Source organism: Pantoea rodasii, from assembly GCF_002095465.1.
GTDB lineage: Bacteria > Pseudomonadota > Gammaproteobacteria > Enterobacterales > Enterobacteriaceae > Pantoea > Pantoea rodasii.
In genome coordinates this window covers 402,729-454,504 of the sequence record NZ_MLFP01000002.1, presented here as the reverse complement: position 1 = coordinate 454,504, position 51,776 = coordinate 402,729, and the positions used below count along the sequence as shown (strand labels likewise).

Sequence of the window (51,776 nt, the reverse complement as noted above, 5' to 3'; positions counted from 1 at the left end):
CCCGGCAGCAGCAGAGGTGCTGCGGCCCGCACCAACACGCATTCAACAGTTCAGCAGTTCAGCAGTTCAGCAGTTCAGCAGTTCAGCAGTTCAGCAGTTCAGCAGTTCAGCAGTTCAGCAGTTCAGCATCCCTTAAGAGCACTCAGCTAGCACCGTTTTTCATCACCTCAACCGCCCTGGCAATTTCTGGTGCCAGCCAGCGATCTTCCTGCCAGTTCGCTACCACCGTCCGTAAGCGACGCAATGCCTGTTTTGTACCTTCCGCCAACTCCGCCTCGCCGTGGAAATCCAGCGCCTGCGCCGCCAGCAGATACTCAATCGCCAGAATCTGCCATACGTTCCCCACCAGCTTCAGCAGTTTAAGCGCCGCTCCTGTACCGAGGCTAAGATGGTCTTCCTGCAAACCAGATGTCACGTAATTATCCAGCACCGCCGGTTGTGCCAGCTGACGGTTCTCCGCGCACAACGATGCCGCCACATACTGCGCAATCATCATGCCGGAGTTCACCCCCGGCTGTGCCACCAGAAATGCCGGTAAGCCGCTAACCAGCGGATTCACTAAACGGTCCAAACGACGCTCGGCAATGCTGCCGATCTCTGCCATGGCAATCGCCAGTAAATCGGCCGCCATTGCCACCGATTCGCCGTGCGGATTGGCCTGCGACACCACACGCCAGTTATCCACGGAGCCCAAGACCAATGGATTATCCGTGCAGGCATTCAACTCAATATTCACCTGGCACGCAGCATGGTCAAACTGATCGCGGCTGGCACCGTGCACCTGCGGCATCGAGCGCAGACTCAGCGCATCCTGGGTGCGCACGCCCACGCTTTTTTCTAACAGCGGGCTATCGCTCAACAACTCACGTAAACGCTGCCCGCTCACCTGCATGCCAGGGCTGGCTTTCAGTGCGATCACTTCGGCATCAAACGCCACTAACTGACCCCGCAGCGCCTCAAAACTCATCGCGCCAGTCACGTCAGCCCATTCCAGCAGACGCGCCGCATCATCCAACGCAAGGCAGGACAACCCGGTCATGCACGGCGTGCCGTTCACCAGACTCAAGCCCTCTTTCGCGCCCGGTCGATAAGGGGTTAAGCCGGCCTGCGCCAACGCGTGCTCGGCGGGAACGGTCTGTTGCTGATACTCAACATCGCCCACGCCAATCAGCGCCAGCCCGATATGCGCCATATGACTGAGATACCCCACCGAACCCTGCGACGGCACCTGCGGTGTGATCTGGTGATTCAACAGCGCCAGCAGATGCTGAACCAGTGCCACCGACACACCCGATTTACCGTGGCTGTAATTAGCAATCGCCGCACATAAGATGGCGCGCACCTGTTCACGCGTCAGTAAAGGTCCAACACCACAGGCGTGGCTCAGCAGCGTATTGCGCGACAGTTGACTCAACTGTTCTTCCGGCAAGGTGATATTGCACAGCGCACCCAATCCGGTATTAATGCCATAAGCGATATGGCCGCTGGCAACGATCTGCTCGACGATCTCACGCCCCTGCGCGATCCGCTGCCAGGCGCTGGTGCTCAGCGTCAGTTCGGCATTGTGCCGCGCCACCTGCACCACATCCTGCCAGCTAACGGCTTCATCGCCCCACACTAACGTCATGCTGGCTGCTCCACGTGATGGCTTTGATGGCTGGAGATAAACTGCTTAAAGCGCTGCGATCCCTGTGCACCAAACATCTCTTCTGGTGTGCCCTGACAATCAATGGTGCCCTGATGCATAAACACCACGCGGTTGGAAACGTTACGCGCAAAGCCCATTTCGTGCGTCACCACCAGCATGGTGCGCCCCTCTTCCGCCAGGCTGCGCATCACTTTCAGCACTTCGCCCACCAGTTCGGGATCCAGAGCCGAGGTTGGCTCATCAAACAGCATCACTTCCGGGTCCATCGCCAGTGCGCGGGCAATCGCCACTCGCTGCTGCTGACCGCCAGAAAGCTGTGCCGGATAAAAGTCTTTGCGGTTTAGCAGGCCAACGCGATCCAGCAACTGCTCCGCCTGCGCAATGCAGCTTTTCTTATCGCGCTTCAGTACGTAGTGCGGCCCTTCAATCACGTTTTGCAGCACCGTCATGTGTGACCACAGGTTAAAGCTCTGGAACACCATGCCCAAACGAGAACGCAGGCGCTCAATCTGCTTCGGATTGGCCGCCAGCTGATGACCACGCGCATGACGCTTCATCTCAATGGTTTCGCCACCGACGCTCACCACGCCTGCATCCGGCGTTTCCAGCAGGTTGATACAGCGCAGCAAGGTACTTTTACCCGAGCCGCTGGCACCGAGAATCGAAATAACATCGCCTTGATGCGCTTGTAGCGAAATGCCTTTCAGTACTTCCATCGCGCCAAAGGATTTATGGATATCGGTGGCGCTTAAGGTTACGGGGGATGTGGATTGCATATCACTCTCCGGCAAGCGGTTTAACCGCGGGTAACGGCTTTTTTTCAACGCGATGCACCGGGGTTAAACGGCGTTCTAACAGCGCGTAAAGCTGGACGATGATGAAATTCAGAATCAGATAAATTGCGGCGGCGCAGACAAACACTTCCATGGTGCGGTAAGTGCGTTGAATGATCTGCTGCGCCACGCCGGTCACATCCCACACCGTCACCAGACTGGCCAGCGCCGTGGACTTCACCAGCAGAATCGCTTCGGTGGAATACGCGGGCAGCGCATAACGCAGCATGATGGGCGCGATGATGCGACGCAGCAGCAGCCAGCGCGACATGCCGCACGCAAGACCGGCCTCAACCTGACCAGGTGGCACCGCCAACAGTGCGCCGCGCAGGATCTCAGCGGTGTAAGCCGCCGTACACAGCGACAGCGCCAGCACCGCGCAGATAAAGGGTTCGCGCAGGAATGGCCAGACAAAGCTATGGCGGATCACGCCGAACTGCCCCAATCCGTAATAGATGAGGAACAGCTGAATCAGCAGCGGCGAACCGCGAAACACCAGAATGTAGCCGCGCGCGAAGCCACTCAGCACCCGCCAATGGCTCATGCGCAGCGAAAGAATACCGATAGCCAGAATGCCACCGCACAGAAACGCACTGATAAACAGGCCGAGCGTGACCGGCAGCGCGGCGCTGAGCTTGAGGAAGGTATCGGCGAGAAAGGCGAAGTCGATCATGCTGCTGCTCCTTAATGCTGTGCCGCAGTGCGACTTTGCCACGCGCGTCCGAGACGAGATTCCGCCCGACGAAACGCATGATTAGACAGCAGTGTCAGCACCAGATAGCAGCCACCGCCAATCAGATAAAAAGTGAAGTAATCGCGCGTGGATCCTGCAGCAACCTGGCTGGCGCGCATCAGCTCGACAATGCCGGTCACCGATACCAGCGCCGAATCCTTCAGGCTCATCTGCCAGACATTCGACATGCCCGGCAGCGCATAGCGCACAATCTGCGGCAGCAAAATACGCTGCGTAATGCGCCAGCGCGGCATGCCAATCGCCACTGCGGCTTCCACTTCGCCTTTCGCCAGCGCCAGACGCGCCGCGCGATAGACTTCACCTTGATAGGATCCAGAGATGAGCCCGATAGCCAGTGCACCAATCAGGAACGGCGGCGCTTCGATAAAGCCATCTGCGCCGAACATCTGTCCCACCAGGGTGATCAGGCCCGATCCGCCAAAATAGAACAGATAGATCACCAGCAATTCGGGGATGCCACGAAACACGGTGGAATAGGCTTCACCTAACCAGCGCATCCAGCGTTTAGGTGACAGCTTGGCCGCCGCCACGCCGGAACCGACCACCGCACCAATCATCAGCGCAGCCAGCGACAGCAGTAACGTGGTGAAAGCGGCGCCCAGGATCAGGCGGCCCCAGCCATCAGCACCAAAACTCAGCAGGCTCATCATCTTTCACCTCACTTACGGGGTTACGTCAGTTTTAAACCACTTCTCGCTCAACTTTTTCACCGTGCCATCGGCCAGCGCGGCCTTGATAGCCTCGTCGAGTTTGGCTTTCAGATCGTTATCTGCCATGCGCACACCCATCGCTTCGCCTTCGCCCCAGATCGGGCCACCCAGCTGCGGGCCGCTGAAGGTCAGGTTGTTGTTCTCTTTACGCGCCAGCATCGATTGGGCAAAGGTCACATCGTCAAACACCGCATCAATACGACCCGCCTGCAGATCGAGAATCGCATCCGCCGAAGAGGTGTATTCGCGCACGTCGGCGACATCTTTGAAGTACTTGTCGATAAATGGCGTGTAGACGGTGCCGGAGGCAATACCAATGGCCTTGCCTTTGAGCGCGGCTTTCAGCGGAGCTATCGCGGCGTTGATCTCTTTCTCATCGTCATGCAGCTTGATGATGTTGTGATCGGCAGGCAGCAGCGGGCTGTCTTTGCTGGTGATAAAGGTGGCTGGCGTGGAGGCATAAGGCACGGTGAAATTGACCACTTTTTTGCGGTCTGGCGTGATGACAATCGCATCCATAATCACGTCATATTTGCCGGCATTCAGTCCGGCGATCATGCCGTCCCAGTTTTGCACTACCAGCTTGCACTGGACGCCCATGCGCTTACACAAGTCTTCCATCAGTTCAGGTTCAAAGCCGCCTAACTTGCCGCCCGGCAGCGTCAGGTTCCAGGGTTCATAGCTGCCTTCGGTAGCGATGGTGATCGATTTCCACTCTTTCGCCTGCACAGCCATCCCGCTGATCATCAGGCTGGCAAACAGGGTCGTGAGGCAAAAACGGCGAATTGGGGCGCGGTGCGTCATGCGGCTTCTCCTGGTCATTAATCGAATTGGCTGTCTCTGTTAGCTGATACAGCGCAGATGACATTTCATGTATATACAAGCTAGCGTGCGGCAGATCATTGTCGGCATGAGCTTTTTGTGAGCCAGCCAGAATAAAAAGTGATAATTACCACGTGGTCTTTACTTGTACATACAACCTAGCAAGCGGTGTGCCAGGTCGGCAGAGGCGGTGGAATCATGGGATGGTGACGGCGTGGACGTATTGGTGCACATTTTTGGGGCGCCAATGCACTGCGATGGGGATTTATTGACAAGGTCTAAGGTGGAAGTGCGCATGGCCTGAGCCCGCACTTCCACACCCATAAAAAGGCTGCCACTTTTAAAAGGTGACAGCCTGGTGCAAACTTGCCCCGCTGGACATGACGACTCGAACGATTAGCGCTGTTTTCCAGCCTGCAAAAATGCCTGCATCATCGGTTTCAACACTTTCTGCAGCTGCGTGGCACGATCCTGCTGCCAGGCAAACGGCGGGGTTTCATCCATATAATTCAACTGCGCCAGTTCCAGCTGCACAGCTTGTACGCCCTGCTGCGGCTGACCGTAGGCACGCGTGATATAACCGCCTTTAAACCGCCCGTTCACCACCCAGCTGTAATCGCTCTGTGACTCACATACCGCTTTGATCGCTTCGATTACCGCATCCGAGCAACTCTCACCGCTGTTGGTGCCAATGTTAATATCCGGCAACTGACCGTCAAACAAGCGCGGAATCACCGAAGCGATGGAATGGGCATCAAACAGCAGCGCATAACCGTGTTCGGCTTTTAGTCGCGCCAACTCTTGCTGGATCTGCTGGTGATACGGCTGCCAGATATTATCGAGATAACCCTGACGCGCTTCAGCGCTGGGGGTTTTGCCTTCAGCAAAGGTCGGCGTGCCGTCGAACAAGGTTTCTGGATACAACCCGGTGGTGGCCGTGGCATACAAGGGCTGATTATCCGGCGGGCGATTAAGATCGATGACGAAACGCGAATAGTGACCAATCAACACGCTGGCCCCCAAATCACGCACAAAATCATACAGCAGCGGAATGTGCCAGTCGGTATCTGGCAGGCCGCGAGCCGCATCGCTTAATCCGGCATCCACTTCAGGCGTTAACTGAGTACCCGCATGCGGGATGCTGACCAGCAGCGGCAGCTTACCGGCGGTGAAATGAAAAGGTGTCATTGCGCATCTCCACGATAGATAACCTGGCACGGCAATTCGCCGCCCAACCAGTAAACCAACTCAGCCGGACGTGCCAGCGGCCAGTGCACAAAGTTCGCCACTTTGCCGGCCTCGAGCGAACCGTGCGAATGCTGTAATCCCAATGCTTTCGCGCCCCACAAGGTCACGCCTGCTAGCGCTTCTTCCGGCGTCATCCCAAACAGCGTACAGCCCATATTCAACATCAGACGCAGCGACAGCGCCGGGGAAGTGCCCGGATTGGCATCGCTGGCCAGCGCCATCGGCACGCCGTGTTTGCGGAACAGTTCTACCGGCGGGCGCTGCGTCTCGCGCAGCAGATAGAACGCGCCCGGCAGCAACACCGCGACGGTGCCGTGTTGCGCCATCGCTTGCGCATCGGCTTCGGTGGCATATTCGAGATGATCGGCTGACAAGGCGCCGTATTCGGCTGCCAGCGTGGCACCGCCCAGTGCAGAAAGCTGCTCAGCGTGCAGTTTGACCGGCATACCCAACGCTTTGGCTTGATCAAACACCGCGCTGACCTGTTCAGGGGAGAAGGCAAGATGTTCGCAGAAGGCATCGACCGCATCCGCCAGCCCTTCCGCCTTCACCTGCGGTAACAAGCGATCGCAGATGATATCGATCCAGCCCTGTGGATTCTGTTTAAACTCCGGCGGGAAACCGTGTGCGGCGAGGCAGGTAGAGAGCACATCGGCGGGCACCGTTTCGGCCAATTCGCGGATGGCGCGCAACATGGTCAGCTCGCTGGTTTCATCGAGGCCATAACCGGACTTGATTTCGACGGTGGTCACGCCTTCTGCCAGCAAACGATTCAGACGCCAGCGGGCGCTTGCGACCAGTTCATGCTGAGTTGCCGCGCGCGTAGCGCGAACCGTGGAGAGGATGCCGCCGCCCTGCGCAGCGATCTCGGCGTAGCTGACGCCATTTAAGCGCTGCTCGAACTCCTGGCTACGGTCGCCACCAAACACCAGATGCGTATGGCAATCCACCAAGCCCGGCGTGATGATGCCGCCGTCAAATTGCTGCTGCTTGCGCGGGGCAAAATCCGGCAGTTCGCTGCGCGGTCCTACCCAAATCAGCTCGCCGTTATCCACCGCCAGTGCGCCGTCGGCAATCAGGTTATAGTGCCCATCCCGCATAGTGACGATATCGGCCCCCAGCCACAGGCTGTCGATCTGCTTCGCTTCTGCCATCCCACTCCCCTTCACGTCTGACGATTTACAGTGCGTCTCAAAGTATGTATATGTATATACAACTTTCCGCCCTAAAGGATCAACCATGGCCGTTTTTTTTGCCCCACGCGCGCTGCTGGCCGACGGCTGGCATGAAGACGTTTTGATCACCGCTGACGCATCCGGACAGATCGCTGAACTCACTCCCAACAGCACGCCAGACAACGCAGTACGCCTTGCTGGCCCGGTGATCCCTGCTATCGCTAACCTGCACTCACACGCCTTCCAGCGCGCCATGGCGGGATTAGCAGAAGTGGCCGGTGACCCACAGGACAGCTTCTGGACGTGGCGCGATTTGATGTACCGCATGGTGCAACGCCTGTCGCCTGAGCAGGTCGGCGATATCGCCACCCATCTCTATATCGATATGCTGAAAGGCGGCTATAGCCAGGTGGCGGAATTCCACTACTTGCACCACGATGCGCAGGGCAAACCCTATGCCGATGACGCGATGCTGCTCCACCTGATCGCCGCCGCCGAAACGGCCGGTATCGGTCAGACGCTGCTGCCGGTGCTTTACAGCTATAGCGGATTTGGATCGCAGCCGGCCAGTGACGGCCAGCGCCGTTTCATCCAGCAAACGGATGCTTATCTGCAGCAGCAGCAACGCGTGGCGCAATGGAGCACCGCTAAGCCCCTACTGAATCATGGCATCTGTTTCCATTCACTGCGCGCGGTGAGTGAAGCCCAGATGCGTGAAGTGCTGTCCGCCGGCGCTGCTGATGTGCCGGTGCATATTCATGTGGCCGAGCAGGAAAAAGAGGTCAATGACAGCCTGGCGTGGAGCGGTGAGCGTCCAGTTGCCTGGCTGTATAATCGCTTCGAGGTGGATCAGCGCTGGTGTCTGATTCATGCCACCCATCTGGACGACAGCGAAATCCAACGCATGGCGGCCAGCGGTGCGATTGCCGGACTCTGTCCGACCACCGAAGCCAATCTCGGCGACGGCATTTTCCCGGCGGTGGAATACATTGCACAAAGTGGACGCTGGGGCATTGGCTCGGACAGCCATGTGTCGCTCAGTGCGCTGGAAGAGTTGCGCTGGCTGGAGTACGGTCAGCGATTGCGCGATCGCCGTCGCAACCGCATCACACTTCCCCATCAGCCCTCGGTGGGCGATCTGCTGTGGCAGCAGGCGGCACAAGGCGGTGCGCAGGCGTGTGCGGTCAACACCGGTGAACTGGCGGTGGGTAAACGCGCCGACTGGCTGGTACTGGATAACGATGCCTTCCTGAGCAGCGTGAGTTCCGCTTCGCTACTCAATCGCTGGCTGTTTGGTGGCAGCCAAAGCCAGATCCGCGATGTGTTTGTCGCCGGTAATCAGGTGATCAGTGAAGGCCATCATCCCGCTGAAGAAGCCGCGGCGGCACGCTTCGCCCAGGCCATGAGTGCACTGCAATGAGAACGTATTTTGACTACGGCCAGCTGCCGGTCAGCCGCTGGCGCAACGGCGGCGGTGAAACGCGTGAAATCATCAGCTTCCCTCCCGGTGAGACCCAATTTGGCTGGCGCGCCAGTATTGCCACCATCGATGCTGACGGGCCTTTCTCGCCTTTCCCCGGTATCGATCGTGTGATTACGCTGCTGAATGGCGACAGCGTCATACTGCGCAGCGAGGGTGTAGAGCACACCTTGCTGCCGCATCAGCCGTGGGCGTTTCCCGGTGAATGGTCGATCGATGCGCAGATCAGCGGCAGCTGTCAGGACTTCAATATCATGACCCGCCGCGACAGTTGGCAGGCGCAGGTGGACATCGTGCAACACGCCGTTGCCAGCGAACACGGTGTCGCCTGGGTGATATCGGGTGAATGGCAAACGCCGCAGGGAGACAGCGTGAAGATTAATCAGGGAATGTGGTGGCTGGATGAAGAGACGCAGCTGGCACCGCAAAGCTCGGATGCCAGCCTGCTGTTTGTGGCGCTTAGCCGTGTCCTCTGAAACGACCTAGTAACTTATAGCGCGAGCCGGGATACAGCAGTCGCGCGTAAGTCACTATCTTGTTGTCGCTCCAGGTCTGACGACGGATCAACAAGCAGGGTTCGTGCTCATCCAGCGCCAGATGTTTACGCTGGCGCAGATCGGGTAGCACCGCTTCCACTATATGCTCACCGGCGGTCAACGGCGCCACGCGCATCAAATAGGTGTAGGGCGTCAGCTGATGATAATCCTGGCTGAGGTAATCCGGCGCCACCAGCGGATTGACTAAGCGGTCTTCGAGCTGCACTGGCATATCGTTTTCGTAATGCACAATCAACGAATGATAAAGCGTCTGCCCGGTCGACAGGCCGAGCACCGCAGCCTGTTCCGGATCGGCCTTCATCTGCCCTATCGACAAAATTTTGCAGCTGTGGCGATGACCGCGCTGAGCAATCTCATCGGCGATGTTATGCACTTCCAGCATCGCGGTGTAGCCTTTCATCTCCGCGACAAAGGTGCCCACGCCCTGCATGCGCACCAGAAACCCTTCACTGGTGAGTTCTCGCAGCGCGCGGTTTATCGTCATACGACTCACGCCCAGCTCATTCACCAGTTCACTTTCGGACGGCACGCGCTGATTCGCTTTCCAGTGGCCTTCACGGATCTGGCTGACGATCGCCTGTTTCACGCGTTGATAAATCGGCGCGGGCTCATCACCCATTGCCGCAGCCAGCTGTGCTACTGCCGTTTGCTCCGCCATATCCTGTTCCTTTTCCGAATAATGCCCAAAGTTTACTGTCTCAGCCCGTAAATGTATATACATCTAATTGTGCAGACAGCACGCCAACGGTGCAGCGCTCTCCCTGTTTCGGTGCAATACGTTACACGCTTCGCCACAGAAAGCGCATTGCGGCGTGATTCACAGAATCAGATCAATCTGGCACAGCGCTTGCTACTTGTATAGACAAGATTAGACACTTATGCTTCACTCACCACATTCTTTGGTGTTCCTCATCGCCGCATCGCAAACGAAAGGCGTTCAGGTGGCACCCGATCACTCGTATAGACAGGAGTAGACCATGTCAGGTTCGGTTCAGGAAATTTGCCTTGTTCCCGGTGAAGTGGACCTCGCGACCTTGCGCACGATTTATCAAAGCAAGGTCACGCTCACTTTAGCAGATGACGCACGTTCAGCTATCGATCGTGCCAATGAAACCGTTGATGCCATCGTAGCATCGGGCAAAGTGGTGTACGGCATCAATACCGGTTTCGGTAAGCTGGCGCAGACGCAGATCCCGGCCGAACGGCTGGCGGAACTGCAACGCAATCTGGTGCTGTCGCACAGCGTGGGTTTGGGCAATCTCCTGCCCGATAACGTCGCGCGGTTAGTGGTGGCCACCAAGATCATCAGTCTGGCACGCGGTCACTCCGGCGTGCGCATCCAGTTAATCGAAGCGCTGCTGGCGCTGTTCAATGCTGGCGTGATGCCATGTATTCCGGAAAAAGGGTCGGTCGGTGCATCGGGCGATTTGGCTCCGCTGGCCCATCTGTCACTGATGTTGCTGGGCGAAGGTCAGGTGCGCGTTGACGGCGAATTGATCCCCGCCACCGAAGGTCTGGCGCGCGTCGGCTTACAGCCAATAGTACTGGGCCCGAAAGAAGGCCTGGCGCTCTTGAACGGCACTCAGGTCTCTAACGCGCTGGCGCTGCGCGGCCTGTTTGAAGCCGAAAACCTGTTTGCCGCAGGCTGATGGCGGGCGCGCTGTCATTGGAAGCCATTAAAGGCTCGGTTAAACCTTATGACGCACGTATTCATCAGGCGCGCGGGCAGCACGGACAAATCGCAGTGGCTGCGGCCGTCTCTTCCTTACTGGAAGGCAGTGAAATCCTCAGTTCACATACAAATTGTGGTCGCGTGCAAGATCCCTACTCGATTCGCTGTGTGCCGCAGGTGATGGGCGCGTGTTTAGACAATCTCAGCCATGCGGCACGCGTGCTGCAGATTGAAGCCAACGCGGCGTCCGATAACCCGCTGGTGTTTAGCGACAGCGGTGACGTGATCTCCGGCGGCAACTTCCACGCCGAGCCAGTAGCCTTTGCCGCCGATATTCTCGCACTGGCGATTGCCGAAATCGGGGCCATCTCAGAACGCCGCATGGCGCTACTGCTGGACACCGGCCTCTCTGGCCTGCCGCCGTTCCTGGTACATGATGGCGGGGTTAACTCTGGCTTTATGATTGCTCAGGTCACGGCTGCCGCGCTGGCCTCTGAAAACAAATCGCTGGCGCATCCGGGCAGCGTCGACAGCCTGCCGACCTCTGCTAACCAGGAAGATCATGTGTCGATGGCGACTTACGCCGCTCGCCGCCTCGGTGATATGTGCTTTAACACCGCGGCGGTGGTCGGCATTGAAGCCATGGCTGCGGCGCAGGGCATCGATTTCAATCGCCCGCTGCAAAGCTCGATGGCACTGGAGCAAGAGATGAGCCGTATCCGCGAAAACGTCGCCTTCCTCGATCACGACCGTTTAATGGCGCCGGATATCGAATCCATGCGTCTTTGGGCCAGCAGTCATGCCTGGCCAGAATCCCTTACTGCGCTGCTGCCAAGCCAGCGTTCTTTTCCCTTTAAGGAACTGATGATGAGCGAAACTTTATCTCAGGCTGTTGCCCGTGAAATCCGTGCGCCGCGCGGTAACGAACTGCATTGTGCTAACTGGTTAATTGAAGCGGCTTACCGCATGATCCAGAACAACCTCGATCCTGATGTGGCCGAGCGCCCGGAAGATCTGGTGGTGTACGGCGGCATCGGTAAAGCCGCGCGTAACTGGGAGTGTTTTGAGCAGATTCTGCGTTCACTGCGTGCGTTGCAGCCAGAAGAAACCTTGCTGATCCAGTCCGGTAAACCGGTGGGTGTATTCCGCACCCATGCTGATGCCCCACGTGTGTTGCTGGCCAACTCTAACCTGGTACCGCATTGGGCAAATTGGGATCATTTCCACGAGCTGGATAAAGCCGGCTTGATGATGTACGGCCAGATGACCGCCGGATCCTGGATCTACATTGGTGCGCAGGGCATCGTGCAGGGCACCTTTGAAACCTTCGCCGAAGCCGGTCGTCAGCATTATGACAGCGATCTGAGCGGCCGCTGGATCCTAACAGCGGGCTTGGGTGGCATGGGCGGCGCACAACCGCTGGCTGGCGTGCTGGCGGGTGCCAGCGTGCTGGCGATTGAGTGCCAGGAATCCCGTATCGATTTCCGTCTGCGCACCCGTTACGTTGACCATAAAGCTTATACCTTAGATGAAGCGCTGGATCTGATTGAGAAAGCCACCAAAGCGAAGCAGGCCATTTCCGTTGGCTTGCTCGGCAACGCCGCCGATATCGTGCCGGAGCTGGTGAAACGCGCCAAAGCTGGCGGCATGAAGCCGGATATCGTCACCGATCAGACTTCCGCCCACGACCCGATTAACGGCTATCTGCCGCTGGGATGGGATGTTGAGCGTTGGCAGTCAGAGCGCGTCAGCAATCCAAAAGCGGTAGAGAAAGCGGCCCGCGCATCGATGGCGGTGCATGTGCAGGCAATGCTCGACTTCCACCACATGGGCGTACCAACCGTGGATTACGGCAACAACATCCGTCAGGTGGCGCTGGATGAAGGGGTGAAAAATGCCTTTGATTTCCCAGGCTTCGTACCCGCCTATATTCGTCCGCTGTTCTGCGAAGGCAAAGGTCCGTTCCGCTGGGTGGCGCTGTCAGGTGATCCAGAAGATATTTATAAAACCGACGCCAAGCTGAAAGAGCTGTTCCCGGAGCACAAGAACCTGCATCGCTGGCTCGACATGGCGCAGGAACGTATCGCCTTCCAGGGCTTGCCGGCACGTATCTGCTGGCTGGGCCTGGGCGAGCGCCATAAAGCGGCGCTGGCGTTTAACGAGATGGTGCGCAACGGCGAGCTGAAAGCGCCTATCGTCATCGGCCGCGATCATCTGGATTGTGGTTCAGTGGCGTCACCCAACCGTGAAACCGAAGCGATGAAAGACGGTTCGGATGCAGTCTCCGACTGGCCGTTGCTGAATGCCCTGCTGAATACCGCAGGCGGTGCGACCTGGGTGAGCCTGCATCACGGCGGCGGCGTTGGCATGGGCTTCTCGCAGCACTCTGGCGTGGTGATTGTCTGCGACGGCACCGCCGAAGCCGACGCGCGCCTTGGCCGTGTGCTGTGGAACGATCCGGCAACCGGTGTGATGCGTCACGCGGATGCGGGCTATGAACTGGCGCAGAGCTGCGCGAAAGAACATGGCTTGAATCTGCCGATGCAGAAGTAAATTTCCCGGTGCGCATCCATGCGCACCTTTCTCCACAAGAGTAAGGTCGGCATACAGATATGCCGACCGAGCGCCCCCGCTGCTTTATTCCATTCCGCTATACCCTATAGCCAAATTATTCCTTTCCACGATAGACGCCGCCCTGCGCTTGCCACTACAGTGGAGACATCACGTTACGAGTCAGAGAAATCGCAGCCATTGCTGCTGATGGAGAGCCTTACCTTATGAGCCTGCCTGCCGTCCTGCTGGAAAACGCCCTGAACTGGCGTCGTCAGTTACACCAACATCCTGAACTGGGTTACCAGGAGCAACAAACCAGCGAACTTGTCGCGAACGTGCTCGCTGAAGCAGGGTTGCAGGTGTTCCGTGGGCTAGCAGGCACTGGCGTGATTGGCACACTGGAAAACGGTCCAGGCCCGGTGATCGGTTTGCGTGCCGATATGGATGCACTGCCGATGACCGAAAAAGGCGCACCGGATTGGAAATCTGCCCGTCCCGGCGTCATGCACGCCTGCGGTCACGATGGACACACGGCGATTCTCCTCGCAGCGGCATGCCAACTGGCCGCCACGCGCAACTTTAAAGGCACCGTGCACTTCCTGTTCCAGCCCGCTGAAGAGAACCTCGGCGGCGCGCGGAAAATGGTGGAAGAGGGTTTATTCACGCGCTTCCCGATGGATGCGGTGTACGCCATGCACAACTGGCCTGGATTACCGGTGGGTTCGCTGGCGGTGAATCCGGGTGCGATGATGGCCTCACTCGATTCGTTTGAAATCACCCTCAACGGCAAAAGCTGCCATGCGGCGATGCCGGAAAGCGGTGCCGATCCGATGGTGGTGGCAGCAGAATTGATTATGGCGCTGCAAACCATCCCGTCACGCCGTCTGTCACCGCTGGCTTCAGCGGTGGTAAGCGTGACGCAGATTCACGGTGGTGAAGCCATCAACGTCATTCCCGAGCAGATTGTGTTGCGTGGTACGGTGCGATGTTTGCAGACCGACGTGCGCGATCGCGTGCGCGGTCTGATTGAAGATTTTGTCACCACGCTACCGCGCCCGTTTGGGGTGAGCGGTGAGATTCACTGGTATCCAGGCTATCCGGTCACCGCTAATCACGCGGCTCCGGCACAGCAAGTGCGCGATGTCGCTACTCGCGTACTGGGTGAATCGCAGGTGCACTGGCAGGTGAATCCTTCCATGGCATCGGAAGATTTCGCCTGCATGATGGAGTCCTGCCCCGGTGCTTATTTCTGGCTCGGCGCCGATGGCACCACACCTTCCGCCCCACTGCACAACGCGCATTACGATTTTAATGATGACTTACTGCCGATTGGTATCAGCTTCTGGCAGCAACTGGTGGAGAGCGTGTTGATTAAAGCCTGACTGGCAGAATTCGCGGAACCCAGGAATCTCAAACGAGATTGCATGTTGGTTATAGCCTGACTGACAGGATTCGCAGAAGCCAGGAATCCCAAACGAGATTGCATGTTGGTTAAAGCCTGGCTGCAGGATTTCCCAGAACCAGGAATCTCAAGCGGCATTGTAGCAAGCAGCGGTAAACTCTCGGCTGTGCGTTTGACCCGCAACCCAAGGCTGCGGGTATTGTTCTACCCGTTAGATCCCAGCCAGCTGCAATCGCGTCTCCGCCTCATCCAGCGTCGCTGACTCCCTGGTTGCCACTAAGCAGCACGCCAGCTGTAAACGCAGCGCCTGCGGCACCGCACGTTCGCCGGCCAGCACCTGTTTGATCCAGTCAGCGGTATCCTGCGCATTTTTACTTTCAGGCAGTTCCACACTGATTTCAGGCTGACGCTCAATCCACACTTCAGCCTCTGTGCCCGCACCCGCAATATAGTTAATCGCCGGGCAGCGCTGCGGATTGGCATACACCTCACCTTCAGTGCCATTTAGCAGAATGGCGGGCGCGTCAATATCCTGGAAGAACTTGCCGACACGCGGCACATATTCCGGATGGGAGACACTCGCCAGGCGCAACGCGGCGCGCTCGGCAAACGGCGTCGCCAGCTTAGCCAGCGTATGCGCGCTATTACGTACGCCCATGCGCCAGCGCAACGACAGCTGTTTTGCCATCGGTGCACACAGATGATCGATGGTGATAAACGCCAGTTCGCCACTTTCCAGCTTCGCTTGTGCCTGCTGCGCATTGGTGACCGGCGCAATATCCAGCGCTGCCAGCACGGCTTCGGTGGTGATGCGCGTGGGATCATCACTCACACCGTGCAGCAACACCGGAAACCCGAGTTTGCTTAACAGCAAGGCTAACAGCGGCGTGAGATTGCCCTGACGACGTGCGCCGTTGTAGCTGGGAATCACAATCGGCATCGGGCGATTGGCGGGCGGCTGCAACTGCATCATCTGCTGCTGCATCGCGTGGTAAAACCGCGCATCTCCTCTTCGCCTTCGCCTTTGATACGCAGGGCGATCAGCACGCCGCCCAACTCTAAGTCGGGCACTTCATCCGCCAGCATCGCGCTGTACAACGCCACAGCCGTATCGAAATCGATATCGCGCGCGTGGTTCTTACCGCGCCCAATCTCTTTGATAATTTTATTCAGTTCCATCAGGGCATTCCCGCTTCCAGGGCGCGCCGATACCCGGCTGCCAAAAGGTCATTGATGTGCGTCTGGGCACACCTAAGATTTCTTACTTCTTCGTTTCGCTGGTTTGACGGCGGCTTTAACCGCTGCTTTTACCGCTGGTTTGGTGCTGGCTTCCGGCATCGGCGGTTGCTCAATCGGGAACACCGGCAGCGCTGCCAGCAAGCGGCTGCCGTAAGCTTTGTTCAGCAAACGCCGGTCATAGATCACGATTTCGCCTGTGCAGTGGTGGCTGCGAATCAGACGCCCGACCTGCTGAATCAGCGTAAACGAGGCGCTAGGTAAACTCTGCACCTCGAACGGGTAGCGTTTGAGGCTCTTCAGCCACTCCCCTTCGGTCAAAATTACCGGACTGTCCACCGGGGGAAAAGCAATTTTATGGATATGCACCTGCGTCAGCAGATCGCCCTTTAAATCCAGCCCTTCAGCGAAAGACTGTAGCCCCACCAGAATGCTGGTTTGGCCCGCCTCGACGCGCTGACGGTGCAGCTCCACCAGCCGGGAACGGGGCTGATCGCCTTGCACCAGCATCGACAGGCGCAAATCGGTGACATGGCTGACAAATTGTTGCATCGCACGCCCGCTGGCAAACAGCACCAGCACACCTTTGTGCTTCTCTTCTGCCATTTGCTGCCGGAAGAAATGTGCCATTTCGGCAATGTGCTCCGCTTCCTGCGCCATCAGCGGTTCATGCCGCATTTGCGGGATCACCAGTTTGCCCTGGTCGATATGATTGAACGGCGAATCCAGCGCCACAAAACGGTCACCGGCTTTCTCACTCAGGCCAGACATCTCCTGCAAGCGGTTAAAACTGTTGAGCGAACGCAGTGTGGCCGAGGTCACCACCACGTGCGGAATCTTGCGCCACAGCAGTTTCTCCAGCTGATCGCTGACGCGAATCCCGGCGCAGTGAAACAGCAGATGCGCCTGGCCGTCACGAATTTCACGGGTAATCCATTTCGATACCGGCGCGTTGGAGGCTTTTTCCATCGCCGCCAGTCGCCACAGTTTGCTGATCGATTCGAACCAGCCGAACTGGCGGTTAAGCTGAATGATCGCCCGGTGCAGACGCATGATATCGGCCTTGCCGGTTTGATCGCCCAACTCATTGAGCAACCCTTCGCTCAACCCGCGCAGGGCATCGCTCAGTTTGAACAACCGCGCGCACATCGTCATCAGCTCTTCCGGCAGCTCGCCCAGCACAAATCGGAACTCGCCCGGCTGGTTATGCGCGGGTAATAGCGGATTGAGTGCATCGCACAGAATTTGCAGCAGTTCACGCATCTCATCGCAATGGCCTTTCAACCGCTCAGGGTTGGTAAGCGGGGGCGGCGATTTCGGACGGAACTGCGCCATGATGGTTTCCACCAGCCGCACAAATAAATCGAGCTGCAGGCTGCTCCAGCCGGGGGTAATTTCCGCGCTCATCTCCAGCGCATCACGCGCCACTTCTGGCAGATGATGGCCTTCGTCCAGCACCAGCATCAGATGCTTGGCGGGCGGTAAGACGGATTCATTCTCCATCGCCGCCATCACCAGCGCATGGTTTGCCACCACAACGTCAGCCTGTTCAATTTCACGACGCGCGACAAAGAACGGACATTCACGATACCAACGGCAGTGATGCCCCAGACAGTTGGCTTTATCGGTGGAAAGCCGCTGCCACAGGCTGTCCTCAATCGACACATCGGTGTGATCGCGCAGTCCATCCCATTGATAGCTACTGAGCTGCTTTTCCAGCTTGGCGCAAAACTTTTGCTCTTCTTTCGAACCGGTCACCGCTTCTTCATCGAGATACAGCAGCAGGTCGCCTTGCTGATCTTCGGTCGCCGCCAGTGCCGTGAGGTTGCGCGGACAGACATAGCGGCCACGGCCGAATGCGGCAGTGAAGGTGAGATCGGGAATGATTTTTTTCAGCAACGGCAGATCCTTGCTGAAGATTTGATCCTGCAGCGCCACGTTGGCGGTGCTGATCACTAATCGTTTCTCCTCGGCGCGGCTCACTGCAATGCCGGGGATCAGATAAGACAAGGTTTTGCCCACGCCGGTGGGGGCTTCAATCGCCAGATGGCGACCTTCGTCACCGGCCAGGCTCTTCGCCACTTCAGCGATCATCTGACGCTGTGGCGCACGTGGGATAAAGTCAGGAACCTGCTGCTGCAGCGCCTTATACCATTGCGCAATCTGGCTTTTTATCGCTGCTGTCAGGGCCATGTTCATTACTGTTTGCTGAATTGGCCTGTATTTTTACACAGTATCGGCGCAGCGTCAGCTTTCACTGCTATTTTTCGCGCTGGATTCAGAATTTCACGCATCGCGCGGATCAGCGTTTCGCGTGACCGTCCGCGGCGGAAGGCAAACGAGAACGGTGCGCGGAAATGAAAATGCTGCGGCAACAAGCGACAAAGCGTGCCCTGCTGTTCCCCGCTTTGCGCATAGTGTTCTGGTAAATAGCCGATAAATCGTCCGGAGAGGATCAACGTCAACTGCGCCTCGATGCTTTCCACCGAAGCATTGCTTTGACGGAAACCGCGCTTGTTTAGCTCCTGCTGATTCCAGTAACGCCGTGTCACCATGCCGGTTTGCTGCACGGTGCGCACATCCGGATCGCCCTGTGCCAGCGGATGCTGCGGGCTGCAATACAGCCAATGCTGCTCCTCATACAACGGGATGGTCACCAGGTTGCTGGCACGCAGCGGGAAATGACCAATGGCGAGGTCGAGACGATCTTCCAGCAACTGCTGCTGCAACTCATTGGGATCGCGCACGCTGAGATTGAAAAACACCGCCGGAAAACGCTGATTAAAGCGCGCAATTGCCGCTGGCAGATCCAGCGTGCTGTCGGTGACGGTGGCATCCACCACGCCCAGCGAAAACGTGCCACCCTGTGCGCTTTTCAGCGTTTCGACTTGCGCCTGCCAACCCGCCAGCGTGGCCAGCATTTCCTGGCTGTAACGATGAAACTGCTCACCTTTGGTAGTAAGCGTAAAGCCGCCACGTCCGCGCTGGCACAGAATAAAACCCAGCTGCGTTTCCAGCTCGCTCATATAGGCGCTAATGGCGGGCGTAGTCATATTAAGCGCCTGCTGAGCACGTGAATAGCCCTGATTCTCCACCACGCTGGCGAACACCTGGAGCAGTTTGAGGTTAGGAAGCGTTTGCACCGTATTTCCTTCAGAGATTGCCGATTAAAGTTAAGTAATCTCTGAAGTGATTATCTGCTGTCAAGGATTTTTCCCGCACGCGCCTCAGGCCATGATGAGATTCACTTAGCCGAAGGAGTTCGTGATGACCGATTTTCCTCAGCCGCAGGGCGGCAATGAGATGCCCCGTTTTGCTGGCCGTGGCACCATGATGCGTTTGCCGGCCGTTGAATCGCCTGCTGATCTTGATGTCGCGTTTGTTGGCATTCCACTGGATATCGGCACGTCGCAGCGCAGCGGCACGCGCTATGGGCCACGCGCGATTCGTGCCGATTCAGTTATGATTCGCCCGTATAACATGGCGACCGGCGCAGCTCCTTTTGATTCGTTGCGTGTCGGCGACCTCGGCGATGTGCCCATTAATACTTACAGCCTGCTGAAATCGGTTGATATCATCGAAAACTATTATACCGAGCTAAATAATTGGCCGATTATCCCGTTAACGCTGGGCGGCGATCACACGCTGACGCTGCCGATTCTGCGTGCGCTGGCGAAGAAGCACGGGCCGATGGGCCTGATCCACATTGATGCACACACCGATACCAACGATGAGATGTTTGGCGAGAAGATTGCCCACGGCACCACATTCCGCCGCGCGGTGGAAGAAGGTCTGCTTGATTGTCAGCGCGTGGTGCAGATTGGCCAGCGCGCTCAAGGCTACGCCGCCGATGATTTCCAGTGGGGCGTCGATCAAGGCTTCCATCTGGTGCCTGCTGAACAGTGTTGGTATCGATCCATGGCCCCATTGATGGCTGAGGTGCGTGCGCGCATCGGTGAGGGTCCGGTGTATCTCAGCTATGACATCGACAGTTTCGATCCCGCGTGGCGCCCGGCACCGGTACGCCAGAAGTGGGCGGCTTGACCTCAATGCAGGGACTGGAGATTGTGCGCGGCTGTCGCGGACTCAATCTGGTCGGTGGCGATCTGGTCGAGGTGTCACCGCCGTACGATATCAGTGGCATGACCTCACAGCTGGCGGCCAATATCCTTTATGAGATGCTGTGCGTGTTGCCCGGCGTCCGATACACAGAGAATAAGTGATGACACAACAGAATTTGGTGTTTCCGGCGCGCGTATTGCGCGGTGCAGGCGTGATCAATCAGCTGGGCGAAATATGCGCCGGGTTGGGCAAACGCGCCCTGCTGATCGGCGGTCATCAGGCACTGCAATCGGTGGAAGCGCAAGTGCGCGCCCAACTGCTGGCGGCCAACGTGACGCTGCTGGCGCAGGAGTGGTTTGGTGGTGAAACTTCGATTAACCAGATCAATCGTTTGGCCGCCATCGCCACCGAGCTGCAAGCTGACGTGATTATCGGCGTCGGCGGCGGTAAATCGCTGGATACCGTTAAAGCGGTGGGCGCGCAGCTGGGCTTACCGTTTATCACGGTTCCGACCATCGCCGCCACCTGTTCGGCAGTGACGCCATTGACCATTCGCTACGACGATAACGGCAATTTCTTTGATATTTTCCCGCTGCCACAGGCACCGGCGGCGGTGATTATCGACAGTGAGTTGCTGGCTAAAGCCCCTGCTCGCTGGCTGGCTGCCGGACTGGGCGATACCCTGGCTAAATGGTATGAGTTCCGCGCAGTGAGCGTCCGCCATCCTGCACGCGAAGGCAATGCACTCTCATCGCTGGCTCACAGCCAGATTTGCTATGACGTGATCGCGGAACATGGCCCGTCGGCTTATGCAGCAGTGCTGCGCGGCGAGAGCAGCGCCTCTCTGGATCAGGTGCTGGATGCGATCTTTACCTGGGCTGGATTGACCTCGCTGATGAGCAACGGTGCCCACGCAGCCGCTTCACATGCGATTTATGAAGGCTTTACCTTCTGCGATAAGACGCGAGAGTTTGGCCATGGCTTGTTGGTTGGCTTCGGTAATCTTTGCTTGCTGGCGTTGGAAGATCGCAGCGATGAAGAGGTGCTGGATGAGATGCGTCTGGCACGCGACTGCGGCGTGCCATTGACGCTGCGTGAGATTGCCGAATTGGATGATGCCGATCTGGCGCTGATTGTGCGTGAATCCGTGCATGCGCCGGATATGGAGAATATGGCGGTAGCGGTGACCGAAGACCGTCTGCTGGCGGCAATGCAGCGGATAGAAGGGTTGGCTGCGCGGGTTTAAACCTGGGGGGAGTGCTTGTGCAGGATGTGGCGAGTACTTCTGCGGAGTGAGAATTAAAAGTGCAGGGGTGTTCAGTTTGGGGGGCTGAGGGCTGAGTCCTGTGCTGGGTGCGGGCCGTAGCACCTCTGCTGCTGCCGGGCAGCCCTCGCGCCGCTAACGCGGTGCCCTCGGCTTCCACGTCGTGCCTACGGATCGTTCGGGGATCGACCATCCCTGGTCGGCCCCGAACTGATCCACGCATCCTTGCGTGGATCTCCTGGCACAACGTAAAGCCTCAGCGCTGCGAATAGCCCTTGCAGCATCAGAGGTGCTACGGCCTCAAATTTTGTGCCCACTTTCAACAGCATTCACTTCAGCTCATCTGCAGACTGGGAGAATTGGATCATCCCTGTGTGGATCTCCCGGCACAACATACAAACCTCAGCACTGCGGATAGCCCTTGCAGCATCAGAGGTGCTACGGCCTTACGCAATGTGCCCTTTTCAGCAGTAGGCACTTTAGCTAATCAGCTGGCTGGGATATCTGGATCACCTCTGGCGCTATCATCCAAAACAGTCTCATTCCAGGGCATAGTGAGTCTCGTCTGCTATGCCAGTTATAACTGTTACCCATGTACCCGGTCTAAAGTGTTACCTGTGTGCCCGGTTTGTACCTAAATGCGCACCCTAGTTAAAACATGTACTTACATCGTAGGGCCACCATTTATTGCGGCCGAAAAACGCTTAACTGACCGGCATTAGTCAGCAGGCTGCCTTTAACAGCAAGCACAATGGTTAATGAGCAGGCTGGGGCGATTTGGCGCAGGCAATTCGCAGCGCCGAGCAGAGTGAGTCTGCCAGGATAGCCCGCGGGGATGCGGGCGAAAGGCGGGGCGGCACATGGATGTGCCATCCCGCCGTTCCGTCAGGCAGATGAACGAGGCGAGGGCACCGCGTCAGCGGCGCGAGGACGCCAGCGCCAAAGCGCCCCCAGCCTGCGTTATCACCTGTGAACAACAACATCACCTGTGAATTAATCTGCGAGCATGCAAATGCATCTGACGACCTCACTAGTTGCTACAGGTTTAGGTGCAAAATTCAGCACCCACTCCCTATGCACGAGCCAGCAGCGCCACCACTTCCTGCACATCTGCGACGTCATCCAACTCCATGCAAATCGCTTCCAGCTGTTCAACCTGCTCAACCGGCAACACGCGTCCCGCTAAACTGCGGTATTTAGCCAGCAGCGCCTCAAGGCTCATCGGATTGGCTGGCGCACCCGATGGCACCGACACATGCTGCTGCCACTGCTCGCCCTGTTGCGTTTCAATCCGCACCCACGGCTCGTCGTCACGGCCCTGCTGCTCATCAATCACCAGCTCAATTTGTGCCATAAACGCTTCAACCTGAGGATGCAGACGCTTAGCATCATCGTAGCTGGCCAGCTCGGCGGAACCATACAGCGCACGCGCCGCCAATGCATACGGCAGGCTCATTTGTGCACTCGCCAGGCTCTGCAGCTCACGTCCGCCACACATCTCCAGCAGGAACGGATTCAATCCCACCACGATGCGCTCAATCTGCTCAGGTTTGACTGGATGCTGCACCAGCATCAAATTCAATGCATCGACTGCCGCATGGGTGCCGCGGCAGGATGCATACGGCTTAATTGAACAGCGCGCCAGCTTCCACACCACGCCAAGATCGGCGGTTAACGCCGCAGGTTGCTGCGTTTCAGGCGCCAGGGTTTGCAGGAATCCACCCCACTTCGCCTCAAACACCGCCGATGGTCCATTGATACCGCGCTGCGCCAACAAGGCCGCCTGCACGCCACCTTCTGCCGCGCGTGCAGCATGCAGCTTTTTGGTGTGCGAACCATCATGAATAAAGCCCCACAGCCCGCCGCTGAAACTGGCGGCAATGCCTAAGGCTGACGCGCACTGAGCGCGATCCAGTTGCAGCAGTGAACACACCGCGGCTGCGGCACCCAACACGCCGCAGCTGGCGGTGGAGTGCCAGCCTGCGCCATTGTGCGCAGAGTAGCCACCGCAGGCCTCCAGCACTCGACGTCCGACGTCATAACCGATCACCATCGCCACCAGCAGCGCCTGGCCTTCAACCGGCTGCGTCACCAGCGGCAATGCCGCCAGAATGGCGGGAATGACCACCGCGCCCGAGTGATCGCAGCCGCCGGTATCATCCAGCTCATACATATGTGCGGCAACGCCATTCAGCCATGCCGCCTGGCGCGGATTCACCTGCCGTGCACTTCCCCAAACCTGTGCCTGCTGATGCCCGCCTTCTGCGAGCGCCAATGCCAGACAGTCGCGCCAGATTGGGCTGTCGCTGCCCGCCAGTGAAGCTCCAAGCGTATCCAGCAGATGGCGTTTGGCCTGTTCGACCAGCACGTCTGGCAGTTGTTCAAAACGGGTATCAGCGATAAATGTCGCCAGTTGATCAAGCGTCGAGGCCATGCGCACCTCCGGTGATGCGAGTAAACACTTCTGCCGGATGGCAAAAATCATTGTCCGGCTGAGTTTGCCAATGCGCCGCCACCTGTTCCGCCGTAGCGATCCACACGTTGTGCTGTTGCAGCGTCTCGATCAATTCACGCAGCAAACCGATACGCCCGGCGGTGCCGATGATCTCCGGATGAAGGCGCAGCAGATAACACAGGCCAAAGCGGTGGAAGCCCTGGAAATCCTGCGTCATGTTCGCCAGCGTTTCGGCATAAGGCGCAATCCGCGACTGTCCCGGCGGGATAGCCGGACTCAGGTTAAAGGCAAAATAAGGTTCATCTTCCAGCGTGTAATGCATCGGCAGTTCCACCAGCCGCGTGCCGGGATGGAAGTACGGCAGATCGTCGCCGCGCCAGCTTGATGACCAGCGAATGCCCTGCTCCACCAGCGCGTCCGCCAGACCCGGCTTCCACTGCCCTGCGGGGGTGCGGAAGCCCTGAATCGGTTTGCCGGTAAACTGCGCCAGCTGCTCACAGCCGCGCGTCACGCTGGCGATCTGCTGATCCAGCGACAACGCCGAGAAGTCTTCATGGCGCTCGCCGCTGCAGGCAATCTCATGGCCATCGGCCACGATGCGTTTAATCAGTTCCGGCTGCTCTGCCGCGACAATTGCCGGTAAGCACCAGCTGGCTTGCAGCTGTTTCTCTGCCAGTAACGCCAGCAAGCGGTCCACACCGCGCAGGGTGCCATAGCGCCAAACCGACAGGGTTTTATCGCGCCCGGCGACGGCTGGCGCCTGGGTCAAAATGCCGTGGATATCATTGAAATCGATGGTCAAAACGGCGGCGGACTGGAAGCCCAGCGGCCAGCGGGATGATTCAGTCATGCTGTTGCTCCTGCAGATACCACTGCGCCACCGCATCACAGCGTGCAAACCACACGTCATCACGCGCCGTCATATGTTCAAACAGCTGCTCCAGCAGCAGGATACGTCCAGGCTGGCCGGAAATTTTCGGGTGGAACAGCGTGGTCAGGCACAAGCCTTCATCCATCGCGCCATCGAATTCACGCTGCCAGTTATCGCGCGTGTGCGCATAGCTGGCGATACGATCGCCCCCTTTCGGGAAGTCAGGCTGGCGCGTGTAGGCCAGCGAGGCGTAATCGTCCATCTCCCACTTGCCGGGGATCTCCACCAGCGGCGTATGACCGGCCACCGGGATGCTGTAAGGACGATCGTCGCCGCGCATGCTGCTGGAATAAATCACCCCAGCATCACGCAAAATTTGCGGCGTTTCGGCATGCCAGTCACCTGACGGCGTACGGAAACCGCAGGCGGTGATGCCCAAATGCTGTTTAAAGATTTCAGCGGATTTCGCCATCACGGCACGCTGTTCATCCGGCGGAATCGCCCAGAAAGATTCGTGACGATAGCCGTGATAGGCCACTTCGTGGCCTTGTTCGATAATCGCCTGACACTGCTGCGGCCACTGTTCCACGACCCACGCCGGCACAAAAAACGTGGCGGGGATCTGGAAAGCGCGCAGCAGGTCGAGCAATCGCCCGAGCGCACGGTACGGCCCATACGCACCAAAGGTGAAATATTCTGGCGTTGACCACAGGCTGCCATTCAACATGGCATCGCCGGTGGGACCATCAAGGTCAAACGCCAGCGCCATACAGCCGCGTTTCCCCTGCGGCCAGCGCACTGCGCCCGGTTGTTGCATCGCTACGCTCCTTTAGCCCTGGTTAACGGTCGCCTGAGTCACGCCATTGTCGGACAGGCCCCATTTCGCGAGGATCTTCTGGTAGCTACCGTCGGCAATCATCGCATCAATCGCCGCCTGCACCGCAGTGGTCAGCTCGCCTGCATCTTTACCAATCGCCATGCCGGTGTACTGGAAGGAGAAGGCTTTATCGAGCGGCTTATATTTACCCTTCTCAAGATCCATGATGTACGGCAGCGTTTCGCTCCCCTGCACCACGCCATCCAGACGGTTCTGACGCAGCTGGGTACGCGCATCCGCCGTACCTTCAGCGCCAACTACGATGATCGCTGGCTTGCCGGCCGCTTCGCAGTGCGCTTTAGACCAGTTGGCAATCTCTACCGGGAAAGTGGTACGACGACTGGTGCCGACTTTTTTACCGCACAGATCCATCGCGCTGTTGATGTCGCTGCGAGCGGCCTGAGTGTAGAACTGCGGACCGGTTTTGAAGTAATCGATAAAGTTAACCACCTTCTGGCGCTCTTTGGTGTCGGTCATGCCGGACATCACCAGATCGACGCGCTTCGTCACCACCGCGTTAACCATCTGCTCAAAGGCGATCTCCTGCCAGTTGATCTTCACGCCCAGCTTTGCCGCAATCGCCTGACCAAGATCGTAATCCACACCGGTAAGCTGGTTGGTGGCCGGATCCTTGAAATCCATTGGCGGATAGTTCGGCATGATCGCCACGGTCAAGCCTTTCTCTTTGATGGCGGCTGGCACGGCGATATCTGCCCAGGCAGAAGATTGCAGTAAAAGCGCAGCACTGATGGCACTCAATAACAGTTTTTTCATGTTTTTCACCCCGGTCACGTTAAAGAAGAATCGCGTTAATAAAGTTTTTCATCCGTGGGTTCTGCGGGTTCAGCAGAATGTCTTCTGGTGCGCCCTGCTCGATGATGCGTCCCTCGTCCATAAACACCACCTGGTTCGCCACCTCACGGGCAAAGCCCATTTCGTGGGTGACCACCAGCATGGTGGTGCCCTCTTTTGCCAACTGGCGCATCACCGCCAGCACTTCGCCGACCATCTCCGGATCCAGCGCCGAAGTGGGTTCGTCAAACAGCATCAATTTCGGTTTCATTGCCAGCGCACGGGCAATCGCCACACGCTGCTGCTGCCCGCCGGACAGTGACTGCGGATAGTCGTGCGCTTGTGCGCCAGACCAACCCGGTCCAGCAGTGCCATCGCCTCTTCAGTGGCTTCGCGCTTCGGGCGCAGCAGGACACGACACGGCCCTTCGATAATGTTTTCCAGCGCGGTTTTGTGCGGGAACAGGTTAAAGCGCTGGAACACCATGCCGGTTTGCAGGCGCTGGCGGGCAATTTGCTTATCGCTCAACGCATGCAGTTTGTTGCCGGCGATGCGATAGCCTGCTAATTCGTTGTCGACCCAAATGCCACCTTGATCGATCTTCTCCAGCTGATTGATGCAGCGCAGGAAGGTGCTTTTACCGGAGCCGGATGGCCCGAGGATGCACATCACCTCGCCGTAATTCACTTCGAGGCTGACATCCTTCAGCGCATGAAACTGGTCGAAATATTTGTTCACCTTGACGGCGCGCACGATGTTTCTCATCTCGTTCTCCCAATTACTGACGCTGGCGGTGGCCGCGTGAGAAGTAGCGCTCAAGGCGACTCTGACCAAACGACAGCACGGTCACGATGATCAGGTACCAGATGCCCGCCACGAACAGCAGTTCCATCACACGCGCATTGGCGAAGTAGATGGTTTGCGTGTTGTAGAGCAGTTCGGAGTACTGGATCATGCTCGCCAGACTGGTGGTCTTGATCATGCTGATGAATTCGTTACCCACCGGCGGCAAAATTACGCGCATTGCCTGGGGCAGAATAATGCGATGCAGCGCTTGCAGGCGTGGCATGCCAATCGCTTTCGCTGCTTCATACTGTCCGGTATCCACTGACAGTAAACCGGCGCGCACCACTTCCGAGGTGTAGGCACCCTGGTTGATGCTCAAACCCAACAGTGCCGCAAGGAACGGCGTCATGATGGTGACGGTTTGCACGCTGAACACACCGGGAATACTGATGGTAGGAAACACCAGCGCAAGGTTGAACCACAGCAGCAGCTGCAGAATCAGCGGCGTGCCACGGAAGATCCATGCGTAGCCCACGGCGATGTAGTGCAGCACCGGGTTGGGCGACATATACATAATCGCGGTGATCACACCGAACAGAATGCCGAGTCCCATCGCCAGCACCGACATAATCAGCGTGTTCACCACGCCGTTTAAGATCGCCTGCGCGGTAAAGAACTGGCTCACGAACGACCACTCAATGTTGCCGTGGGCGAACGCATTCACCAGCAGCGCCAGCAGCACCAGGATTACCGCCGAGGCGGTAATACGGCCGTAATAACGGCGTGGCACCACTTGATAGCGATCCAGATCGTAGTGCGTCTGCTCACGGCTATTTTCATGCTGGGTTCAACCGGGGTGGATTGCGACATCAGCGTCTCCTCAGGCGCGCGGGCCAGCGTAATCTTCAGTCCAGCGCTGCTGGTTCTGCATCAGGGTTTGCAAACGCGCTAACTGTTCGCGCACGCGGACGGGTGCGGTGCCGCCGTAGCCGCTGCGTGCCGCCAGTGCGGCTTCCAGCGTCAGGGCACTGCGCACTTCAGGTGTTAAGCGTGCATCAACGGCCTGCAACTGCGCATCACTCAGGTCGGACAGTCCGCAATTTTCTTGTTCACACAGCTGCACCAGCTGACCGGTGATTTCATGGGCTTCACGGAATGGCACACCGCGCATCGCCAGCCAGTCGGCGACTTCGGTAGCCAGGGTGAAACCGTCCGGTGCCTGCTCGCGCATCACCTCGGTGTTGAATTTCAACGTCGACATCATGCCGGCCATCGCCGGCAGCACCAGCAGCAGCGTGTCCACGGCATCAATCACGTTGCGTTTGTCATCGCTCAGGTCGCGGTTATAGGAGAGCGGCATCGCTTTCATGGTGGTGAGCAGCGCCATCAGGTTGCCAACCAGACGACCGGAGCGACCACGCGTCAGTTCGGCGATGTCCGGGTTTTTCTTCTGCGGCATGATTGAGCTGCCGGTGGCGTAGCTGTCATGCAGCTCGACCCAGCGGAACTGGCGCGAGGCCCACATGCACACCTCTTCGCACAGGCGTGACAGGTTGATGCCGATCATGCTGGTGACGAACAGGAATTCTGCGGCGTAATCACGGCTGGCGACGGCATCAATCGAGTTCTCGCACGGTGCCAGGTACGCCAGATCTTCAGCCGCTTTTTCCGGCTGGCGCGCAATTGCCGAACCGGCCATCGCTGCGGCACCCAGTGGGCAGCGCGCACTGCGGCGATCCCAATCCTGCATACGCTCGATATCGCGGGCAAAAGATTGCGCATGGGCCAGCAGTTGATGACCGAACACAATCGGCTGTGCCTGCTGCAAATGAGTGAAACCCGGTGCCACGCTTTCGGTATGCAGTGCGGCTTGCTCCACCAGGGAGTGCTGCAGTGCCAGCAACGCGCTGACCACTTTGCGGCCGTTGTCGCGCAGGTAGAGACGTAAGTCGTTGACGGTCTGATCGTTACGCGAACGACCGGCGCGCAGTTTGCCGCCCAGTGGCCCTAAGCGTTCAGTCAGCGCGCGTTCAATGAAGGTGTGCACATCTTCGTCAGCGGCAATCGGATGCAGCTGACCGGCGCGATAATCGGCATCCAGCGCATCAATCGCCGCCAGCATAGTATTGAGTTCTTCACTGCTCAGCAGATCGCCGCGTGCCAGTTCACGGGCATGTGCCCGGCAACCCGCCAGATCGTAAGGTGCCAGGGCAAAGTAATAATCCGGGCTGCGCGACAGCGCGGTTAAACTGGCTGCCGGTGCCGCTTTAAAACGCGCGCCCCATAACAGTTCGGCATTATCAGACATGCTAATTCCCCTTACAGATAATCGTCAGCGATATGAAAAAGATATGGATGCGGTAAGCGTGATAATAAAAACTTATTTCACTGCTACACTGGTAAATACGTCATATTTCAGGTTCACTGTACTTTCACCGCAATTATTCCGGAGTTGAATAGCAAAGATGGAAAGTAAAGTTTCCCAGTCTGGAAACAATGCAAATAATCGCGGCGACAATGCGGTTCTGGCACTGAGTAATATCGACTTAAAATTACTGCGGGTATTTAAATGCGTAGTAGAAGCCGGGGGGGTTAACTGCTGCCAGCAATGAACTGAATATCGGTCTGGCGGCAATCAGCAAACAAGTTTCCGATCTGGAGATTCGCCTCGGCATGACGTTATGCAGCCGTGGGCGCGAAGGCTTTGAACTGACGCAGTATGGCATCAACGTTTATCAAGCCACGCTGGAACTCTTCGTATCACTGAATCTGTTCCGCGAACGCCTGCACAACAGCCGTAACGAGCTTTTGGGCGACATCGCGATCTGCGTGGTGGATAACACCATTTCCGACCCGCACTCACCGGTCACCAACGCGGTGCAGCAGTTGCACCAAAAGGCGCCAAAGGTACAAATTCGATTACAAACCGCGCAATTGGATGATATTGAACGCGGAATGAGTGAAGGCCGCTTTCATTGTGGCATCGCGCCGGTTTATGAAATGAAAACAGATTTTGATTACTTCCCTCTTTATAAAGAATATTCAAAATTATATTGCTCTATGTCACACCCTTTATATTCTGGTTCTTGTGATAAAAATATATCGGTGGAAATATTACGTGAGCAGAAGATTATTAATCATTTATATGTCACGCCGCGTGACGACCGCCGCATCATTCCATTACAGGATAGCGGTGCGCAGGCTGTGCAAGTTGAATCTGTCGCGATGCTGATTTTGACCGGGCACTTTATTGGTTATTTACCCGAACATTATGCCGCGCCATTTATAGCGCGTGGTCAACTCTGTGAATTGGGTGATGAAACCGTCCGCCGCGAAAATCCGTTTTGCCTGATGATCAAAAAGGGCCGGAAAATCAATCCGATTATCCGGCTGTTTATGCAGTCGCTGGGTCTGGAAGATGCCGAGGCGGCGCACTGATTTGGTGCACTACCCCACAATTTTAAACATTACCGTGGTCGCATCCAACATCCCTTCCGTTGACTCGGCATACAACGGAATGGAACCCGCAATCTGCCAGTCCATCGACAAATACAGATCCGTTGCCACATCGCCGCTGCGCGTGTCCAGCACCAGCAATGTTTTGCCCTGCTCAACGGCCAATTGCTCAGCTTGCTGCATCAGACGACGCGCGATTCCCTGGCGCCGGGCGCGGGGATGCACCAGCAGTTTACTGATCTCGGCACGATGGCGCCCATTGGGCATCGCGCTAACGCCCACCATCACCGTCGCGACAATCACACCTTGCTGCCACGCCACCAGCAGCTGATTATCGCCGCTCCCCAGGCTGTAAATTTTGTCCTGCCAGAAGCGTTCCATTGCTGCGCGATCCCCGGCATCAATAAAGCCGACGCTGGCTCCGTCGGCCACACAACCGTGCAACACCTCGGTCAGCGCGGCCAGCAGGGGCTGTGCCTGAGTGGCGCTTAGCTGTTGAATTTCAGTCATGGTTTACACACCACCAGAATGTATCGCGCGCCACCTTCAGCATGCGCCTGGAACGACGATCTGCCGGTGAGATGAAAACGCAGGCAATCACCTGCCTGAAGTGTCCAGCGTTGATCGTCCATGGTGAACGTCAGCTCGCCGGATTGTAACCAGATATGCTGTTCCAGCCCCTGGACCGGCGGTGCGTCATAATCGATGCGTGCGCCCGGTTTCAACACGCCTTCCACCATTTCTGCTTTAAAGTGGCTGGCCGGTGGCGATACGCTGCGGCGCTGATACCCGCTGGCCTCATCTCGCCATACCGTTTGATCGCCGGCCTTAAGCAGCAGCGCAGCCTCTTCTTCCACTTCACTCAGCAGGCGCGACATGGTTAAACCATAAGCCACGCACAGTCGATTAAGCAAAGCGGCTGTGGGGCTGGTCTCTGCCCGCTCAATGCGCGACAATGAAGCCCTGCTGATGCCGGTAGCCATCGCCAATTCGTCCAGCGACCAACCGCGTTGCACACGTAATTCGGCCAGTCGAGCGGCCAACCGATGTTCGGAATCCGGTACAGACATGTTCACCTCTCATATTTGGGAAATAAATCTCACATATGAGATATGACCTTAAATCGTCTTTAACGTCAAGTTGTACAGAAACAAAAGAGTTGTACAACCCAAGCGTGGCGGTTAAGGTGTTGTAATGCAGGTCAGAATTTTCGAGGACGCCATGGCCTTATACAGTATCGGTGATGTTGCCGAACGCTGTGGAATCAACCCGGTAACGTTGCGCGCCTGGCAACGACGTTACGGTCTGTTAAAACCTCAGCGCACGGAAGGCGGTCACCGCCAGTTTGATGATGAAGATGTCCAGCGAATTGAAGAGATCAAACGCTGGATAGAAAGCGGCGTGCCTGTTGGCAAGGTTAAGGCCCTGCTGGAAGGCGAATCCATCAATGTGCATGATGGCTGGACCGCGCTGCAGGAAGAGTTGATGAGCGTGTTGCGTCACGTCCGTCCGGCTAAGCTGCGCACTAAAATTGCCACCATTGGCCGCGAACATCCGGTGGATGCGCTAATTGATCACGTGTTTGTGCCGGTGCGTCAACGCCTGGGATTGGACCAGCATACCGCGCGCACCATGTGCAGCCTGTTAGATGGCGCGTTGATTGATTACGTGGCGTTCTGCCTCGCCGGTGGTCGTAAAAAGGCCGGCAAAGATGCATTGATGATTGGCTGGGGCGTGGAAGATCGCACTCGCCTTTGGCTGGAGGCCTGGCGCTTGTCGCAGCAAGGCTGGCGTATGGATGTATTAGCCGAGCCGCTGGATATGCCGCGTCCTGAGCTGTTCCCCGGTCAGAATCTGTTTATCTGGACCGGTAAGAAGCCGACGCGTCGGCAGTTGGAGCAGTTTGAACACTGGCAGGCGCAAGGCTTTGCCACCCATATTCACGATCCCGCCTGACAAAAATCGCACACACGGCCTTTGCCTGGTCGGGTGTGCGCGTTATCATGCCGCACTCCATGACTTTTTCTCAGGTTTCCTTTATGAACTGGAATAAAATTTTCATTGGCACGCTGTTTGCCGTGATGGCACTTGGCGGCATGGGCGGCATGATGTTGGTGGGCTACAGTCTTATCCTTCCCAGCCACTGAGTTGACGTTGCACGCGTTCTAATACGCGGTCGCAAATCAGTGCCAGTAGCGCCACTAACAGCGCGCCCTGAATGACATAGGCGGTGTTAAAGCCGCTCAGTCCGATAATCACCGGCGATCCCAGACTTTCTGCGCCCACTGTTGACGCAATCGTCGCGGTGCCGATGCTGATCATCACCGACGTACGCACGCCCGCCATGATCACCGGTGCGGCCAGCGCCAGCTCAATCTGCCATAAGCGCCGCCACGGCCCCATACCCAGTCCCACGGCTATTTCCCGATTGCTGGCGGGCACGCTATCCAATCCTGCCAGCGTTCCCTGCAAAATCGGCAACAGCCCATACAGAAACAGCGCCATGATGGCGGGTGTTGCGCCAAATCCCATCACCGGCACGGCAATCGCCAACACCGCCACCGGCGGAAAGGTCTGCCCCGCTGCTGCCAGCGTCTCCAGTAACGGTCTGAACGCCCGCCCGGCACGACGCGTGGCGAAAACACCACTGCTCACCCCAAAAATAATCGCCAGTGCGCTGCCGCTGATCACCAATGACAAATGCGCCAGGGCCAGCCGCCAGAAGCTCTCCTGCTGATACAGTGGACGTTCCAGCTGCGGGAACCAATGGGCAAACAGCGGCCCGCTGTGCGGCAATCCCCACAGCAGCAATAGAAACACCGCCAGCAGCCAGTACAGCGGATCTCGCCAGACACGCATCAGCTCGCCTCCCGCTGACGCAGCAGATCGCTGAAGTGCAGGACACCCAGCGGCTGTTGATGCTGATCGATCACCGGCAGTTTGTCGGTGCGCCGGGCGATAAACTGTGACAGCGCTTCGCGTAGCGTCAGGTGCGCGGCTATCGGCTCACCGTCCAGCCACTCACCGCGCCGTGCCGCACTGCCTGCGCGCCCCAATGCCAACAAGCGCACACCAAGTTCGCTACGACCGAAGAATTCACGGGCGAAATCCGTGGCCGGCTGCGTCAACAGCTCGATCGGCTTGCCCTGCTGCACGATTTCACCGCCGTCCATCAATACCAGTTGATCGGCCAGCGTCAGCGCTTCGTCGATGTCGTGCGTCACCAGCACTACCGTGCGCCCTGACAGCTTCTGAATGCGCAGCATCTCCTGTTGCAGTGCCTGGCGGTTCACCGGATCGAGTGCACCAAAAGGCTCATCCATCAGCAACAGTTCGGGATCGGCGGCCAGCGCGCGCGCCACGCCAACGCGCTGCTGCTGACCGCCAGAGAGTTGATGGGGATAACGCGTCGCCAGATGTGCATCCAGATTGAGCAGCGCCAGCAGTTCTTCTACGCGCTGTTGAATTTTTGCCTGCGGCCAGCCAAGCAGTGACGGCACGGTGGCGATGTTCTTTGCCACGTTCCAGTGCGGGAACAGGCCAATCGACTGGATGGCATAGCCCATGCGCCGCCGCAGGGCACGCGCATCCATGCGTTCAATCGGTTCACCGGCAAAGCGGATTTCACCGCTGTCATGCTCCACCAGCCGATTGATCATTTTCAGCGTGGTGGATTTGCCCGAGCCGGACGTGCCAATCAGCACGGTGAAACTGCCCTTCTCAATATGCAAGGTGAGATCACGTACCGCCGCTTTGCCCGCGAACATTTTGCTTACCTGATGAAACTCAATCATCGGTTCTCTCCAGCAGTGCCGACAGTAAACGCAATGCGGCATCAGAAACCACCGCCAGCGCCACCACCGGAATCACGCCCAGCAACACCAAATCTAATGCGCTGCTCAGCAATCCCTGAAAAACAATGGCGCCAAATCCACCGGCACCTATCAATGCCGCTACTACCGCCAGGCCAATGGTTTGTACCACCACCACGCGCAAGCCCGAGAGCCATACCGGCAGCGCCAGCGGGAGTTCGGCGTGCCAGAACTGTTGCATCGCACTCATTCCCATGCCGCGCGCAGTTTCACGCACTTCCTGCGGCACCTGCTGCAAACCGGCCACCACACTGCGCACCAGCGGCAGCAGCGCATACAGCACCAGTGCGATCAGCGCCGGAGCCAGGCCAATACCGCTGATTCCCCAGCTCGCCAGCACCGGGAAGTGAGCCACCAGCCCCGCCAGCGGGGCAATCAGCAGGCCAAATAGCGCCACGGAAGGCACCGTCTGGATCAGGTTGAGTACGCTGAAAGCGGCACTTTGCCAGCGCGGTCGCCGGGCAATCGCCAGACCGAGCGGCAAGCCAATCAGCAACGTCGGCAACAGCGTGCCACCCAGCAGCAGCAGATGCTGGCTGAAGGCCGCATCAAATACCGCCGTGCGGTTGGCATACTCTTTCATCAGGGAGAGGTGGTCGAGGTGACCGCTGAGCAGCAATATCAGCGGAACAATCCAGATTTGTAGATTCAGCAGAATTCGCCACGGCGTGCTGGCCGTGAGCTGACGGATGGCCTCAGCGGCCAACAATATCGCCAGCGCGGCGGCACACCATAAACCGCTGCCAAAGGCCGTGCGTGCCAGCGGGCTGCCGCTATTAGCCAGTTGCGCCGCCGTTTGCCCGCCGATAAACATCAGCAGCACAAAAAGAATCTCAGCATCCAGCAGCGCCATCACCAGATTGAGACGCCGTGGCTTCCACCACAACCCTTGCCATAGCCACAGTAACGGCAGCAGCAACAGCCAGGATTGCGCCACCTGCCACAACATCAGCGGCTGGCCGGAGACTAAGCGATTGGCGGCAAAGCTCAGCAACGGTAAAGCAATCACCGCCAGCGTGATCAGCAGCGTGAGGACCAGCAGCACCGGCTGCTGGCGCGGTCTTGATAACAGTAACGGCACCGCTTACAGCAACTTATTCTGCTGTAGCCACTGTTTCGCCACCTGGCTGGCATCCTGACCATCAACCGCAATCTGCGCGTTGAGCTGTTGCAGGGTTTTCTCATCCAGCTTGCTGAACACCGGCTGCAACCAGTTGCCAATCTCCGGATACTGTTTCAGCACGCTTTCACGGATCACTGGCGCAGGCGCATAAATTGGCTGGACGCCTTTGGGATCGGTCAGGGTTTGCAAACCGAGCGCCGCCACCGGGCCATCGGTGCCATAAGCCATCGCCGCATTAACGCCAGAGGTTTGCTGCGCGGCGGCTTTTATGGTCACCGCCGTATCACCGCCCGCCAGCGACAGCAGTTGAGACTGATCCAACTTGAAGTTGTAGCTTTTTCAAATGCCGGAAGCGCATCGCTGCGTTCGATAAATTCTGCGGACGCCGCCAGTTTGAAGGTGCCGCCTTTTTTCAGGTAGGCGCTGAGATCGTCGAGAGAATTGAGATTATTTTTCTGTGCCACATCGCCGCGCACCGCGATGGTCCAGGTGTTGTTGGCAGGTGCAGGGGTTAACCACACCAGATGATTTTTATCCGCATCGAGCTTTTTCACCTTCTCATAGCCCTGCTGCGCATTTTTCCAGGCTGTGTCTTTCTCATCGCTGAAGAAGAACGCGCCGTTACCGGTGTATTCCGGATAGATATCCAACTCGCCCGCAGTGATTGCGCCGCGTACCACCTGGGTGGTGCCGAGCTGGATTTTGTTAACGGTTTTCACCCCATGTTTATCCAACACCTGCAGGATAATATTGCCCAGCAGCGAACCCTCGGTATCAATCTTCGATCCGACCTTAACCGGATCGGCCGCATTCGCTGCGCCCACACTCATCGCTAATGCGATCATCCCCAATAAACCCTGCTTAATCATGCCGCTGTCCTCTGCTTATGTTTTTCAGTCTGTGACTATCAAGCGTAGCCTGGCGAAACAGGATGGGGGCGGTCAAGCGCCTAAGTTCGAGCTTTTTCTGCTATTCAATGCACACTGCTTATAACCTATTCGCAGGACATATAACCAAATGGAATTTTTAAAGCGTTTATGGCGGCTTATTCTCATAGGCCCACCCTTTACAATAAAATACATAACATCATGTCCGACTTAGCTTCTCCGGCGCACGTGGCGCTGGCAGGGAATACGCCCACTGGCGAAACCAAGTGGATACGCAGCGCGGCTGACGTATCAAATCTCGTGAACAACAGTAACGAGTCACGCAGCAATGCGCGCATCGTGGTGGCCATCGCCCTCGGCGGTGTGTTCCTCGATGCTTACGATCTCGGCGCACTGGCCTTTGGCATCAAAGATGTCACGCGCGAATTTAACCTGACGCCGACCGGCACCGGAATGGTGGCCTCCGCGATTACCTTCGGCGCGATTGTGGGAGCGCTGATTGGCGGTTATCTCACCGACAAAATTGGTCGCTACCGCGTGTTTATGGCCGATATGTTCTTCTTTGTGGTTGCCGCCCTTGCCTGCGCCTTTGCGCCAAACGAATACGTGTTAGGTGGTGCGCGCTTTGTGATGGGGCTGGGCGTCGGGATCGATCTCCCGGTAGCGATGGCGTTTCTTGCCGAGTTTTCAAAACTGCGCGGGCAAGGAAATAAAGCGGCCAGCGTGGCGATGTGGTGCCCCACCTGGTATGCGGCAATCAGTATTTCCTATCTGCTGGTGCTGCTGCTGTATGCAGTGCTGCCGGAAAGTCACACCGATTGGTTGTGGCGGCTGATTCTTGGTTTCGGCGCGGTCCCTGCGTTGTTAATCATCGCCATTCGCAGCCGGTATATGAGTGAATCACCGGTGTGGGCCGCCAATCAGGGCAATTTGCACGGCGCCGCGCAGATCCTGCAGCGCTCCTACAACATCAACGCCCATGTGGCCGAAGATGCCGATCTGACGCAGACCAAGCCGGTACGCAAAGCCAGCTGGCGTAACTACGGTGCGCTGCTGCAGGGTGTTTATCGTCGTCGAACCATACTGGCAACCGTGACGTCCATCGCTTCATCGTTTGCTTATAACGCGGTGGCCTTTGGCCTGCCGGTGATTATTTCCAGCTTCTTCGCGCAATCGATGTTGACCACTATTCTGGTGTCGCTGGCACTGAACCTGCTGTTTGCCTTTGTCGGGGGTTTGCTGGCAGTGCGGCTGGTGCCGCGTCTCGGCGCGTGGAAGATGTCGGTGGCAGGTTACAGCTGCCAGTGCATCGCGTTGCTCGGTCTGGCGCTGATTGGTCGTCCGGAAGGCGGCGAACAGGCGGCATTGGCGATTGCTATGCTGGCGCTGTTCCTGTTTGGTCAGGGATTTGGTCCGGGTTCACACACCATGACCTTTGCCTCGCTGAGCTACCCCGCTTCACTGCGCGGCGTGGGTGTTGGCTTTAACCAGACGCTGATGCGCGGCAGTTCAACCGTGTCGCTGTTCCTATTCCCACTGCTGGTTGCGGCATTCGGCACCGGCGTGTTCTGGGTGATTTTCCTCGCCCCGCTGATTGGCTTGCTGGCGCTGCTGGCGATTCGCTGGGAGCCCTCAGGCTACGATGTGGATGCGGAGGATTTCACTTAAACAACAACGCCCCGTAAAAGGGGCGTTTTTTTTATGCGGTCAGGCGGAAGTCGCCAAACGTATGGGGAATGCGCGGGAAGGTGTGCAGGAACCACGGCGTAAATTGTTCAGGCCGATCCTGCATTTCCAGCTGAATCTGCTCAACCGAGCGATAACACCAGGCGTCCGCCTCTTCAGGATTGAGTTTCGGCTCAACATCGCTGATGGCAAAGAACACGTGGCCATATTCGTGCTCGGTTAACCCATTGCTGAGAGGCAGGTTATAGCTCAGCTCAAACACCGGCGTTAACGACAGTTGCATCCCCATCTCTTCGCGCAACCGACGTTCAGCGGCATCACGGGTCGATTCCTGCGGATAGGGATGGCCACAGCAGGTGTTGCTCCATAAACCACCACAGTGATATTTACCGTTAGCACGACGTTGCAGCAGCAGTTCATGGCGCGAATTGAACACGTAGACCGTCACCGCACGATGCAGTAATCCTTTCTCATGTACTTCCAGCTTTTCCATCTTGCCGGTGGGACGATCGAGGTGGTCAACGAGGATAACTTCAATAGCGGGCATGACAACTCCTTAAGATAATTCTCAGCTATTGTACACAACCTCAAAGGCCGAAACCGAGGAAATCGCGCACATTCCGTGCGCTTACGTGCAGAATTTTAAGCTTAGCAGTCATCAGACAAAGCGGTAACGACGAAATGTAATCAACCTCGTAAAGGGCATATGTTGACAGCGCTAACCAAAATAAAAGGCGCACCATTTTACGGTGCGCCTTGAGTTGTGGACATGTTAACCAGGCCTTTGGAGTGCGCCTGGTTCTGGCCTGCTGCGGTGATTAAAGCTTAAAGCTCTGCACCACCAGCTCCAGCTGCACGCTCTGCTCTTCCATTGCGCGCGCTGCAGCCGACACCTGCTCGACCAGCGCGGCGTTCTGCTGGGTGCTGCCATCCAGCTGGGTGATCGCCAGGTTAACCTGCTCGATCCCCATACTCTGCTCGCGGCTGGCAGACATGATTTCGCTCATCAACGTCGTCACGCTGCTCACGCCCTGCATCAGCTCATCCATGGTCTGCCCGGCTTGTTCAACCAATTCGCTGCCGGTGTCGATATTCGCCACCGACTTCTCAATCAGCTTCTTAATCTCACGCGCCGAGTTAGCGGAGCGCTGCGCCAGATTGCGCACTTCTGACGCCACCACGGCAAATCCACGCCCCTGCTCGCCCGCACGTGCCGCTTCCACCGCCGCGTTAAGTGCGAGGATATTGGTCTGGAAGGCGATGCTGTCAATCACGCTAATGATATCCACCACTTTGCGCGATGAATGGTTAATCGCGCCCATGGTGCTGACCACCTGGCGCACCACTTCGGTTCCGCGTGCCGCAACCTGTGACGCGCCATCCGCCAGCTGGTTAGCGTGGGTGGCGTTGTCGGCGTTCTGGCGCACGGTGCCGGTCAGCTGTTCCATCGAGGCTGCGGTTTCTACAATCGAACTGGCCTGCGATTCGGTCCGTGCGGAGAGGTCCGCGTTACCTGTCGCGATCTCACGCGAGGCCGCAGTGATCGCCAGCGCGCTGTCGCCAACCTGACGCATAAGCCCTTGCAGATATTCAATGAACTGGTTAAAGCTTTGTGCCACTGCATTAAATTCCGGGCTGTTGCTGGCAGGCAGACGCTGAGTTAAATCCGCGCCGCCAGTCGACAGGGCTTCGATGTTGCGGTTCAGCAGGCTGAGGCGTTTCATCATCGCGCGCACAAAGCCGAGCAGCACCAGCAGCAGGATCACCGCCAGCGGAATCTGCACCAGACCGAGGCGGGTCAGCATGCTGTGGGTTTGTGCATCCAACAGGCTGGATGGCACATCGCTGGCGAGATACCACGGGCTACCGGCAATCGCCTGCAGGAACAGCGTATGTTCGCCATCCTCGCCTTTAAACGTCGTTTGCGTAGGCTGATTACCTGCCTGCGCTAACAATCCTTTCAATGCTGAAGCCATTGGCAACTGGGTATCAGAGAGATTTTCCAGCTTCGGCGCACCGTCCAGCAGCGCGGCGTTACCCACCACTTTGCCATCGGCTTCAACGATCAGCACACGGCCTTGGATCGCATCACCCATCTGTTTCGCCAGCTGATTGAAGAAGCCGAGCGTCACGTCGATGGTCGATACGCCCCACACCGTGCCGTCACGATAAATCGCCATCGCACAGTTAGTACGTGGCTGCGGGCTGGCCGCATCCTGATACGCTTTGGCCCAGGCGCACTGCCCTTTGGCGGCAGCCATGCCGTCTTTGTACCACGGCTGCTCCCAGTATTTGTCGGCCGCATCTGAGTTCCAGTAGGTATTGACCTGCAACTGATTGCTGGCATTACGGGCGAAGAACGAACTGTCTTTTTCCTTCGCCGGATCGCGACGATTAGGCAGTGGCCAGATACCGCCGCCAAACACGTTGCTGTCCTGATACTGGTTCACCAGCGCAGGTAGCAAGCTGTCGATAGCCGCGCTGTCCATCACGCTTGCGGCTTCGGTAATGGCACGCTGCTGCGCCTGTACGCGGTTCATCTGCTCAACAATACGTCCCGCCAGTCCGTCAACTTCATAACGCACTAATCGGCTTTCGTTTTGGCTTAACTGCGGTGCAATAAACTGATTGATCACCACCACCGTGACCAGCATCAGGACAACAAAGAAGGCGACAAGCGTCGCAGTAAAACGTGATTGCGTTGTTTTTAACATCGTAATGCCCTTACCCTGGTTGGCGAGTTGCCTGATCGAGGTTAACGGCGTGTTACAGAGGAACTTGAGGTGAGCCAGATCACAAAAATACAAATAGTTGATTTCGGTGATCATTAGGTGGGTTAGTAACGCTGCGCTTACTTAGCCAGGTTGCGGGCAAATGCCCGCACAGCAGGTTATTGCGGCGGATCGACCACTTCCTGACGCGGTCGGAACACGTGGTCGTTGCCTTCCGTCTGCAAGCGCTGCAACAGCTGCTGGCCGCCACGATCGTCTGCCTGAGCAAACTGTCGCTCTGCCTCAGTGATCGGTGTAGCCCACAGCAGATTGGGGCGATCGCCATCGCGCTTCGGCAGTCGAAACTGGGCAACTTCCGGCGCTAAACCATTCGCCAGCAGGAAACTCTCGAAGCCCACCGGCGCCACTTCGGAGGCCAGCGTGTGCCCTTCGCCAATCCACGTCAGACGCGCCCATGGCAAGTGTGCAAATTCCGCCAGCGCGCTGGCCATCTGCACCGCATTGGCTTCGGTCATCACTTCGCCGTCCACCGCCATCGCCAGCTCTACGCGACGATACTGCGGAGCCAGCTCATCAAACAGATAATCGACCTGCGGCATCGGGCGAATCCCCATGCCAAGGGTGAGAAAATACCACACGCCATTGTGCCAGTGCTGAGAGATAGCCATAGGCGGCCAGCTACCCTGATCGATGGCGTAATACTTCACCGACTCGCCAAACTGCGCCTGATAGCACTGCATCAGCTCGCGCTGCACCACATCCCACAAATGACCATCATGCCAGTCACGCCAGAAGTGGCGCTGCTGTTCGGCGCGCGCGTAGTAATCATTGGTGGAAGCCGAGCCGAGCGGCGCGGTCAGGCGATTTTCCTTGATGCAGCCGGCAGAGAAGCTCACCTGTTTGTCCTGATACAGGCTCCAGCCGGGTATTACGGCCAGCAGCTGGCCGTAATACCACAACGCGGCACCGTCATCACTCGGCTCCCACAGGATCTGTAAACCGGCAGGATCGAGCATCGGTTCCGCTTCTAAGGTGCGGCAATACTCTGCGCTCAACAGCGGCGCAATGCCCTGCTCCATCGCTTCACGATCTTCACGCGCCGGGGCAGGCAGCAGATTGCGCAGCCAGCAGCCGCGCACCGCATACTGGCTGCGAAACAGATCGTTTGGCCAGATGTAGAAGTAGGCCGTGCGCGCATCCTGTTCGACGATGGCGGTGAGTGTGTTTTGCTGATTGGGCACCTCAGCAATCAGAGGTTGGTGTGTCATAACGCCTCGACAAAGCCTTGAGGGATCCATATTCCCTGAGAATAGAGCAGGATCGGCACTCGCACCCCATGACACAAGGGTAAAACTCTCAAAGTGCAGATATAACACGTGAATGATGCTGATGAATGCCAGCAGGATGCCCTTGCAAACATCAAATTATATCGCGATTATTTTGCCGCTTCGCATGCTATTGTCTGCACATTCCTCCTCATGGAGCCGACTCGCATGGTGCTGCAAAACCTGGATTTAAATCTGCGCGATATTGTGATTTTCGCGATTTTGGTGTGGCTGTTTATTCGCTACACGTGGGTGATGTCAGCGCTGACCATCATGCTTGGCGGTGCAGCCCTGTTGGTGTTGCTACCCCTCGACATTTATTACAGTTTGCTGCCTTTAGCGCTGATGGGGTTAGGACTGGGGATGCTGTTCCATCATTATCAGCAGCGTCTGCTCACGCTAAAACGTGAAGCGCGCACGCCGCGCACCTACACCAAAAAGCAGGACGAGCTGCATTTGTAGCCTCAACGCCCCATACGTTGCATAGCGCGGGAATAAGCCCCGCGCTGAATCGACCAACGCAGCAGCCCGGCGATCACCGCAATTTCCTTATCAACCCTCCACTGCGTCAGCGGGCTAATCGGCTGCTGAATTTGCTGTTGTGCCCACTCCGGCAGTAAGCCCATGCCCGCTTTGAGCATCACGTGCATTGCTGGTTTCGCCTGCCAACTGGGTGCCGGGGCATTGATCAGCAACTGCATCACTTCCAGCGTACGTTCATCGCAAATCAGCTCAGGTCGCATTGCCTGCAAATAGGCTTCCACCGCCTGTACTGTTTTGGGCACCTTTTCCGCACCCAACGCTTCAGCGATCAGCGCCGCTTCGTCGTAATAACGATCCTGCTCCGCCAGCGAGAGTTGCGGATTCTTGTAGCGCAGATGAGCGGCGAGGAAGCGGCTGGTTTCCGCCACGTGCACCCAAGTGAGCAGATGCGGATCGCTGGCGGCATAAGGTTGCCCGGCGTTATCGATACCGGTGACGCGCAGATGAATGCGTTTAACGCGTTCAATCAGAATGTTGGCATCCTGCGTGTTACCAAAAGTGGTCACGGCGATGAACTGGCTGGTGCGCCGTAAACGGCCCAGCATGTCCTGACGAAAGTTGGAGTGATCCCACACGCCCGCCAGCGCCGCCGGATGCAGCATTTGCAGCATGAGTGCGCTGATGCCGCCGCACAGCATCGATGGAAAATCGCCGTGCACACGCCAGATCACGTGATCGGGACCAAATAAGCCCGGATCGCCGAGCGGCTGCGAGATATCGAATTCGTTCAGCGCGAGGCCATTAAGACGAAAGACTTGCTGTTGGATGCGGTTACGGAGGTTCATGGCGTCTGGATTATGCCCGTTGGCAGAATGATCTCGGGCATATCATATACTGCGAGGGGAGACGGTGCGATTTATCGCATGATAAATCGCACCGCTACACAATCTACTAAATGCTAACGCTTACAGATAATCAAACTGCCCATCCTGAGTGCGCACCGAATCGAGGCCAATCATCACGTTGAATTTGCCTGGCTCAGCCACCTGCTGCATTTTCTGATTCCAGAATTTCAGCGCGTCGACGTCAATCTTAAAGCTCACGGTCTGCGACTCGCCCGCTTTCAGCATGATGCGTTTGAAGCCTCGCAGCTCCTGCACCGGACGACTGATGCTGGCCACCGGATCGTTGAGATACATCTGCACCACCGTGGCACCATCACGTTTGCCGGTGTTGGTGACGGTAACGCTCGCGTCAACTGTGCCGTTACGCGGCATGGTTTTCGCAGACATCTTCACCGGTGACACCGTAAAGGTGGTGTAGCTCAGGCCGTAACCAAACGGATAGAGTGGACCGTTCACCGCATCATAATAATGCGAGGTGTACTTGTTCGGCTTGGCGAAGTTATACGGACGCCCGGTTGGCAAATGGTTGTAGTAAATCGGCAGTTGTCCCACGGAACGCGGGAAGGACATCGGCAGCTTGCCCGATGGGTTGTAATCGCCAAACAGCACGTCGGCAATCGCGTTACCGCCTTCGGTGCCGCTGAACCAGGTTTCCACCATCGCATCAGCCATGTGATCTTCGTTGACCACCGTCAGCGGACGACCATTCATCAGCACTATCACCAGCGGCTTGCCGGTGGCTTTCAATGCCGCCAGCAGTTTTTGCTGGCTTGGCGGGATCACCAGATCGCTGCGGCTTGACGCTTCATGCGCCATGCCCTGCGCTTCACCCACGGCGGCGACAACCACATCGGCTTTCTTCGCCTGGGCGACCGCTTCATCGATCAGTTCCTGCGGCGAGCGCTTATCCACGCTCACTGCCTGCTCGTAAAGGTTGAGGAAGTCCTGAATGCCTTTGTTATCGGTGATGTTAGCCCCTTTGGCATACAGCACCGTGCCTTTGCCGGCCATCGCATTGCGCACGCCCTGCAACAGCGGAATCGACTGCTTCGCCAGGCCCGCGGCTGACCAGCTGCCCATGATGTCGCGCTGGCTGTCGGCCAATGGCCCAACGAGCGCCACCGTCGCGTCTTTCTTCAGCGGCAAGGTTTCATGCCAGTTTTTCAGCAGCACAATGCTCTTACGCGCCACGTCACGCGCTTCGGCACGATGCAAACGACTCTCGGCATTGGTGTCCTGCGGATCGCTCTCTTTCGGCCCTAAATGGCTGTAAGGATCGTTGAACAAGCCCATATCATATTTGACGTTCAGCACGTGGCGCGCCGCATCGTCGATTTCCGCCATGCTCACCGCGCCGCTTTTCACCAGGCCCGGCAGATATTTGCTGTAGTACTCATCGCTCATGCTCATGTCGATGCCGGACTTCAGCGCAATGCGCACCGCATCCTGCGGATCGCTGGCCACGCCGTGTTTTAGCAGCTCTTTGATCGCACCGTGATCGCTGATGGTGATGCCTTTGAATTTCCATTCACCGCGCAGCAGATCTTTCAGCAACCAGCCATCCGCTGTGGCAGGCGTGCCGTTCAGTGAGTTGAGCGCCACCATCACGCCGCCGCTGCCCGCATCCAATGACGCTTTGTACGGTGGCAGATAGTCCTGGAACAGACGCTGTGGGCTCATGTCGACGGTGTTGTAATCACGCCCGCCCTCCACTGCGCCATAGGCTGCGAAGTGTTTCACGCTGGTCATGATCGAATAACGGTCGGCGGCGCTTTTGCCCTGCATGGATTTCACCATCGCGCTGCCCATTTGCGAGGACAAGAAGGTGTCTTCACCGAAGCCTTCAGACACGCGTCCCCAACGCGGTTCGCGGGTAACATCCACCATCGGTGCCCAGGTCATATTGAGGCCATCGTCGGCCGCTTCATAAGCGGAGATGCGCCCTACTTCACCAATCGCATCGAGATCCCAGCTGGCCGCCAGGCCGAGCGGGATCGGGAAGATGGTGCGCTGACCGTGCACCACGTCATAGGCGAAGAACAATGGAATTTTTAGGCGACTGAGTTGCATCACCTGATCCTGCATCGCGCGGATATCCTGGCGTGTCACGGTATTGAATATCGCGCCAACCTGACCGTGCTGAATCATGTCACGCACCGCCTCTTTCGGCGTGTCTGGTCCTACGCTGATCAAACGCATTTGCCCGATTTTTTCATCAAGGGTCATTTTGCCGAGCAGTTGGTTTACAAAGGCGTCGCGCGCCTGTTCAGTCATCGGATGGGGGCCAAACAGGTCATCTGCGAAGGCAGGCTGCATGGCAAGTGTGACAGCGAGGCTAATAGAGCAAATCCATTTCATCAGGTCGGGTTCTCTTAAGTGACTGCGCAATATCGAAATAACCGGGGCAGTTTGCCACAAGATGAGGATAGCAGGTAGCCGCCGATGTCACACAGCGACCATGCCGTTGACGCGTGCTAAAGTAGATGCGCAACGTAACGACAAGGACAGGTTTATGAATAACAACACCTCACACCCTACACTGCTGGCTGAACTGCGCCGCCTCGTCGGCCCTTCCAACCTGTTAACCGAAGCGGAACAGACGGCGCGCTATCGCAAAGGTTTTCGCTCGGGTGAAGGCGATGCCCTCGCGGTTATCTTCCCCGGTACCTTGCTGGAACTGTGGCGCGTGCTGCAGGCACTGGTGCAGGCCGATGCGGTGATTCTGATGCAGGCCGCCAACACCGGGTTAACCGAAGGCTCGACGCCCAACGGCAACGATTACGATCGCCCGGTGGTGATTATCAGTACCTTACGCCTCGATAAATTGCAGCTGATCGAGGGCGGCAAGCAGATCCTCGCGTTTCCTGGCAGCACCTTGTATCAGCTGGAAAAAGCTCTGAAGCCGCTGGGACGCGAACCGCACTCGGTGATCGGATCGTCGTGTATCGGCGCATCGGTAATGGGCGGGATTTGTAATAACTCAGGCGGATCGCTGATCAAACGCGGTCCGGCCTACAGCGAAATGGCGCTTTACGCGCAGATCGATGCCGATGGCAAACTCAAGCTGGTCAATCATCTCGGCATGGATCTCGGCCACTCGCCGGAAGAGATGCTCGGCCGACTGGATGACGATCGCTGGCAGCAGAACGACGTGCGCTGGGACGAGCGCCATGCCTCCGACCACGAATACGCCGACCGGGTGCGCGATATCCATGCGGATACGCCAGCACGCTTCAACGCCGATGAACGTCGCCTGTTCGAAGCTTCTGGCTGCGCGGGCAAACTGGCGGTGTTCGCCGTGCGTCTGGATACCTTCCCCACCGAACCGAAACAGCAGGTGTTCTATATCGGCACCAACGATCCGGCGGTGCTGGGGGATCTGCGCCGGCATATTCTGGCCGAGTTCAAAAACCTGCCGGTGGCGGGCGAATATATGCACCGCGACATTTTCGATATCGCCGAAGTGTACGGCAAAGATACTTTTGTGATGATCGACAAGCTCGGCACCGACAAGATGCCGCAGTTCTTCACGCTAAAAGGTCGGGTGGATGCCTGGCTGGGTAAGCTGAGTTTTGTTAAACCTCATTTCACCGATCGCGTATTGCAGCGCATCAGCGGTTGGCTGCCGGCACATCTGCCAAAGCGCATGAAGCAGTATCGCGATAAGTTTGAGCATCACCTGATGTTAAAGATGTCCGGTGAAGGCGTTGTCGAAGCGCAGGAATATTTGCATGAATACTTCCGCGAAGGCGGGGGTGAATTCTTTGCCTGTGACGGTAAAGAAGGCGCACACGCCTTCCTGCATCGCTTTGCCGCCGCCGGTGCCGCAGTGCGTTATCACGCGGTACATGCGGATGAAGTGGAAGATATTCTGGCGCTGGATATCGCGCTACGCCGCAACGATCAGGATTGGTTTGAGCGCTTACCGGCGGAGTTTGATAACGATCTCAGCCATCGCCTCTATTACGGGCATTTCTTCTGCCACGTGTTCCATCAGGATTACATCGTGAAGAAAGGCGTGGATGCGCATGCGTTGAAGGAGAAGATGCTGGCGATCCTCAGCGAACGCGGTGCCGAATATCCGGCTGAGCATAACGTTGGGCATCTGTATCATGCGAAACCGCAGTTGCGAGCGTTTTATCGCCAGCTGGATCCGACCAATACCTTTAATCCGGGGATTGGTAAAACCAGTAAGCAGAAAGGTTGGGCGGTGAAGGTGTAATGAAGCAGTGGGCGGCCCGAGAGCCGCCCATTTGATTACGGCAGTTGTTCGCCCTCTTCGTGCACCGTTGCAGGCATCGTTCGACGTTCAATGATCATCGTCTGCGGTGTAGACAGCACAATGCCCTCTTTGCGCAGGCGCGTCAGAATATCGAACAGCAGATCGCTCTTGGCGCTGGAGATCTGACGCTGACCTGCGACGTTGCCGGTGACGCTCAGCACGATACCGGCAGAAGTCAGATCCTTGAACGACACGGACGGCTCAGGCGTTTCCAGAATACGTTCGTTCTCCTCGTACACCTCAAGCAGAATCTCACGCACGCGCACCGGATCGATATCCAGCGGGAAGGTCAGCAGAATGGTCACCACGCCCTGCGCATTGCCCATGGTGGCGTTACGTACGTTCTGCGAGATGAATTGCGAGTTCGGCACAATCACCGTCGATTTATCACTGAGCTGAATCTCGGTGGCGCGCACGTTGATACGACGAATATCCCCTTCAATGCCGCTGATGCTCACCAGATCGCCCACTTTGACAGGACGCTCGGTTAACAGAATCAAACCGGAGATAAAGTTCTTCACAATCTCTTGCAAGCCGAAACCGATACCGACTGACAAGGCACTGACGATCCACGCCAGTTTGTTCCACTGCAGCCCCATGATTGACAGCGTCAGCAGGATAATCAGCACGTAGCCGATGTTGCTGAACAGTGTGACCAGCGACACGCGCATGCCCACGTCCATGGTGGTTTTTGGCAGGAAATCTTTATCCAGCCAGCGACGCACCGAACGCAGCACGTAAATCCCCACCACCAGACACAAAATGGCATTAACCATGTGCGCCGGCACGATGTTCAGTGACTCCAGGCCTTTGCCGCCCCAGAATTCAATGACTTTTTGAATCAGTTCGATCGGTGTCGATGAGGCAAAGGTGCCATTCAGCAGCGCCAGCGCGACAATCCCAATCAGGGCTGTTTTACCGATAGCGCCCAGCAGCGTAGCCGCCTGCTGCAGATGACGTTCATCAATGTTTAATGACGTCTGCAGGCGTTTGCCGGTGGCGTTATTGGTCGAGAACAAGCTTTCGCAGCCGTCGTTGATCAGATGGCTGAGGAAGTAGAACGAGCCAAACAGGATGCCACACCAGATCAGTTCATAACTCATGAAGCGCGCGAGCGTGACATAGCCGATGATCAGCGAGATCAAAATCGCTAACGCGGTCAGCGTTAGCGCCAGCTGTATTAGCCCGACCACGGTCGGACGAGCTTCTGGCGCATTACCCGCTTGCACCATGCGACGGCGCACACGATTGGTGCGCATGCTGATCGCCAGCCCCGTGCAGCCAATCAGTAATGCGGTCAATCCGTTGGCGAAAATGGTGGTATTGAGGCTGGTACCAACGCTGTAGTTAAAGGATTCGGCGGTCTGGAAGATAAACACCAGTCCTGCGGTAAGAGGCGGGAACGGCTTCAACGCCTGCGCCACTTCGTTGGAGATGCTCGGCAGACGCCAGCTTGGACGGCGCGTTGACAGGAACGCCCGCCCTAACCCGGCGATCAGGCCGCAATAGACGCTGAGTTGCACCAGGCGCTCAACAAAATCCTGCACGTCAGTGGATACTTCATCGCGGCGGGTAAACGCCAGCGCGATAAAGTTAAACGTCAGCACCACCGCAGCCAGAGTGGTTAAGGCAATCGCCGCCGCCAGGAAGCTACGACGCAGACGCCCTTCAGGCATTTTGTGAATGCTGACCCAGGCGAGAAACTCCTCGCTGTAACGACGGCCGAGCGTCATCACCAACATCGCCGCGATCAACCAGCCGATGGTGCCAAAGCGCCAGCCAGACTCCCAGGAAAGTGCGGCGGTGTCCTGCAGTTCGGCAATAAAATCACTGATCTTCTCGCCATCCAGATCCTGGCGGCTCACCAGCGGTGACCAGAAACGCGGCCCCAAAATACTGCCGGAGTTCAGTGCCAGCTGACTTTTTAGCTGGTCGCGACGCAGGTTAACAATCTGTGAGGAAAGCACCAACGCGCCGTTTTTAATGCCGTCGGCCTGCTTGATTTGATCGTCCAGCTTGCTTTTCTGGCTCTCCAGCGTGGCGCGTTTGCGCGTGACTTCGGGAGTTTCTTTAACTCCGCTATCGGCTTTGGGTGCGGGACCGAGCACTGCCAGTTGCGCATCAAGCTGCTGACGTTGTGGGATCAATGCCTGACCCAGAGTTTCCGCGTTACCGGATAGCTCCAGCGCCATCTCATTGAGCTGGTTGAGCTGGCTTTCATTGGTATCACCGGATACCTGGCCTTTAATCTTGTCGAGGATCTTCTGCATTTTAGGCAGCTCGACCGAGGGATTCACCTTCGGCGCAGCATCTTCTTGCTGGGCCGCGGCGGCAGTATTGTCATCCGCATAGCTCAGGGCCGGGCTGAACAACACCAGCAGCAGTAAAAATGGGGTAATGAGTGATCGAAGCTTGAACATATAAATGAGATTCCAGCGCAATTTCAGCCGATAAATGCCAGTTAACTTTGAATGGCGGCCAGTGTAGAGCGAAGCCGAAGCGGAGACTATAGGAATGAAGCGCTAAAACATTGGTGCTAACGATTAGGGATTTTTTGGTCGTTCGGGGGTAATTTATCCCGCCAATCGGCAGCACTCACAGACGCGCAATTCATTGCGCATCTGTGAATTGAAACAGACGTCGTGATTACTCGTTGCTGGCCGTCTGCGACGTTTTTGCTTCTTGTACGCCAGCGCAGCCGCCGGAACCGGAGCGGCTTTGCCGGTTTCCAGCCAGTCACGCAGACGGTTAGCATCGGCAAAATGGGTGTACTTACCAAAGGCATCCAGTACCACCAGCGCCACCGGACGGTTATTAATCACCGTGCGCATCACCAGACAGTGGCCTGCTTCATCGGTATAACCGGTTTTGGTCAACGCAATGCGCCAGTCGCCTTTGTACACCAGGTGATTGGTATTACGGAACGGCAATGCGTAGTTAGGATGCTTAAACACCGCCGTGTCTTCTTTGGTGGTGCTCAACTCGCCGATCAGCGGATACTGACGCGTAGCTTTCGCCAGCTTGATCAAATCTTCCGCATTGGACACGTTGTTAATCGACAAACCGGTGGGTTCAACATAATGGGTGTGGGTCATGCCCAGTGCGCGCGCTTTGGCATTCATCGCGCGGATAAAGGCATCGTAGCCGCCCGGATAGTGATGCGCCAGGCTGGCGGCCGCACGGTTTTCTGAAGACATCAGCGCGAGCAGCAGCATATTGCGGCGGCTGATTTCACTGTTCAGTTTCACACGGGAAAACACACCGCGCATTTCCGGCGTATGGCTGATATCCACCGATAACAATTCATCCATCGGCAGTTTGGCATCCAGCACCACCATCGCGGTCATCAGCTTGGTGAGTGACGCGATAGGACGCACGCGGTCCGGATGGCTGGAGAACAGCACTTTATTGGTTTCAAGATCGACAATCATGGCACTGCCGGAGGCGATTTGCGGTTGGGCAATCGGCGCCAGATTAGACAGCGCAGCGGGCGCGGCCAGTGCCGGGGTTACAGCTGCCGGCGCGGCGACAAACAGCGCCAGCGACAGCAAAGAAATACGCATTTTTACAGACATCGTGTCAAAAAAATCCGGTGAGGAGTTTTGCGCCGTGTTTAAGACACAGGCCGCGCGCATCAAACCAGACAGGATGCGGGCTGGCAGCAGCATAATACCCACTTCCCTACGAAATTTCTTAGGTAGATTGTTTCCGGGCGTTAAAAAAGGGCGGCTTATTAGCCGCCCGGGTATTCAGAACAATCGTGGTCCGTATCCCCACAGAATCACCGTCAGCGCCAGCAGTACTTCAAACACCAGCACGCCAATCGCT

At 57.2% G+C, this 51,776-nt stretch carries 39 protein-coding genes and 6 pseudogenes (1 of these 45 only partly in view); 13 read left to right on the top strand and 32 right to left on the bottom strand.

Annotation, left to right across the window (positions count from 1 at the left end; translation table 11 throughout):
- Nucleotides 1-142: 142 nt before the first annotated feature.
- The 7 genes from HA45_RS04540 to hutI form a co-directional block, all read right to left on the bottom strand.
- Entirely contained in the window at nt 143-1,627 is a 1,485-nt protein-coding gene (locus HA45_RS04540) for an HAL/PAL/TAL family ammonia-lyase (protein WP_100702508.1), read from the bottom strand.
- Entirely contained in the window at nt 1,624-2,424 is an 801-nt protein-coding gene (locus HA45_RS04535; protein WP_100702507.1) for an ABC transporter ATP-binding protein, read from the bottom strand. The genes HA45_RS04540 and HA45_RS04535 overlap by 4 nt, the downstream gene beginning before the upstream one ends.
- Before the next feature lies 1 nt (nt 2,425).
- Nucleotides 2,426-3,154, bottom strand: a complete 729-nt coding sequence (locus HA45_RS04530; RefSeq protein WP_100702506.1) for an ABC transporter permease — start codon at nt 3,152-3,154, stop codon at nt 2,426-2,428.
- An 11-nt stretch (nt 3,155-3,165) separates the two neighbouring features.
- Nucleotides 3,166-3,885 carry an ABC transporter permease gene (locus HA45_RS04525; RefSeq protein WP_100702505.1) on the bottom strand — a complete coding sequence of 240 codons (720 nt, stop codon included), beginning with the start codon at nt 3,883-3,885 and terminating at the stop codon, nt 3,166-3,168.
- Between the two features lie 12 nt (nt 3,886-3,897).
- Entirely contained in the window at nt 3,898-4,749 is an 852-nt protein-coding gene (locus HA45_RS04520; RefSeq protein WP_100702504.1) for a transporter substrate-binding domain-containing protein, read from the bottom strand.
- 414 nt (nt 4,750-5,163) lie between these two features.
- Nucleotides 5,164-5,955, bottom strand: a complete 792-nt coding sequence (gene hutG / locus HA45_RS04515) for an N-formylglutamate deformylase (protein WP_100702503.1) — start codon at nt 5,953-5,955, stop codon at nt 5,164-5,166.
- The gene (hutI, locus tag HA45_RS04510) at nt 5,952-7,169 is read right to left on the bottom strand and encodes an imidazolonepropionase (RefSeq protein ID WP_100702502.1); all 1,218 of its coding nucleotides are present in this window, start codon (nt 7,167-7,169) and stop codon (nt 5,952-5,954) included. The genes hutG and hutI overlap by 4 nt, the downstream gene beginning before the upstream one ends.
- 85 nt (nt 7,170-7,254) lie before the next feature.
- Here hutI and HA45_RS04505 point away from each other — a divergent pair, with 85 nt between their 5' ends.
- Nucleotides 7,255-8,610, top strand: coding sequence for a formimidoylglutamate deiminase (locus HA45_RS04505; protein WP_100702501.1), 1,356 nt, complete (start codon nt 7,255-7,257; stop codon nt 8,608-8,610).
- Entirely contained in the window at nt 8,607-9,146 is a 540-nt protein-coding gene (locus tag HA45_RS04500) for a HutD/Ves family protein (protein WP_100702500.1), read from the top strand. The genes HA45_RS04505 and HA45_RS04500 overlap by 4 nt, the downstream gene beginning before the upstream one ends.
- Here HA45_RS04500 and hutC read toward each other — a convergent pair.
- On the bottom strand, nt 9,130-9,885 hold the full coding sequence (gene hutC, locus HA45_RS04495) for a histidine utilization transcriptional repressor HutC (protein WP_084936049.1): 756 nt from the start codon (nt 9,883-9,885) through the stop codon (nt 9,130-9,132). The two genes, HA45_RS04500 and hutC, sit on opposite strands and share 17 nt — an antisense overlap.
- A gap of 319 nt (nt 9,886-10,204) precedes the next feature.
- Between hutC and hutH the strand changes: the two are divergent.
- The 3 genes and pseudogenes from hutH to HA45_RS04480 all read left to right on the top strand — a co-directional run.
- A pseudogene (hutH, locus tag HA45_RS04490) lies at nt 10,205-11,742 on the top strand (histidine ammonia-lyase); the annotation flags it as partial.
- 24 nt (nt 11,743-11,766) lie between these two features.
- Nucleotides 11,767-13,452, top strand: coding sequence for a urocanate hydratase (hutU, locus tag HA45_RS04485; protein WP_128598890.1), 1,686 nt, complete (start codon nt 11,767-11,769; stop codon nt 13,450-13,452).
- Between the two features lie 224 nt (nt 13,453-13,676).
- Entirely contained in the window at nt 13,677-14,834 is a 1,158-nt protein-coding gene (locus tag HA45_RS04480) for a M20 aminoacylase family protein (RefSeq protein WP_100702498.1), read from the top strand.
- A gap of 231 nt (nt 14,835-15,065) precedes the next feature.
- Here HA45_RS04480 and ybiB read toward each other — a convergent pair.
- From ybiB to HA45_RS04465, 3 genes and pseudogenes are all read right to left on the bottom strand, one after another.
- Nucleotides 15,066-16,033 (bottom strand): annotated as a pseudogene (gene ybiB, locus HA45_RS04475) (DNA-binding protein YbiB).
- A gap of 72 nt (nt 16,034-16,105) precedes the next feature.
- Nucleotides 16,106-18,283 carry an ATP-dependent DNA helicase DinG gene (dinG, locus tag HA45_RS04470; RefSeq protein ID WP_100702731.1) on the bottom strand — a complete coding sequence of 726 codons (2,178 nt, stop codon included), beginning with the start codon at nt 18,281-18,283 and terminating at the stop codon, nt 16,106-16,108.
- Between the two features lie 5 nt (nt 18,284-18,288).
- The gene (locus tag HA45_RS04465) at nt 18,289-19,233 is read right to left on the bottom strand and encodes a LysR family transcriptional regulator (RefSeq protein WP_128598888.1); all 945 of its coding nucleotides are present in this window, start codon (nt 19,231-19,233) and stop codon (nt 18,289-18,291) included.
- 124 nt (nt 19,234-19,357) lie between these two features.
- Here HA45_RS04465 and speB point away from each other — a divergent pair.
- Nucleotides 19,358-20,313, top strand: a pseudogene (gene speB, locus HA45_RS04460) (agmatinase).
- A complete protein-coding gene (locus HA45_RS04455) occupies nt 20,313-21,398 on the top strand; it encodes an iron-containing alcohol dehydrogenase family protein (RefSeq protein ID WP_100702494.1) in 1,086 nt (361 codons plus the stop codon). Before speB ends, HA45_RS04455 begins: the two are co-directional and overlap by 1 nt.
- Nucleotides 21,399-22,488: 1,090 nt before the next feature.
- Here HA45_RS04455 and HA45_RS04445 read toward each other — a convergent pair.
- From HA45_RS04445 to argH, 7 genes and pseudogenes are all read right to left on the bottom strand, one after another.
- Nucleotides 22,489-23,850 carry an MmgE/PrpD family protein gene (locus tag HA45_RS04445; protein ID WP_100702493.1) on the bottom strand — a complete coding sequence of 454 codons (1,362 nt, stop codon included), beginning with the start codon at nt 23,848-23,850 and terminating at the stop codon, nt 22,489-22,491.
- On the bottom strand, nt 23,834-24,721 hold the full coding sequence (locus HA45_RS04440; protein WP_100702492.1) for a polysaccharide deacetylase family protein: 888 nt from the start codon (nt 24,719-24,721) through the stop codon (nt 23,834-23,836). Before HA45_RS04440 ends, HA45_RS04445 begins: the two co-directional genes overlap by 17 nt.
- Nucleotides 24,714-25,559 (bottom strand): polysaccharide deacetylase family protein, encoded by an 846-nt coding sequence (locus HA45_RS04435; RefSeq protein ID WP_100702491.1) that lies wholly within the window; start codon nt 25,557-25,559, stop codon nt 24,714-24,716. Before HA45_RS04435 ends, HA45_RS04440 begins: the two co-directional genes overlap by 8 nt.
- A gap of 12 nt (nt 25,560-25,571) precedes the next feature.
- Nucleotides 25,572-26,393, bottom strand: coding sequence for an ABC transporter substrate-binding protein (locus tag HA45_RS04430; RefSeq protein WP_100702730.1), 822 nt, complete (start codon nt 26,391-26,393; stop codon nt 25,572-25,574).
- Nucleotides 26,394-26,412: 19 nt separating this feature from the next.
- Nucleotides 26,413-27,176 (bottom strand): annotated as a pseudogene (locus HA45_RS04425) (amino acid ABC transporter ATP-binding protein).
- A 13-nt stretch (nt 27,177-27,189) separates the two neighbouring features.
- Nucleotides 27,190-27,990 (bottom strand): amino acid ABC transporter permease, encoded by an 801-nt coding sequence (locus tag HA45_RS04420; RefSeq protein WP_244563368.1) that lies wholly within the window; start codon nt 27,988-27,990, stop codon nt 27,190-27,192.
- Nucleotides 27,991-28,077: 87 nt separating this feature from the next.
- Complete coding sequence (argH, locus tag HA45_RS04415) at nt 28,078-29,505, bottom strand: argininosuccinate lyase (protein ID WP_100702488.1); 1,428 nt, start codon at nt 29,503-29,505, stop codon at nt 28,078-28,080.
- Between the two features lie 157 nt (nt 29,506-29,662).
- Between argH and HA45_RS04410 the strand changes: the two are divergent.
- A pseudogene (locus tag HA45_RS04410) lies at nt 29,663-30,635 on the top strand (LysR family transcriptional regulator).
- 9 nt (nt 30,636-30,644) lie between these two features.
- Here HA45_RS04410 and HA45_RS04405 read toward each other — a convergent pair.
- Both HA45_RS04405 and HA45_RS04400 read right to left on the bottom strand, forming a co-directional pair.
- The gene (locus tag HA45_RS04405) at nt 30,645-31,163 is read right to left on the bottom strand and encodes a GNAT family N-acetyltransferase (RefSeq protein ID WP_100702486.1); all 519 of its coding nucleotides are present in this window, start codon (nt 31,161-31,163) and stop codon (nt 30,645-30,647) included.
- Nucleotides 31,160-31,723: a helix-turn-helix domain-containing protein gene (locus HA45_RS04400; RefSeq protein WP_100702485.1), complete on the bottom strand. Its 564-nt coding sequence runs from the start codon at nt 31,721-31,723 to the stop codon at nt 31,160-31,162. The genes HA45_RS04405 and HA45_RS04400 overlap by 4 nt, the downstream gene beginning before the upstream one ends.
- 151 nt (nt 31,724-31,874) lie before the next feature.
- On the opposite strand from HA45_RS04400, the gene HA45_RS04395 reads away from it, so the two are divergent.
- Together HA45_RS04395 and HA45_RS29410 are read left to right on the top strand one after the other, a co-directional pair.
- Nucleotides 31,875-32,609, top strand: a complete 735-nt coding sequence (locus tag HA45_RS04395) for a MerR family transcriptional regulator (protein ID WP_100702729.1) — start codon at nt 31,875-31,877, stop codon at nt 32,607-32,609.
- Between the two features lie 83 nt (nt 32,610-32,692).
- Complete coding sequence (locus tag HA45_RS29410; protein WP_224929809.1) at nt 32,693-32,800, top strand: hypothetical protein; 108 nt, start codon at nt 32,693-32,695, stop codon at nt 32,798-32,800.
- On the opposite strand, the gene HA45_RS04390 is transcribed toward HA45_RS29410, so the two are convergent.
- From HA45_RS04390 to osmF, 4 genes and pseudogenes are all read right to left on the bottom strand, one after another.
- Complete coding sequence (locus HA45_RS04390) at nt 32,781-33,512, bottom strand: ABC transporter permease (protein WP_100702484.1); 732 nt, start codon at nt 33,510-33,512, stop codon at nt 32,781-32,783. The genes HA45_RS29410 and HA45_RS04390 overlap by 20 nt on opposite strands.
- Nucleotides 33,512-34,447, bottom strand: coding sequence for an ABC transporter ATP-binding protein (locus HA45_RS04385; RefSeq protein WP_100702483.1), 936 nt, complete (start codon nt 34,445-34,447; stop codon nt 33,512-33,514). Before HA45_RS04385 ends, HA45_RS04390 begins: the two co-directional genes overlap by 1 nt.
- A complete protein-coding gene (locus HA45_RS04380) occupies nt 34,440-35,606 on the bottom strand; it encodes an ABC transporter permease (protein ID WP_100702482.1) in 1,167 nt (388 codons plus the stop codon). Before HA45_RS04380 ends, HA45_RS04385 begins: the two co-directional genes overlap by 8 nt.
- Nucleotides 35,607-35,609: 3 nt before the next feature.
- Nucleotides 35,610-36,517 (bottom strand): annotated as a pseudogene (osmF, locus tag HA45_RS04375) (glycine betaine ABC transporter substrate-binding protein OsmF).
- Nucleotides 36,518-36,736: 219 nt separating this feature from the next.
- Here osmF and HA45_RS04370 point away from each other — a divergent pair.
- Nucleotides 36,737-38,203, top strand: a complete 1,467-nt coding sequence (locus HA45_RS04370; protein ID WP_100702480.1) for an MFS transporter — start codon at nt 36,737-36,739, stop codon at nt 38,201-38,203.
- Nucleotides 38,204-38,234: 31 nt separating this feature from the next.
- Here the strand turns inward: HA45_RS04370 and idi are convergent, their stop codons facing one another.
- The 3 genes from idi to HA45_RS04355 form a co-directional block, all read right to left on the bottom strand.
- Nucleotides 38,235-38,768: an isopentenyl-diphosphate Delta-isomerase gene (gene idi, locus HA45_RS04365; protein WP_100702479.1), complete on the bottom strand. Its 534-nt coding sequence runs from the start codon at nt 38,766-38,768 to the stop codon at nt 38,235-38,237.
- Nucleotides 38,769-39,039: 271 nt separating this feature from the next.
- Nucleotides 39,040-40,935, bottom strand: a complete 1,896-nt coding sequence (locus HA45_RS04360; protein ID WP_100702728.1) for a methyl-accepting chemotaxis protein — start codon at nt 40,933-40,935, stop codon at nt 39,040-39,042.
- A 176-nt stretch (nt 40,936-41,111) separates the two neighbouring features.
- Nucleotides 41,112-42,221 carry a suppressor of fused domain protein gene (locus HA45_RS04355; RefSeq protein ID WP_100702478.1) on the bottom strand — a complete coding sequence of 370 codons (1,110 nt, stop codon included), beginning with the start codon at nt 42,219-42,221 and terminating at the stop codon, nt 41,112-41,114.
- Between the two features lie 225 nt (nt 42,222-42,446).
- Between HA45_RS04355 and HA45_RS04350 the strand changes: the two genes are divergently transcribed.
- Entirely contained in the window at nt 42,447-42,740 is a 294-nt protein-coding gene (locus tag HA45_RS04350) for a hypothetical protein (protein ID WP_100702727.1), read from the top strand.
- Nucleotides 42,741-42,742: 2 nt separating this feature from the next.
- On the opposite strand, the gene HA45_RS04345 is transcribed toward HA45_RS04350, so the two are convergent.
- Both HA45_RS04345 and bglX read right to left on the bottom strand, forming a co-directional pair.
- Entirely contained in the window at nt 42,743-43,606 is an 864-nt protein-coding gene (locus tag HA45_RS04345; protein ID WP_100702477.1) for an oxygenase MpaB family protein, read from the bottom strand.
- Nucleotides 43,607-43,726: 120 nt separating this feature from the next.
- On the bottom strand, nt 43,727-46,024 hold the full coding sequence (gene bglX / locus HA45_RS04340) for a beta-glucosidase BglX (RefSeq protein WP_100702476.1): 2,298 nt from the start codon (nt 46,022-46,024) through the stop codon (nt 43,727-43,729).
- A 154-nt stretch (nt 46,025-46,178) separates the two neighbouring features.
- Here bglX and dld point away from each other — a divergent pair, with 154 nt between their 5' ends.
- Entirely contained in the window at nt 46,179-47,888 is a 1,710-nt protein-coding gene (gene dld / locus HA45_RS04335) for a D-lactate dehydrogenase (protein WP_100702475.1), read from the top strand.
- Between the two features lie 35 nt (nt 47,889-47,923).
- Here the strand turns inward: dld and HA45_RS04330 are convergent, their stop codons facing one another.
- From HA45_RS04330 to HA45_RS04320, 3 genes are all read right to left on the bottom strand, one after another.
- Entirely contained in the window at nt 47,924-50,368 is a 2,445-nt protein-coding gene (locus tag HA45_RS04330) for a DUF3772 domain-containing protein (protein WP_100702474.1), read from the bottom strand.
- 153 nt (nt 50,369-50,521) lie between these two features.
- A complete protein-coding gene (gene pbpG, locus HA45_RS04325) occupies nt 50,522-51,523 on the bottom strand; it encodes a D-alanyl-D-alanine endopeptidase (protein WP_244563367.1) in 1,002 nt (333 codons plus the stop codon).
- Nucleotides 51,524-51,697: 174 nt separating this feature from the next.
- Nucleotides 51,698-51,776: the 3' end of a Yip1 family protein gene (locus HA45_RS04320; RefSeq protein WP_100702473.1), read on the bottom strand. The gene runs 509 nt beyond the window's last position; the window shows 79 of its 588 coding nt (coding positions 510-588); its start codon lies beyond the right edge, outside the window — the gene reads right to left on this strand; the stop codon is at nt 51,698-51,700.

Bases quoted from the DNA above. Each gene is read 5' to 3' on its own strand.
- HA45_RS04540 (WP_100702508.1), bottom strand. From the start codon at position 1,627: ATGACGTTAGTGTGGGGCGATGAAGCCGTTAGCTGGCAGGATGTGGTG.
- HA45_RS04535 (WP_100702507.1), bottom strand. From the start codon at position 2,424: ATGCAATCCACATCCCCCGTAACCTTAAGCGCCACCGATATCCATAAA.
- HA45_RS04530 (WP_100702506.1), bottom strand. From the start codon at position 3,154: ATGATCGACTTCGCCTTTCTCGCCGATACCTTCCTCAAGCTCAGCGCC.
- HA45_RS04525 (WP_100702505.1), bottom strand. From the start codon at position 3,885: ATGATGAGCCTGCTGAGTTTTGGTGCTGATGGCTGGGGCCGCCTGATC.
- HA45_RS04520 (WP_100702504.1), bottom strand. From the start codon at position 4,749: ATGACGCACCGCGCCCCAATTCGCCGTTTTTGCCTCACGACCCTGTTT.
- hutG (WP_100702503.1), bottom strand. From the start codon at position 5,955: ATGACACCTTTTCATTTCACCGCCGGTAAGCTGCCGCTGCTGGTCAGC.
- hutI (WP_100702502.1), bottom strand. From the start codon at position 7,169: ATGGCAGAAGCGAAGCAGATCGACAGCCTGTGGCTGGGGGCCGATATC.
- HA45_RS04505 (WP_100702501.1), top strand. From the start codon at position 7,255: ATGGCCGTTTTTTTTGCCCCACGCGCGCTGCTGGCCGACGGCTGGCAT.
- HA45_RS04500 (WP_100702500.1), top strand. From the start codon at position 8,607: ATGAGAACGTATTTTGACTACGGCCAGCTGCCGGTCAGCCGCTGGCGC.
- hutC (WP_084936049.1), bottom strand. From the start codon at position 9,885: ATGGCGGAGCAAACGGCAGTAGCACAGCTGGCTGCGGCAATGGGTGAT.
- hutU (WP_128598890.1), top strand. From the start codon at position 11,767: ATGAGCGAAACTTTATCTCAGGCTGTTGCCCGTGAAATCCGTGCGCCG.
- HA45_RS04480 (WP_100702498.1), top strand. From the start codon at position 13,677: ATGAGCCTGCCTGCCGTCCTGCTGGAAAACGCCCTGAACTGGCGTCGT.
- dinG (WP_100702731.1), bottom strand. From the start codon at position 18,283: ATGGCCCTGACAGCAGCGATAAAAAGCCAGATTGCGCAATGGTATAAG.
- HA45_RS04455 (WP_100702494.1), top strand. From the start codon at position 20,313: ATGACACAACAGAATTTGGTGTTTCCGGCGCGCGTATTGCGCGGTGCA.
- HA45_RS04445 (WP_100702493.1), bottom strand. From the start codon at position 23,850: ATGGCCTCGACGCTTGATCAACTGGCGACATTTATCGCTGATACCCGT.
- HA45_RS04440 (WP_100702492.1), bottom strand. From the start codon at position 24,721: ATGACTGAATCATCCCGCTGGCCGCTGGGCTTCCAGTCCGCCGCCGTT.
- HA45_RS04435 (WP_100702491.1), bottom strand. From the start codon at position 25,559: ATGCAACAACCGGGCGCAGTGCGCTGGCCGCAGGGGAAACGCGGCTGT.
- HA45_RS04430 (WP_100702730.1), bottom strand. From the start codon at position 26,393: ATGAAAAAACTGTTATTGAGTGCCATCAGTGCTGCGCTTTTACTGCAA.
- argH (WP_100702488.1), bottom strand. From the start codon at position 29,505: ATGTCTGATAATGCCGAACTGTTATGGGGCGCGCGTTTTAAAGCGGCA.
- HA45_RS04405 (WP_100702486.1), bottom strand. From the start codon at position 31,163: ATGACTGAAATTCAACAGCTAAGCGCCACTCAGGCACAGCCCCTGCTG.
- HA45_RS04400 (WP_100702485.1), bottom strand. From the start codon at position 31,723: ATGTCTGTACCGGATTCCGAACATCGGTTGGCCGCTCGACTGGCCGAA.
- HA45_RS04395 (WP_100702729.1), top strand. From the start codon at position 31,875: ATGGCCTTATACAGTATCGGTGATGTTGCCGAACGCTGTGGAATCAAC.
- HA45_RS29410 (WP_224929809.1), top strand. From the start codon at position 32,693: ATGAACTGGAATAAAATTTTCATTGGCACGCTGTTTGCCGTGATGGCA.
- HA45_RS04390 (WP_100702484.1), bottom strand. From the start codon at position 33,512: ATGCGTGTCTGGCGAGATCCGCTGTACTGGCTGCTGGCGGTGTTTCTA.
- HA45_RS04385 (WP_100702483.1), bottom strand. From the start codon at position 34,447: ATGATTGAGTTTCATCAGGTAAGCAAAATGTTCGCGGGCAAAGCGGCG.
- HA45_RS04370 (WP_100702480.1), top strand. From the start codon at position 36,737: ATGTCCGACTTAGCTTCTCCGGCGCACGTGGCGCTGGCAGGGAATACG.
- idi (WP_100702479.1), bottom strand. From the start codon at position 38,768: ATGCCCGCTATTGAAGTTATCCTCGTTGACCACCTCGATCGTCCCACC.
- HA45_RS04360 (WP_100702728.1), bottom strand. From the start codon at position 40,935: ATGTTAAAAACAACGCAATCACGTTTTACTGCGACGCTTGTCGCCTTC.
- HA45_RS04355 (WP_100702478.1), bottom strand. From the start codon at position 42,221: ATGACACACCAACCTCTGATTGCTGAGGTGCCCAATCAGCAAAACACA.
- HA45_RS04350 (WP_100702727.1), top strand. From the start codon at position 42,447: ATGGTGCTGCAAAACCTGGATTTAAATCTGCGCGATATTGTGATTTTC.
- HA45_RS04345 (WP_100702477.1), bottom strand. From the start codon at position 43,606: ATGAACCTCCGTAACCGCATCCAACAGCAAGTCTTTCGTCTTAATGGC.
- bglX (WP_100702476.1), bottom strand. From the start codon at position 46,024: ATGAAATGGATTTGCTCTATTAGCCTCGCTGTCACACTTGCCATGCAG.
- dld (WP_100702475.1), top strand. From the start codon at position 46,179: ATGAATAACAACACCTCACACCCTACACTGCTGGCTGAACTGCGCCGC.
- HA45_RS04330 (WP_100702474.1), bottom strand. From the start codon at position 50,368: ATGTTCAAGCTTCGATCACTCATTACCCCATTTTTACTGCTGCTGGTG.
- pbpG (WP_244563367.1), bottom strand. From the start codon at position 51,523: ATGTCTGTAAAAATGCGTATTTCTTTGCTGTCGCTGGCGCTGTTTGTC.